Annotated in this window: 46 protein-coding genes and 1 pseudogene; 25 read left to right on the plus strand and 22 right to left on the minus strand. The window is 60.6% G+C overall.

Annotation, left to right across the window (positions count from 1 at the left end):
- The coding region (locus tag ODR01_RS23025; protein WP_316980062.1) for an IS4 family transposase at nucleotides 1-714 on the plus strand (714 nt) is incomplete at its 5' end.
- Nucleotides 715-853: 139 nt separating this feature from the next.
- Here ODR01_RS23025 and ODR01_RS23030 read toward each other — a convergent pair.
- The 5 genes from ODR01_RS23030 to ODR01_RS23050 form a co-directional block, all read right to left on the minus strand.
- Nucleotides 854-1,651, minus strand: a complete 798-nt coding sequence (locus tag ODR01_RS23030) for an SDR family NAD(P)-dependent oxidoreductase (protein WP_316980063.1) — start codon at nucleotides 1,649-1,651, stop codon at nucleotides 854-856.
- A 28-nt stretch (nucleotides 1,652-1,679) separates the two neighbouring features.
- Complete coding sequence (locus tag ODR01_RS23035) at nucleotides 1,680-3,155, minus strand: tripartite tricarboxylate transporter permease (RefSeq protein ID WP_316980064.1); 1,476 nt, start codon at nucleotides 3,153-3,155, stop codon at nucleotides 1,680-1,682.
- A 49-nt stretch (nucleotides 3,156-3,204) separates the two neighbouring features.
- Nucleotides 3,205-3,666 carry a tripartite tricarboxylate transporter TctB family protein gene (locus ODR01_RS23040; RefSeq protein WP_316980065.1) on the minus strand — a complete coding sequence of 154 codons (462 nt, stop codon included), beginning with the start codon at nucleotides 3,664-3,666 and terminating at the stop codon, nucleotides 3,205-3,207.
- Between the two features lie 199 nt (nucleotides 3,667-3,865).
- Nucleotides 3,866-4,837, minus strand: a complete 972-nt coding sequence (locus tag ODR01_RS23045) for a tripartite tricarboxylate transporter substrate binding protein (protein ID WP_316980066.1) — start codon at nucleotides 4,835-4,837, stop codon at nucleotides 3,866-3,868.
- Between the two features lie 381 nt (nucleotides 4,838-5,218).
- Nucleotides 5,219-6,136 carry a 3-hydroxyacyl-CoA dehydrogenase NAD-binding domain-containing protein gene (locus ODR01_RS23050; RefSeq protein WP_316980067.1) on the minus strand — a complete coding sequence of 306 codons (918 nt, stop codon included), beginning with the start codon at nucleotides 6,134-6,136 and terminating at the stop codon, nucleotides 5,219-5,221.
- Between the two features lie 226 nt (nucleotides 6,137-6,362).
- On the opposite strand from ODR01_RS23050, the gene ODR01_RS23055 reads away from it, so the two are divergent.
- Entirely contained in the window at nucleotides 6,363-7,127 is a 765-nt protein-coding gene (locus ODR01_RS23055) for an IclR family transcriptional regulator (protein ID WP_316980068.1), read from the plus strand.
- 86 nt (nucleotides 7,128-7,213) lie between these two features.
- Here ODR01_RS23055 and ODR01_RS23060 read toward each other — a convergent pair whose 3' ends face one another.
- Nucleotides 7,214-8,407, minus strand: a complete 1,194-nt coding sequence (locus ODR01_RS23060; protein ID WP_316980069.1) for an iron-containing alcohol dehydrogenase — start codon at nucleotides 8,405-8,407, stop codon at nucleotides 7,214-7,216.
- Between the two features lie 232 nt (nucleotides 8,408-8,639).
- Nucleotides 8,640-9,629 (minus strand): peptidyl-alpha-hydroxyglycine alpha-amidating lyase family protein, encoded by a 990-nt coding sequence (locus tag ODR01_RS23065; RefSeq protein ID WP_316980070.1) that lies wholly within the window; start codon nucleotides 9,627-9,629, stop codon nucleotides 8,640-8,642.
- 315 nt (nucleotides 9,630-9,944) lie between these two features.
- Between ODR01_RS23065 and ODR01_RS23070 the strand changes: the two genes are divergently transcribed.
- From ODR01_RS23070 to ODR01_RS23085, 4 genes are all read left to right on the plus strand, one after another.
- Nucleotides 9,945-10,706: an SDR family NAD(P)-dependent oxidoreductase gene (locus tag ODR01_RS23070; protein ID WP_316980071.1), complete on the plus strand. Its 762-nt coding sequence runs from the start codon at nucleotides 9,945-9,947 to the stop codon at nucleotides 10,704-10,706.
- Between the two features lie 221 nt (nucleotides 10,707-10,927).
- The gene (locus ODR01_RS23075) at nucleotides 10,928-12,241 is read left to right on the plus strand and encodes an ArsB/NhaD family transporter (protein ID WP_316980072.1); all 1,314 of its coding nucleotides are present in this window, start codon (nucleotides 10,928-10,930) and stop codon (nucleotides 12,239-12,241) included.
- 56 nt (nucleotides 12,242-12,297) lie between these two features.
- Nucleotides 12,298-13,296 carry a dihydroxyacetone kinase subunit DhaK gene (locus ODR01_RS23080; protein WP_316980073.1) on the plus strand — a complete coding sequence of 333 codons (999 nt, stop codon included), beginning with the start codon at nucleotides 12,298-12,300 and terminating at the stop codon, nucleotides 13,294-13,296.
- Between the two features lie 4 nt (nucleotides 13,297-13,300).
- A complete protein-coding gene (locus ODR01_RS23085) occupies nucleotides 13,301-13,912 on the plus strand; it encodes a dihydroxyacetone kinase subunit L (RefSeq protein ID WP_316980074.1) in 612 nt (203 codons plus the stop codon).
- A gap of 129 nt (nucleotides 13,913-14,041) precedes the next feature.
- Here ODR01_RS23085 and ODR01_RS23090 read toward each other — a convergent pair whose 3' ends face one another.
- A complete protein-coding gene (locus tag ODR01_RS23090) occupies nucleotides 14,042-14,992 on the minus strand; it encodes a LysR substrate-binding domain-containing protein (protein ID WP_316980075.1) in 951 nt (316 codons plus the stop codon).
- Nucleotides 14,993-15,129: 137 nt separating this feature from the next.
- On the opposite strand from ODR01_RS23090, the gene ODR01_RS23095 reads away from it, so the two are divergent.
- The 6 genes and pseudogenes from ODR01_RS23095 to ODR01_RS23120 all read left to right on the plus strand — a co-directional run.
- Nucleotides 15,130-15,573: a tripartite tricarboxylate transporter TctB family protein gene (locus ODR01_RS23095; RefSeq protein WP_316980076.1), complete on the plus strand. Its 444-nt coding sequence runs from the start codon at nucleotides 15,130-15,132 to the stop codon at nucleotides 15,571-15,573.
- 43 nt (nucleotides 15,574-15,616) lie between these two features.
- Entirely contained in the window at nucleotides 15,617-17,098 is a 1,482-nt protein-coding gene (locus ODR01_RS23100) for a tripartite tricarboxylate transporter permease (RefSeq protein ID WP_316980077.1), read from the plus strand.
- Between the two features lie 77 nt (nucleotides 17,099-17,175).
- The gene (locus ODR01_RS23105) at nucleotides 17,176-17,862 is read left to right on the plus strand and encodes an RraA family protein (RefSeq protein ID WP_316980078.1); all 687 of its coding nucleotides are present in this window, start codon (nucleotides 17,176-17,178) and stop codon (nucleotides 17,860-17,862) included.
- Nucleotides 17,863-17,916: 54 nt separating this feature from the next.
- Nucleotides 17,917-18,882 carry a tripartite tricarboxylate transporter substrate binding protein gene (locus ODR01_RS23110; protein WP_316980079.1) on the plus strand — a complete coding sequence of 322 codons (966 nt, stop codon included), beginning with the start codon at nucleotides 17,917-17,919 and terminating at the stop codon, nucleotides 18,880-18,882.
- Between the two features lie 167 nt (nucleotides 18,883-19,049).
- Complete coding sequence (locus ODR01_RS23115; RefSeq protein ID WP_316980080.1) at nucleotides 19,050-19,733, plus strand: HpcH/HpaI aldolase family protein; 684 nt, start codon at nucleotides 19,050-19,052, stop codon at nucleotides 19,731-19,733.
- Nucleotides 19,734-19,978: 245 nt separating this feature from the next.
- Nucleotides 19,979-20,041: pseudogene (locus ODR01_RS23120) on the plus strand (hypothetical protein); the annotation flags it as partial.
- A gap of 129 nt (nucleotides 20,042-20,170) precedes the next feature.
- Here ODR01_RS23120 and ODR01_RS23125 read toward each other — a convergent pair.
- Nucleotides 20,171-20,467 carry a hypothetical protein gene (locus tag ODR01_RS23125; protein WP_316980106.1) on the minus strand — a complete coding sequence of 99 codons (297 nt, stop codon included), beginning with the start codon at nucleotides 20,465-20,467 and terminating at the stop codon, nucleotides 20,171-20,173.
- A 143-nt stretch (nucleotides 20,468-20,610) separates the two neighbouring features.
- On the opposite strand from ODR01_RS23125, the gene ODR01_RS23130 reads away from it, so the two are divergent.
- Nucleotides 20,611-20,865: a hypothetical protein gene (locus tag ODR01_RS23130; protein ID WP_316980107.1), complete on the plus strand. Its 255-nt coding sequence runs from the start codon at nucleotides 20,611-20,613 to the stop codon at nucleotides 20,863-20,865.
- 304 nt (nucleotides 20,866-21,169) lie between these two features.
- On the opposite strand, the gene ODR01_RS23135 is transcribed toward ODR01_RS23130, so the two are convergent.
- The 3 genes from ODR01_RS23135 to ODR01_RS23145 all read right to left on the minus strand — a co-directional run bounded on the left by ODR01_RS23135 (nucleotide 21,170) and on the right by ODR01_RS23145 (nucleotide 25,245).
- Nucleotides 21,170-22,678 (minus strand): tyrosine-type recombinase/integrase, encoded by a 1,509-nt coding sequence (locus tag ODR01_RS23135; RefSeq protein ID WP_316980081.1) that lies wholly within the window; start codon nucleotides 22,676-22,678, stop codon nucleotides 21,170-21,172.
- Nucleotides 22,679-22,691: 13 nt separating this feature from the next.
- The gene (locus ODR01_RS23140) at nucleotides 22,692-24,767 is read right to left on the minus strand and encodes a hypothetical protein (protein WP_316980082.1); all 2,076 of its coding nucleotides are present in this window, start codon (nucleotides 24,765-24,767) and stop codon (nucleotides 22,692-22,694) included.
- 271 nt (nucleotides 24,768-25,038) lie between these two features.
- The gene (locus ODR01_RS23145) at nucleotides 25,039-25,245 is read right to left on the minus strand and encodes a helix-turn-helix domain-containing protein (RefSeq protein WP_316980083.1); all 207 of its coding nucleotides are present in this window, start codon (nucleotides 25,243-25,245) and stop codon (nucleotides 25,039-25,041) included.
- A gap of 231 nt (nucleotides 25,246-25,476) precedes the next feature.
- Here ODR01_RS23145 and ODR01_RS23150 point away from each other — a divergent pair, with 231 nt between their 5' ends.
- Nucleotides 25,477-26,379, plus strand: coding sequence for an IS1595 family transposase (locus ODR01_RS23150; RefSeq protein ID WP_316980084.1), 903 nt, complete (start codon nucleotides 25,477-25,479; stop codon nucleotides 26,377-26,379).
- Nucleotides 26,380-26,539: 160 nt separating this feature from the next.
- Here ODR01_RS23150 and ODR01_RS23155 read toward each other — a convergent pair whose 3' ends face one another.
- Nucleotides 26,540-26,944 (minus strand): hypothetical protein, encoded by a 405-nt coding sequence (locus ODR01_RS23155; protein WP_316980085.1) that lies wholly within the window; start codon nucleotides 26,942-26,944, stop codon nucleotides 26,540-26,542.
- Between ODR01_RS23155 and ODR01_RS23160 the strand changes: the two genes are divergently transcribed.
- Nucleotides 26,922-27,437, plus strand: a complete 516-nt coding sequence (locus tag ODR01_RS23160; RefSeq protein ID WP_316980086.1) for a helix-turn-helix domain-containing protein — start codon at nucleotides 26,922-26,924, stop codon at nucleotides 27,435-27,437. The genes ODR01_RS23155 and ODR01_RS23160 overlap by 23 nt on opposite strands.
- A gap of 203 nt (nucleotides 27,438-27,640) precedes the next feature.
- Nucleotides 27,641-27,835, plus strand: a complete 195-nt coding sequence (locus tag ODR01_RS23165) for a phosphoenolpyruvate hydrolase family protein (protein ID WP_316980105.1) — start codon at nucleotides 27,641-27,643, stop codon at nucleotides 27,833-27,835.
- A gap of 227 nt (nucleotides 27,836-28,062) precedes the next feature.
- Here ODR01_RS23165 and ODR01_RS23170 read toward each other — a convergent pair whose 3' ends face one another.
- The 4 genes from ODR01_RS23170 to ODR01_RS23185 form a co-directional block, all read right to left on the minus strand.
- Nucleotides 28,063-28,875 carry a TrmH family RNA methyltransferase gene (locus ODR01_RS23170; RefSeq protein WP_316980087.1) on the minus strand — a complete coding sequence of 271 codons (813 nt, stop codon included), beginning with the start codon at nucleotides 28,873-28,875 and terminating at the stop codon, nucleotides 28,063-28,065.
- Nucleotides 28,876-29,218: 343 nt separating this feature from the next.
- Nucleotides 29,219-30,256, minus strand: a complete 1,038-nt coding sequence (locus ODR01_RS23175) for a CBASS cGAMP-activated phospholipase (RefSeq protein ID WP_316980088.1) — start codon at nucleotides 30,254-30,256, stop codon at nucleotides 29,219-29,221.
- A complete protein-coding gene (locus ODR01_RS23180; RefSeq protein ID WP_316980089.1) occupies nucleotides 30,246-30,743 on the minus strand; it encodes a hypothetical protein in 498 nt (165 codons plus the stop codon). Before ODR01_RS23180 ends, ODR01_RS23175 begins: the two co-directional genes overlap by 11 nt.
- Complete coding sequence (locus tag ODR01_RS23185; RefSeq protein WP_316980090.1) at nucleotides 30,740-32,026, minus strand: nucleotidyltransferase domain-containing protein; 1,287 nt, start codon at nucleotides 32,024-32,026, stop codon at nucleotides 30,740-30,742. The genes ODR01_RS23180 and ODR01_RS23185 overlap by 4 nt, the downstream gene beginning before the upstream one ends.
- A 259-nt stretch (nucleotides 32,027-32,285) precedes the next feature.
- Between ODR01_RS23185 and ODR01_RS23190 the strand changes: the two genes are divergently transcribed.
- Complete coding sequence (locus ODR01_RS23190) at nucleotides 32,286-32,606, plus strand: helix-turn-helix domain-containing protein (RefSeq protein WP_316980091.1); 321 nt, start codon at nucleotides 32,286-32,288, stop codon at nucleotides 32,604-32,606.
- Nucleotides 32,603-33,466: an ImmA/IrrE family metallo-endopeptidase gene (locus ODR01_RS23195; RefSeq protein ID WP_316980092.1), complete on the plus strand. Its 864-nt coding sequence runs from the start codon at nucleotides 32,603-32,605 to the stop codon at nucleotides 33,464-33,466. The genes ODR01_RS23190 and ODR01_RS23195 overlap by 4 nt, the downstream gene beginning before the upstream one ends.
- A gap of 109 nt (nucleotides 33,467-33,575) precedes the next feature.
- On the opposite strand, the gene ODR01_RS23200 is transcribed toward ODR01_RS23195, so the two are convergent.
- From ODR01_RS23200 to ODR01_RS23210, 3 genes are all read right to left on the minus strand, one after another.
- On the minus strand, nucleotides 33,576-34,733 hold the full coding sequence (locus ODR01_RS23200; protein ID WP_316980093.1) for a UvrD-helicase domain-containing protein: 1,158 nt from the start codon (nucleotides 34,731-34,733) through the stop codon (nucleotides 33,576-33,578).
- Nucleotides 34,730-36,364, minus strand: a complete 1,635-nt coding sequence (locus ODR01_RS23205; protein WP_316980094.1) for an ATP-dependent nuclease — start codon at nucleotides 36,362-36,364, stop codon at nucleotides 34,730-34,732. The genes ODR01_RS23200 and ODR01_RS23205 overlap by 4 nt, the downstream gene beginning before the upstream one ends.
- A gap of 759 nt (nucleotides 36,365-37,123) precedes the next feature.
- Nucleotides 37,124-38,677: a DUF2779 domain-containing protein gene (locus ODR01_RS23210; protein WP_316980095.1), complete on the minus strand. Its 1,554-nt coding sequence runs from the start codon at nucleotides 38,675-38,677 to the stop codon at nucleotides 37,124-37,126.
- A gap of 158 nt (nucleotides 38,678-38,835) precedes the next feature.
- Here ODR01_RS23210 and ODR01_RS23215 point away from each other — a divergent pair, with 158 nt between their 5' ends.
- From ODR01_RS23215 to ODR01_RS23235, 5 genes are all read left to right on the plus strand, one after another.
- Nucleotides 38,836-39,825, plus strand: coding sequence for a zinc dependent phospholipase C family protein (locus ODR01_RS23215; protein ID WP_316980096.1), 990 nt, complete (start codon nucleotides 38,836-38,838; stop codon nucleotides 39,823-39,825).
- A 12-nt stretch (nucleotides 39,826-39,837) separates the two neighbouring features.
- A complete protein-coding gene (locus ODR01_RS23220) occupies nucleotides 39,838-40,287 on the plus strand; it encodes a hypothetical protein (RefSeq protein ID WP_316980097.1) in 450 nt (149 codons plus the stop codon).
- 1,963 nt (nucleotides 40,288-42,250) lie between these two features.
- The gene (locus tag ODR01_RS23225; protein ID WP_316980098.1) at nucleotides 42,251-42,670 is read left to right on the plus strand and encodes a hypothetical protein; all 420 of its coding nucleotides are present in this window, start codon (nucleotides 42,251-42,253) and stop codon (nucleotides 42,668-42,670) included.
- A complete protein-coding gene (locus ODR01_RS23230; RefSeq protein WP_316980099.1) occupies nucleotides 42,670-43,023 on the plus strand; it encodes a hypothetical protein in 354 nt (117 codons plus the stop codon). The genes ODR01_RS23225 and ODR01_RS23230 overlap by 1 nt, the downstream gene beginning before the upstream one ends.
- Nucleotides 43,024-43,226: 203 nt before the next feature.
- Nucleotides 43,227-43,802, plus strand: coding sequence for a hypothetical protein (locus tag ODR01_RS23235; protein WP_316980100.1), 576 nt, complete (start codon nucleotides 43,227-43,229; stop codon nucleotides 43,800-43,802).
- Nucleotides 43,803-43,906: 104 nt separating this feature from the next.
- Here ODR01_RS23235 and ODR01_RS23240 read toward each other — a convergent pair whose 3' ends face one another.
- Entirely contained in the window at nucleotides 43,907-44,575 is a 669-nt protein-coding gene (locus ODR01_RS23240; RefSeq protein ID WP_316980101.1) for an NUDIX hydrolase, read from the minus strand.
- Between the two features lie 132 nt (nucleotides 44,576-44,707).
- Here ODR01_RS23240 and ODR01_RS23245 point away from each other — a divergent pair, with 132 nt between their 5' ends.
- Nucleotides 44,708-45,703, plus strand: a complete 996-nt coding sequence (locus tag ODR01_RS23245; protein ID WP_316980102.1) for an SPFH domain-containing protein — start codon at nucleotides 44,708-44,710, stop codon at nucleotides 45,701-45,703.
- The gene (locus tag ODR01_RS23250) at nucleotides 45,700-46,620 is read left to right on the plus strand and encodes a diacylglycerol kinase catalytic domain-containing protein (RefSeq protein ID WP_316980103.1); all 921 of its coding nucleotides are present in this window, start codon (nucleotides 45,700-45,702) and stop codon (nucleotides 46,618-46,620) included. Before ODR01_RS23245 ends, ODR01_RS23250 begins: the two co-directional genes overlap by 4 nt.
- Before the next feature lie 468 nt (nucleotides 46,621-47,088).
- On the opposite strand, the gene ODR01_RS23255 is transcribed toward ODR01_RS23250, so the two are convergent.
- On the minus strand, nucleotides 47,089-47,583 hold the full coding sequence (locus tag ODR01_RS23255) for a hypothetical protein (protein WP_316980104.1): 495 nt from the start codon (nucleotides 47,581-47,583) through the stop codon (nucleotides 47,089-47,091).
- Nucleotides 47,584-47,822: the final 239 nt, after the last annotated feature.

The following is a 47,822-nucleotide window of genomic DNA, read 5'->3' on the forward strand; positions in this document are numbered from 1 at the left end:
AACGGCCACCATACGATCGCCGACGAGATGACGGCTGTCGAGATCGCCGGCGAGCACCAAGTCGAAGTTCGCAACGGCAAGGGCCGCGTCGAGACGGCAACCGTCGAGATCAGATACCGCAGCGTTCGCGTCCTGCCGTCGATCGGAAAGCAGAAGCGGTATCCAGCGCTTGTCCTGACCGTGCTGCACGCCCAGGAGCAGAGCGAGCCTGCCGATCGACCGAAAATAGATTGGAAGCTGATCACCGACCTGCCTGTTGACTCCCACGAGGCGGCCATCGAAAAGCTTCGCTGGTATGCTCTCCGCTGGAAGATCGAGGTGTTTCACAAGATCCTGAAGTCAAGTTGCCGCGCCGAAGAGGCAAGGCTCAGGACAGCAGACCGTTTGGTGCGGTTGATCTCGGTATTCTGCATCCTGAGTTGGCGGGTGTTCTGGATGACCATGATCAACCGCACCGTCCCAAACGCCGCGCGTGGCATCGCGCTGACAGATATGGAAACGATGCTGCTCGACCGGCTGCTGCCGGACGAGGATCCCCGACCGCCGCGCGAAAGGACGCTCTCCGTCTATCTGACCAAGATCGCACGGCTCGGCGGCTATCTCGCACGCGCCAGCGATCCGCCGCCCGGCAACACGGTCATGTGGCGCGGCGTCTCCCGCCTAACCGACATCAAACTGGGTGCCATGCTCGGCGCGGGGCTTGTGGGTAATTGAAAGCGTCACCGGACGCGTACGAGCGACCGAGGTTGAGCGCGTGGGACGACGCGCGGGGCAAACACCGAAAGAACGAAATGGCTCATTTGGCGAAATGCATCGATGTTGCCCGATTTGACCGTTCGGCTGGGGAAGCGGTTCATACGACCATCGAGGTGCCGCCATCGATGTTGATGGCGATCCCCGTCAGATAACTGCTCCGCGCGGAAGCCAGAAACGCGATGACGTCTCCGGCTTCGGGCGCTTCACCGACCCGACCCAGCGGAATGCCCCTGGTCCTGGCCTCTTCCGCGTACAATTGGTCCATGGATGTTGCCGGATCAGCGGCCAGTTTGGCTGCATAGCGTCTTTCGTGTTGCGCACTTTTAATGAAGCCGATGCAGACCGTGCTGACCAAGATGTTATCTTTTGCGAGGTCCTTCGACAGACCCTTGGTCAGTGCTATTCCTGCTGCCCTTGATACGGCCGTCGGCATGGACGCCGCGTGGGGTGTCCGCCCGGCCAGGTTCGTGACGTTGATGATCCTGCCGCCACCCACCTTCCGCATTTCGGGAACGACGGCCGCGATAAAGCGAATTGCCGACCAGAGCTTCAGGTCGAGATCGGCTTTCCATTCATCTTCGGTCACCGCGTCGAAGGGTTTCGCCATGGATGTTCCGGCGTTGTTCACCAGAATATCGATACGACCGAAGGCTTCCAGGGCGGCGGCGACCACCTGGGCCGGTGCGCCGGGATCGGCGACGTCGGCGGGAATCGGGAGGACGCGCCCCCGGGCTATCCGCCGGATGTCGTCGGCCGCCGTCTCCAAGACATCGGCCCGGCGAGCGACGACGGCGACGTGCCCGCCTTCCTCCGCGATGCGTCGTGCGGCGGCCTTTCCAATCCCCGCGCTGCCACCAGTGACGATGGCCGCTTTGTCTGTCAGTCCAAGATCCATCGCCGATACCCTTTCATCGGATCGCCCGTCAAACCTCGCTGTCCGTGCCCCGGACCGCGCTGAATGCCCGGAACGACGAGGCGAAGGTCACCACGGCGGCAAATAGCAGCAGCGTTGCTGCGATAGGCTCAGTGACAAAGATCGACATATCGCCATTCGACATTTCGAGCGATTGCCTCAGTGCGCGTTCCATCAGAGGTCCTAGGACCAGTGTGAGCACAAGTGGAGCCAGGGGGATATCGAGTTTCTTGAAGAGGTATCCGATGATCCCGAACGCCAGCATCGAGCCGATGTCGAAGACGTTGTTTCTCAGGCTGTAGACGCCGATAAGGCAGAAGCCCAAGACCAGCGTCAGGAGGATCGTGTAGGGGATGCGCAACAACGCGACCCACACCGGGATAAAGGGCAGATTCAGGATAAGGAGGATGCCATTACCGATGCACAGGCTGGCGATGACCGCCCAAACGAATTGCGGATGTTCGGTGAACAGTGAAGGTCCGGGGATGAGTCCGTTCATCATGAAGGCACCCATCAGGATGGCGATGGTCGGGGAACTCGGGATTCCGAGGGTGAACAGCGGAATGAGAGCGGCGTTGGCATAGGAGTTGTTCGCCGTTTCCGGAGCCGCCACACCTTCGATCATGCCCGTCCCGAAAAGCTCCGGCGTCTTGGACAGCCGCTTCTCGATCGCATACGAGAGAAATGTGGGGATCATCGACCCCAGTCCCGGCACCAGCCCGAGAAAAAAGCCCAGCACGGTGCCTCGCGCAATCGGCATGGCCGAAACCCTGAGGTCCCGTTTCGATGGGAATATGGAGGAGACCTTCTTGTCAAAGACTCCCTGGTTGCCGCTCTCGAGGTTCAGAAGTATCTCGCCGATGCCGAACAGCCCCATCACCACCGGCACGATTCCGAACCCGTCGAGCAGGTTTAAACTGCCGAATGTGAAGCGAGGTGCTCCCATCACCGGATCGATGCCGATTTGAGCCAGTAGCAGGCCGAGAACGGCCGCAATGAGGGCCCGCAGCAAGGACTGGCTGGCCAGCCCGGTTACGAGCGATAGGCCGACCACCAGCAGAGCGAAGATCTCGGGGGGGCCGAATTTCAAGGCGAGCCGGGTCAGCGGCAAGGCCATGACGACCAGCCCGACGGTCGCCACCGTCCCGCCGACGAATGACCCGATCGCGGCGATCGCCAAGGCCGGGCCGGCACGGCCCTGCTTGGCCATCTGGTATCCGTCCAAACATGTCACGGCAGACGCGGCTTCCCCAGGGGTGTTGATGAGGACGGAAGTGATGGTGCCGCCATACATGGCGCCATAATAGATGGCGGCCAGCATGATGATGGCACCGGTCGGATCCAGCGCTGCCGTAAGGGGGATGAGAATGGCCGTGCCGGCGGCGGGGCCCACGCCGGGCAGCACGCCGATCAGGGTCCCCACGATACAGCCGATTAACGCGAACATTAGGTACGTTGGCTGTAGGACCGTCGCAAAGCCGTTCATGAGAAGGTGAAATGTGTCCACGCCTTCGCCCTTGCTTTCTGGAGTCTTATCAGAGACCGAATATCCCGACGGGAAGCGGCACGCTCAACCAATGGACGAACACGTAATGGGCGCCGAAACTTCCAGCCAGGGCAATTGGCACGGTTACGATCAGACGATGCCGCCCCAGCGTGCCGAGTAGGAATACGTACATGGCCAACGTGGTGAGGCGGAAACCCAGCGTCTCGATAAGGGGAGCCGCCAACGCCAGTGACAGGACAACCGCCGCCATCCGCAGATAACGGACGCGGCTGGTGGGGAAATACAGCGACATCGGTCGGCGCTGTGTAAATGTCTGCACGAGCATGCCGACCGCGAGAGCCCCGAGGATGAGGGACAGCCAGAAGGGGAAGAACCCGGGTCCGGGTCCGATTGACGTGAAGTAAGTCAGTTGGAGGGACTCGTAAACGAGGAGCGATGCGAGCAAAAGCAACAGCGTTCCCGCAATCCGATAAGCGCGTTGCATGGTCATTTTGATTATGCCGGGGGACAGCCTCGGCCCTCTCTCCCTGCCGGACGTGCAGCGGTGCTGCAAGGGAAGGGGGCAAGCGGCTTGGGGGCCACGATCGTATTGAGCGGGCGAAACTCGAATGCCGCCTGTGGCCTGACTACCAACAACAGTCCCTTGCCCCGTCCGGTCCTCCTCGGATTTCGAATCGGTGTGTGAAGCCTTACTTGCTCTGCTCTTTGGCGATCGCAATGAGGGGCTTCAGGTTCTCGTCGAAATTGGTCCAGAAGGCGTCGTACCCTTGTGCGTCAAGGTATTGGATCGTGTTGCCAAGCGTGTCCATTCGCTCCTTGGCGTGCGGGTCCTGGGTCGCCTTCCGCAGGGAGTCGGACAAGACTTTGATGACTTCCTTTGACACACCGGCCGGCGCGGCGAGGCCGACGAATGAACCGATCGGCTTGGCGTTGATGCCCAATTCCTTGAGGGTCTTGACGCCGGGCAGGAAGTCGCTCCTCTCGTCATCCATGACCGCGAGAACACGAATGGTTCCCGCCTTCTGGTGGGTCAGCAATTCACCGATCGAGTTGAAGGCGACGCCGATATGGCCACCCAGGAGAGCCGTAATCTGCGGCCCGCCGCCCTGGAAGTTGACAGTTGCCATCTCGACTCCGACCGCCCGCTGGAACTCGATGTTGGCGAAATGGCCGGTCGACATGAAACCCGTCGTGCCACTCCTGACTTCCTTTGGTTTGGCCTTGGCCGCGGCGATCACGTCCTGAATGGTCTGGTAGGGGCTGGTGGCCAGCACCGACACGGCAAAAGGCGCCCCGTACGCATTGCCGATGGTTTGAATGTCCTTACGTCCGAAGGTGGCCTTGCGTTCCGGATCAAGGTAGATGCTCGCCTGGGTCGGGAGGATTGACCAGAAGATCGTGTACCCGTCGGGCTTCGCCCGGAGCGCCTCGCTGACGCCGATTTGCATCGACGCCCCCGGCTTGTTGATGAGCTCGATCGGTACGCCCAGGTCCTTCTCCATCAGCGGAGCAAAAAGCCTCGCGGCCGTGTCTGCGCCCCCGCCGGGAGAAGAGGGCATGATCATGGTAATCGTACGGTCCTTGGCCGGATATTCCTGAGCAGCGGAAGGCAGCGCCAGCAAGAGTGCCGCCATTCCCGTAAGTAGAGTCGACTTTTTCATGATGATTTCCTTGATCCTATCCCGAACCAGAAGCCTACAGGAGGTTTGGGCCGCCTCCCGCAAGGAGAAACGTCTGTTGGAGAGAGGGCGGGTATCAGTGGCTAGGTTGCAAAGGGAACTGCCTCCATCCATTCATCTCATTTATTGAGACGTCTTATCGTTTTTTGAACTATGGCACTTTGGGCCAGGGGTGTCAATGAAGCTTCCCCCTGCAACGGTGCTCCGGCTCACGCTATGTCCCGCGGGCGGTTGCCGAAGAGGGGCCGCCCATTATTCGGACGCCGCGGGAAAGGACGGCGCTCGCATTTCTGGGGCAGGGAAGGGGGCGGCGACGCTCACTTGTTCAAGGCGCCGCTGCCGGCCGCCACCTCAGGATCCTCTTCAGTCGGGTGGAAGGGAGGCGCGCGGCGAAAAATCCGGCTCTCCTTTGGGCAGTTCGTTTTCAAGGAAGGTGCTAAGCTTCTCCAGGCGCCGCTTGGCGGAGGCGACGACACCATCGGCGTCGCGGCCGCTCCAATCGTAGAAGCCGCGTCCGGAGCGGACACCAAACTCGCGGCGCTCCAACTTCCGGCCCAAGATGGCGCATGGCTCCTTGGTGTGGTTCAGATGCGGCACGATCGAATACTGGGCGCGCATATGCGGCTCCAGGTTGTTGATGTCCTTGCCCTCGAGCAAGCCGGTTACGCAGAAGCGGGGCCCGAGCAGCCGCTTCGCAACCTTGTCGATATCCTCGGCCTTGACGGTTCCCGTCTCGATCAAGTGGTAGGCTTCGTGCAGGATGGCGTGCTGCAAGCGGTTCCACAGGTAGCCGACGATCGGATGGGCAAGCACGATCGCCTCCTTGCCCGCCCGCGCCAGGGCCGCCGTTGCCTTTCGCACCGCAGAGTCGAACGTTTTTTTCGTACGCACCACCTCGACGAGCGGTGAGACCTCGGCTGGCGTGAAGAAGTGCATACCCAGGAAACGCTGGGGATGGGCGAGGACGATAGCGATGTCCTCAAGCGGCAGGCCGGAGGTGTTGCTGGCGAAAATGGGGCGGTCGCCGTAGACCTCTTCCAGGGCCCGGAAGACCGTACGCTTGATCTCTATCTCTTCGTAGACCGCCTCGACCACGAGGTCAGGCACTTCATCCGGCAGGGTGCCGACCAGGCGCACGCCTTGCGGTACCGGCGTAGCCGGATCGACGTTGGGGTCGTAGATCACCGTCGGTATGCCGCCTCCGGCGAAGACGGCGGCGATGCCCCGTCCCATAACGCCGCACCCGACCACCATGATCGTTTCTATGGATGTCTCTTTCATCGTCCTTGCCCTCTACCAGGAAACCGCGGGAGGTCTTCTCCCGACCAACGCACGCTGCAATATCCCGACCTGTATACCGATCATCCGAGGAGCCGAAAGAATTGCCTTCTCGGGCCTATTGGGTTGCTGGCACCCGTTCCGAGCGGGCCGCGATCCGGAGCCGAAGTTGATTTGCCGAAGGCAGCCGGTCATTATTCGCCAACGGATAGAAGGAACGCCGGTCCAAATGATGAACGAAAGCGGTACCGTAAATCGCGTCATGAAACTGATCAGTTTGCTGGCCGATCATTCCGACATCACGGCAAAACAGGCCGCCTTGAACTTAGGATGGCCAATCAGCACCACCCATCGGTTGCTCCGTACATTGTCCGCCGCCGAATTTGCGACCCAAAAAGGCCCCGGGTTGTTTGCCCCAGGGCTGGAGCTGTATCGCATCGCCGGGCGGCTTAGCGTGGCCGTACCGTACGCGCAAATAGGAGAACCCTTGCTCGCCTCGCTTTCCGAGCGGTTTGGGGAGACCTCGCTACTATCGGTTCTGGAGCGCAAACAGCTTAAAATGTACATCGCCAGTTCCGCCGCGCCAAAAGACCCCATGCGCTATACCATCGATCTGAACCGGCGCGTCTCGATCGTCTGGGGCGCATCCGGACGGGCCCTGCTGGCGCACCTGCTTCCCGAGGAAGTCGACCGTGCCATCGCCATATGTGACGAAACAGACGCGCGTGGAAGGGGCATCGACCTCCCGGAGTTGCAGGCGTCGTTGCAGGCGGTCCGGGAAAACGGCTATGCGATGACCGAATCGCACCGGGTATTGCACGCTGTTGGGGTCGCTGTTCCTTTTTTCGGTGTGCAAGGCGAGGTCGTCGGAAGCGTCGCATTCCAGGTGCCGGAATTTCGCTTCAACATTGCCCGCGTCCCTGAATACGTCAGGGTATTGAAGGAGACGGCGGCCGTGATCGCCCAGCGAATCGGTTCGGCCACGGAAGGCTGATCCCATTGGGTCCGCCTGCGTGTCGCCACGAAGCGACGGCGAGGCCCGGTCAGGAGTCCTCCCCGTCGGGGATGGCCTTCGGGGGATCATGTCGCTCTGGCGTTCAGGCCGGTGGAACGATCAGCTTTCAGGCAAAGCGCGATCATTTGCTCCGCGACTCCGGGCGTCACGTCCTTGCGTTCGCCAAGGGCGACCATTCCATGGCGCCTCAACTGGTCGATCACCTGCGGAATGGCGTTTGCCTCGATGCCATAGTCGGCCAAGTAGGTTGGCACGCCCAAGCTTTCGAAGAAATCCCGGGTGCAGGCGATGGCCTCGTCGATCGCGGCCTCGTCCGACGGATTGTCGATGCCCCAAACACGGCGGGCGTATTGGACCAGCTTGCCCCGCTTGCCGGCGCGGCATACGGCCATCGTGGCTGGATAGAGCACGGCCAGGGTCTGCGCATGGTCCAGGCCATAGAGCGCCGTCAACTCGTGGCCGATCATATGGGTCGTCCAATCCTCGGGTACACCGGCCGCGATCAGGCCGTTCAACGCCAATGTTGCGGTCCACATGATGTTGGCCCGCACGTCGTAGTCCTCGGGGGCGGCCAGGGCCTTGGGCCCTTCCTCGATCAAGGTGAGCATGAGCCCTTCGGCAAACCGGTCCTGGACGGCGGCGTTGACGGGATAGGTCAGATACTGTTCGAGGACATGCGCGAAGGCGTCCACCACGCCGTTAGCGGTCTGCCGCGCAGGCAGGCTATAGGTCGTGGTCGGATCGAGGATGGAGAAGCGCGGATAAACCAATACGCTGCTGAAGGGCAGCTTGTCCCGGGTCGCCTGGCGGGTGATCACGGCGACGCTGTTCATTTCCGATCCGGTGGCCGGCAGGGTCAAGACCACGCCGAAGGGGATCGCCTCGGACAGCGGGGTGCCTTCGGCTACGATGTCCCACGGCTCTTCCTTGAAGGGGATGGCCGCGGCAATGAACTTGGTGCCGTCTGCGACCGAGCCGCCGCCCACCGCCAGCAAGAAGTCGATGTCTTCACGGTGCGCCAGTTCGACCGCCCGCATCAACGTTTCATAGGTAGGATTAGGCTCGATTCCCGGGAACTCCAGGACGGTCCGCCCGCCCAGGGCGGCCCTGACCTGGTCCAGCACGCCGTTCTTCTTCACACTGCCGCCGCCATAGGTGATCATGACCCTGGCGTTGGTCGGGATCTCTCCGTCGAGGCTGCCGATCTGTCCCTTGCCGAACAGAATTTTGGTCGGGTTCCTGAAAGAAAAATTCTGCATCTTTGCTTCTCACGTCTGGAGGGGGGGGCGCGGTACTCCTCCCGATTCACCGCAGATCAGTGATCGATCGGACGATGGACAAGAAGAACCGCTTGTTTTCGGGTTCAACTCGAAGCGGCAGATCGCTTGAGAGGCGACGACGAGCCCGCGATGCCTCGGGCTCGTCCCGAAGTCTGAGGATACAACCATCCTTCGGCTCGACAGAGATCATGGCCCCCCGACGTTGCGGCCCTCAAGAAGCCGGTTTCGCTTGGCCGTCCTCAATACGGGTCAATTTCCTCACCCGGCAAAGGTTGTCGGGGACCGGCGTCCCCGGGAACAGGGACGGCCACGACAGGGTCCCGACCTGGCCGACATAGAGATTGCCGCGCGAATCGACAGCAAGGCCGTGCGGCGACAGGAACTGACCGGGGTTGTTACCGGCCGGGGGGTCTCCCGCCAGCCGCCCCAGAAGCTTTCCATCGCGCGTCATGATGCTGATCCGGGGGCCGAGATTTGGCGCCGTGCGATTGAAGCTGTAGTAGGGGCCGATCTCGCCCACATAACAAATGGGCGATTCATCGTTGGATAGACACAGGCCGCATGGCCGGTGAAGGTTGTTGATCTGCGTTTCGTATTTGCCGTTGCCGTCGAAGATTTGGATGCGATGGTTCTCCCGGTCGGCGACATAGAGCCATCCGTCGGCATCGCAGCAGATGGCATGCGGAAGATTGAACTGGCCTTCGTCGGCGCCGGACCCGCCCCACGTATGAAGCAACTTGCCGTCAGCGGAAAACTTGTGCACATGGGCGTTGCCGTAACCGTCGGTCACATACAGGAAATCGAGGTCCGGCGACAAGGCCGTGTGGGTGCACCGGTTAAAGGGCTTGCCGCTCATGTAGGGCCCCGGCTTGTTGGAAACCCCGAATTCCATCAACACCTTGCCGTCGAGACTGCATTTGCGAACGGTATGATCCACCCAGTCGGTACAATAAATGCAATCGTCGGCGCCGATATGCAGGCCATGCGCTCCTGAAAACACGTCCTGACCCCACGTGTCGAGGAAGTTGCCGGCCGAATCGACGACGATGATCGGATTGGGTCCCCGGTTGAAAAGATAGACGCGATCCCGTTTGTCGACGGCGACGGCCGCGGCATCGCCTATCTCGATGTCCTTGGGAAGTGTCGGCCAATTCTCTTCGGCGCGATAGGTATAGGCGCCGGTACCCATTATGGCATCCATTGAGGTTTCCTTATCGACAATAACCACTCTGGTTCATCCATCGCTTCCGATCCTCGGAGAGGGCCGGAACCAGCCGACAGGCTAGTGGTGGCTCTCCCGGTGTCGTCGCTGTCCCGCCGCCATGGCCACGGATGCGGCCGGGGTGGGAAACCGATAATAACCCCTATACATCGCATATTCCAATATATAAAATATCATCTCGATAAATGAGATTATGGAAAGAGGGAGGGCGGCTGACGCTTCGCAATGACGGACGGCGCCCCCGATTAAAGGGGTCGTTCGTGCGACACCGGGAAAGACCAATGGGAGGATTCGATGGAAGATCTCAAGGGTAAGAAGATCTTGGTGACAGGCGGCAGTTCCGGCATCGGCGCCGCCGTTGCCCTTGGTTTCGGACGGGCCGGTGCAACGGTTGCCGTCCATTTCAATCGATCGGAGGCGGATGCCCGAAAGGTGATCGCCGCCATCGAGGCGGCTGGCGGTTCCGCCGTCGCCGTCGGAGGTGATCTGGCGCTCGCCGGCGGCGCATCGGCGGTGGTCGAGCGGGCAATCGAGAGCCTCGGCGGCATCGATATCCTTGTCAACAATGCCGCTGCGATGGTCTGGCGTGTCGAGGTGGCCGATGCCGACGATGCCTATCTGGACGAATTGATCTCCCTCAACGTGTTGGGTGTCGTGAGGGCCAGCCGCGCCGTCATTCCACAACTACGTTCACAGGGCGGGGGCACGATCATCAACACCTCGTCGATCGGGGCGTGGACGGGCGGCGGCGGCGGGTCCGTCGTCTATGCGGCCAGCAAGGGCTTCATCAATTCTTTCACCCGCGGGTTGGCCCGCGAGCTGGCGGGCTCCGGCATCCGGGTCAATGCCGTGGCGCCGGGGCTCATCGACACGCCGTTCCACGACGGGATAACCAGCCGGGAAACCATGGAGCGCTTGATCGGGCGGGTGCCCTTGGGGCGGGTCGGTGTTGCCGAGGATGTGGTCGGGGCTTTCCTCTATCTCGCCTCGGAAATCGCCAGCGGTTACGTCACGGGAACCGTCATTGAGGTAAGTGGAGGCGTCGTCATGCACTGAGCGGCGCGGAATCGGCACGGCGGCGACGGGTACGGGCGGTGTCAACCCGCCGCCAGTCTTCTGTCCCCCCCAAGGGGGATCGCGAATCGAAGCGGGTCTGGCCAAAGCGCCGGCCATAGCAAGGACAAACCAGCGAGGAGGAATCGCTCCGGCTATGACACGTCGTTATAGAATGGACGGAACCTCCCGAACATCAAGAACCAAGCGGGAGAACGCTACCAATGGATTGGAGTCAGGTGCTGATTCTTGGCGTGTTTGCGGCGACGATCGCAACCGTGATCGTCAACAAGATCGACAGCACCGCCACCGCGCTGGTCGGGGTCGTGGCGATGATCTGGATCGGCAATATGACGGAAACCGAGGCCTTCCTGCTGGTCGACTGGAACGTCATGGCGATCCTCGTCGGCATATGGGTGCTTGCGAGCTATTTCGGAAAGACCGGCATCCCCGGTTGGCTTTCGCTCCAGGCCCTGCGGCTTTCCGGCGGTCGGCCCGGGCTGCTCGTCGTGATCTTGTCATTGCTGGCAGGGCTCATCTCGATCTTCGTCGACAACGTGGTGACCATCCTGATGATGGCGCCGGTGGCCCTGCCGCTGGCACGGGCATTGCGCATCGACGCTACGCGCATCGTCCTGATGATTGGGTTCAGCGCCAACTTCATGGGAACGGCGTTGCTGCTGGGTGACCTGCCGCCCCAGATGCTACACAGCGTGTCCGGCATCGAGTTCGGAGGCTTCATCTGGCAGCACGGCCGGCCGTCCTCGTTTCCAATCCTGATGGTAACCTTCGCCGTCACCCTGGCCTTCATGTACTTCTACCGCTTCCGTCGGACGGCCAAGCCGGCGGCGGTCATGAACGCGCAGATCGAGGGCCATATCCCCGATCCCCTGTTTGCCGCCATAGCTGCCGTCATGCTGGTGCTGACGATCCTGGGAATGGCGTTCCGGGAAGCCCTCGACGTGAAACTGGGGTTCATTGCTATGACCGGCGCGGTCGCTATGGTGCTCGTCGTCGAGATGCTGGGCAACCGGCTCAAGGCCCCGAGCTTCGAAGAGATCTTCCAGGCACTCGATTGGCGTGCGGTGTTCTTCTATATCGCGTTGTTCGCCCTGGTTGGCGGGTTGGAAAAGACGCACGTCCTGGCGCTACTGGCCGGCGAACTGAAGCCGTTGTTCTCCGAAAACCTGGCCCTGGGCGCCACGCTTCTCTATTGGATAACCATCCCCATCGTTGGCCTCGTGGAACACGACGCCTACATCCTCACATTCCTCTACACCATCCGGGATTTGGGCGTAGACGGCATTCCGACGTGGCCGCTCTGGTGGATGCTGGTGTGGTCAGGGACCCTCGGCAGCAACCTCACCATTGCCGGTGCACCGGCACTCTACGTGGCCCTTAGCATCGGCGAGAAGGAGCAAGGTCGAAAGGTTTCGCTGCGCGAGTTCCTTTCGTGGAGCGTCCCGTTCACGCTGGTCGCGTCCCTCGTGTGCTACGTGCTGGGAATGCTGATCTGGGTCCTGCCCAGCATATCGTGAACAAGCGTGGCATTTTCCGGGCGGGAAATTGAAAACTTCAAGAGAGGTGATTTTCAATGAAGAAGATCCTGAACGATGTGTATTCCTACGTCGATGAAATGCTGGTTGGGCTTTGCGCGGCGCATCCTGAATACTATGCGCAGACGGCAGAGGGTGCCCGCGTGATCAAAAGGTCGGACGCTCCCATCAAGGGCAAGGTCGGCCTGGTGACGGGCGGCGGCTCGGGGCATCTGCCGGTGTTCACGGGATACGTCGGTCAGGGTCTGCTCGACGCGGCGGCGATCGGCGACGTGTTCGCTTCGCCGTCGGCCGACCAGATGGTCGAGGCGATGCGGGCGGCCGACGGTGGCGCCGGCATTCTCTGCATCTACGGCAACTACGGCGGCGACGTGATGAATTTCTCGATGGCCCGCGATCTGATCGAGATGGAGGACATCCGCACAACGGCGGTGGTGTTGGCAGACGACGTGGCCAGCGCTAAGGCGGCCGAGGCTGAAAAGCGGCGCGGCGTCGCCGGCCTGATCTACGCCTACAAGGTGGCCGGCGCCGCGGCCGACGCCGGAGAGAATCTTGACGAAGTCACTCGCCTAGCTCGGAAGGCGGCCGATAGCGTCCGCTCGATCGGTGCCGCCCTGACGTCGTGCACGGTGCCGCAGGCCGGTAAGCCCACTTTCCAGATTGGCGAAACCGAAATGGAGATGGGCATGGGTATCCACGGCGAGCCGGGTGTCTGGCGCGGACCCATGCGCACGGCAGACAAGATCGCTGCCGAGATGATGGACACGCTTCTCGCCGACCAGCGGCTGGCCGCCGGCGACCGGGCGTCGGTGTTGATCAACAGCCTGGGAGCGACGCCACCGGAAGAGCTCTACATCCTCTACCGCTATGTCAAGCGGCGGCTGGACGACCTGGGGGTGAAGATCGTCATGCCGCTGGTTGGCCGCTACGCCACGTCGATGGAGATGGCCGGCGTGTCGTTCACCTTCTGCAAGCTGGACGAAGAACTGGAGAGGTATCTTAAGGCGCCCGCCGAGTGCGCATTCTGGAAGGTGTGATGCGATGCCGTTGACAAGCAGGGAACTCGCTTCGGGATTTGCTGCCATTGCCGCTCGGATGGAGGTGTCGGCGGAAGAACTCAACCGCCTGGACGCCGAGATTGGCGACGGCGACCTCGGTGTAACCATGGTACGGATCGGCCGCGGCGTCGGCGACGTCCTGGACGACCTGCCCGACGACGTCGGGATGGCGTTGACGAAATGCGTTCAGGCTATCACCAAGGTCTCCGGCTCCAGTTACGCGACGGTCGTGGCGATCGCCCTGATGAGTGCCGCCAAGGCATGCAAGGGGCGCAGCGAGGTGCCGTGGTCAGAGATGTCCGCTCTGTTGGCGGGTGCCTGCCAGGCCACAATGGAACGGGGTAAGGCCGCCTTGGGCGACAAGACGGTGATCGATGCCCTTGATGCCTGCCGTCAGGCGACGGCGGGGCTGGATGAACCGGCCGCCATCGTTGCGGCGATGGGCAGAGCGGTCAACGAGGTGCTGGAGCGCATGCGGCCGCAGCCGTGCCGTATCGGCCGGGCCCGCATCTTTGGCGACAAGACCGTGGGCCTCGACGATCCCGGCATGGTTGCCTTCCGCTGCATGATCGAGGGCATAGCGGGGGGCAAATGAGTGGCGGGACGAGACGGAAGACCCTCGGAGGACATCGTACGGCTGGTGTGAGTTTTCGATTTGGTTCTTCGCCAGCGCCCAGAATCCCGCAATGGGGTCGAGGAACTTTCTCGGGCGCCCCAAGTCGATTCACTCCGACGAGGTTCCTGGCTGAAAGCGCAGTTGACCGTGCCAAGTCTTGCTTCGAAACAGTTCAGCGATGATCTCATGAAGGATCGTGCGGATCGCCAGCGAGGCGCGGGATGGTTGTCCTCGCGTCGGCATATCCAAGACCATCGTCCGGCGCAGAGAGGGGCGGACGATACGGGCGGCGCTGAGAAGGCCGGCTGCGCATTCCTGTTGAATGGCCGCCCACGAAAGGATGGAATGGCCGAAACCGGCGGCGATCGCCGCTTTCAGAGGACCGTGACCGTCGATCTCGTAGGCGGTCTTGATGGTCAGGGTCCTTTTCACGGCTTCTCTTTCGATCAGCATTCTCATGCTGTGGTGGCGCGCCGGCAGCATCAGCGGGCGGAGGGTCGCAGCCTTGAAAGAAATCTGGGTGGCGCCGTCGTTGGCGAAGGCGCCGGCCGGACCGACGAGATACAGATCTTCGTTGAAGAGGGGCATGCACCGATGTTCGACGACGTCTTCTAGGTTCAACGCCATATCAAGCCGTTCCGATATCACCCATTCGGCCAAGGCCGCGCTGGTGCCCTCCACTAGGTGAAGCGTAATCCCCTTGTGCTTCGAGTGTACGGAGTTGAGGAGCAGGGGGGTCAGGGGCGCAGCGATCGAGCTGGCCAGACCCAAGGTGATACTGCCCGTCACCTCGAGCGTACGATTGCGGAGCTCATTCTCGGCATCCTCGATGCGACTGACGATGGAACGCGCGTGATGGAGCAGCGCCGTTCCCTCCTCGGTCAGAGTGATCCCGCGCGATCGCCTGTTGAAAAGCGACACGCCCAGGGACTCCTCCAATTGGCGCACGTGATGGCTGAGCGCCGGTTGGGCGATATGCAGGCTCTTTGCCGCCTGCGAAAACGACTCGAACTCGGCGATGCGCAGGAAATATAGGAGCCTACGAGAATCGAGCAGCACGTGACCTCTCCGATTTGCCATGCGGTAAGTGATATAACGAATTTATATCAGCATCATAAAAAGTATGTATTTTTTTTATAAATTGGCATCGACTAGCGTTGCTCTCAACAACGAAGAAATAGCTGGGGTACGCTGGGATGGTCAAAATTCACGACCGAATTGGCGCAATCGTGCTGCTTCTCGTCTGTGGGCTGGCATGGACGGGCAGCGAACGATTTCCCACCGACGCGGTGATTTTCCCGAGGATGGTGATTGCCTTCCTGGCCATCCTTTCCGTGGTGATGTTGGCGAAGACCTTCGTCGGCGGCCGACCGAGCGGACCTGACAGGCCCTTCTTCATCAACGGGCGGCGCTTCACCGCCACTGCGGCGGCCATCGTCGTCTACATCTACGGCGTTTCCGTGCTCGGCTATTTCACCGCGACCGTCGCTTTCCTTCCGTTGACCGCCTGGAAGCTCGGATACCGCAAGGCCGGACACTTGGCCGTGATGGCTGTCTCCTTTTGCGCCATCATTTTCCTGGTCTTCGTCGCGCTATTCGAGCGGCCGCTGCCGGCCGAGTGGATCCTGAAAATCCTGTGAAGGGGGACGGGGCTTTGATCGTTCGAATATGGGAGGGAACGGCATGATCGACGCATTGGTACATGCCATGTCCGGGGTCCTGGCTTGGCAGAACCTTCTGGCCATGGTCGCGGGAACCATCGGTGGCATCCTTGTCGGCGCCCTACCGGGGCTGACGGCGGCCATGGGCGTCGCCGTCCTTCTCCCACTGACCTTCACCATGGACCCGCTGGTCGGACTCGGCATGATGGCGGGGGTCTACAATGGCGCCATTTATGGCGGCTCCATTCCCGCCATTCTGCTCCGCATTCCGGGGACACCGGCGGCCATCGCGACGACCTTCGATGGCTATCCCATGACCCAGCAGGGGCGGGCCGGTCAGGCCCTCCAGGTCGCCGCGGTTTCGTCGGCGGTCGGCGGCATGATGAGCGCGATCGCCCTGATCGCCCTGGCGCCGCCGCTGTCGATGGTCACACTCGCCTTCGGGCCGTCGGAAATGTTCTGGGTCGGCGTCTTCGGACTGACCAGCATTTCCGTCCTGCTCGGGGAAGATACCATCAAGGGCCTGATCAGTGCCGCCATCGGTCTTCTCATCGCCATGGTCGGCGTCGATCCCATGACGGGACACGAGCGCTTCACGTTTGGCAGCATCAACCTCGTCAGCGGCTTCAACATCGTCGTGCTGCTGATCGGACTTTACGCCCTGCCGCCGGCGATCATGCTGGCCGAGGAGGCCGTGGTCCAGGGGATCGACCGCGCCGTCCTGCGCTTCTCCGGGAAGACCCTGCCGGTCCGCCAATTGTTCGGTCTGTGGGCCACTTGGCTCCGCAGTTCGATCATCGGCATCATCGTAGGGATCCTGCCGGGGGCCGGCGGGAACATCGCCGCCTTCATCAGTTACAACGAGGAAAAGCGGACCTCGCACGACCCGTCGTCGTTCGGCAAGGGCAATCCCGCCGGTGTCGCGGCCTCGGAATGCGCCAACAACGCCGACAACGCCGCCGCCATGATCCCGGCCCTGACGCTGGGCGTTCCCGGCAGCATTGTCGCGGCGCTGATCATGGGGGGACTCCTGGTCCAGGGCCTGCAGCCGGGACCGCAGTTGTTCCGCGAAAATCCGGACATCGTCTACGGCTTCATGATTCAGATGTTCCTGACGGCGGCGATGCTGTTCGTCTTCGGCGGCTTGGTGTTTGCCCGCTTCTTCGCGCAGGTCCTCCGCATTCCCCGGGTCGTCCTGATGCCCATGATCATCGCACTCACGGTGATCGGCGTCTACGTGATCAACAACAGCACCTTCGATCTCTACGTCGTCTTCGGCTTCGGGCTGCTGGGCTACGCGATGGAGCGCCTCAATATTCCGCTGGCGCCGGCGACCCTCGGGCTGATCCTGGGCGATATGGTCGAATCCAATTTGCGTCGGTCGCTCCTGTTGTCGCAGGGAGACTGGACGATTTTCGTCTCGCACGGTGTGTCGCAGATCATCATCGCGGTCATCGTACTCCTCCTCGCGTACCAGTTTTTTTGGAAGCGCGCGCGGGCTTAGTGGTCCAACCGAGGTCGGCGAAACGAACGGGCATCGCGAGAGGCCCCCTTCGAAGACTTATGAAAGAGGAACGGACAATGCACGACAAAGACGACCTGCCTGACACGACTGATTTGGTTGCCCGGTTCATGCCGATCCCCACCGGCCTCGTGACCGATGCCCTTTCCCGCCTGGGCCTCAGGGGATGGATGGACGACGTTCTGCCGCTGGTGCCCGGCACGCACGTCGTGGGGAGAGCCCGTACCATCGCGTTCGGTCCGATCCGGGGTGCCGGAAAGCCGCAGCAAAGCATGTACGCGCTAATTTCCCGCATGGCGGCCAGAGACGTCATGGTCGTGGGAAGCGGCGGGACCAGGGACAATCTGCTGGGTGACAACGTCGGGGCATTCGCCGAACGCTGCGGCCTGAACGGCATCGTGACGGATTCCAAGGTGCGCGACTGTTCCGGCCTGCGCGAACTGAATCTCGCGGTCTTCTGCCGTGGACCGGGAGTCCGTCCGCCCAGCGAAGTCGAACCGCGGGCGTACGACGTCGACGTTGACTGCGGTGGGGCCCAGGTGCGGCCGGGCGATATCATCGTCGGCGACGATGACGGGATCACCGTCGTTCCGGCCGATCGGGCCGAGGAGATCCTGACCCAGATCGAGGACCTCATGACCTTCGAGGCCGGCATGGAGAAGGCCATTCGCGGCGGTGGAACCGTCGAAGACATCCAATCCCTGTTGATCAAGAAGAAGACCGTCAAACGGTCGAGCGCCGTCTAGACGGCGGCCAAGGTAGAGTACGCCTCAAAGCAGTAAACAAGGAGGAGAAGGACGATGCTCAAGCGTGTCTTGCGATTGACACTGTCGATAGCCGTGCTGACCCTGATGGGCGCCCCGGCCAATGCGACTTATCCCGAGAGGACGATCAGTCTGATTGTTCCCTTCGCGCCGGGCGGAGGGACCGATCTGACCGCCCGGACATTCTCGCCCTACCTCGAGAAGTACTTGGGCGGCACCAAGGTTATCATCGTGAACCGACCGGGAGCCGGAGGGCAGGTCGGCGCCACCGAGATCGCTCACGTCGCACCGGACGGCTACACGGTGGGCCTTCTGACCGTCCCCTATATGCTCACGCATCCGTTCGAGCGCGAAACCCGCTACACCGTCGACAGTTTCGAGCCCCTCGGCAACATGGTGTTCGACTATTCGGTCCTCGCCACGACGCCGGACAGCCCGTTTAAATCCCTGAAAGACGTCGTCGAGTACGCCAAGGCGCATCCGAGCCAACTCACGGTAGCGTCCGCTGGAATCGGGTCGAACACGCACATCGACCTCATGATGTTCGAGCAGGCCGCGGGCATCAAGTTGGTCCACGTTCCGTTCGGCGGGGGCGGGGCCTCCCGCAACGCTCTCCTGGGCAAGCACGTCGACCTGTGCGCATCGGCGATCGGGGACATGCAGCGTTTTGCCGAGGAAGGAAAGGTGACGGTTCTCGGCATCCACAAGAAAACGTGCCTCGAGACGGCGCCGAACATCCCGACCTTCGCCGAACAAGGCTTTCCGCTCTTCAATGGTGCCGCGCGCGGCTTGATTGGACCGAAGGGCATGCCCAAGGAGGCGGTCGACGTGCTCTCCGAGGCGACGTTCAAGGCCTGTCGAGATCCCGAGTTCGTCAAGAAATCGGCGGGGATGTCGCTTCCCCTCGATTGCATGAAGCATGACGATTACGCCGCCTACCTTCAGAAGGCCTACAAAGACCTTGGCGATCTGTGGAAGACGTCTCCCTGGACCAAGGAATAGGTCTGCAAGCCGATCTCGAAAGGGCGCGGCTGACGTGCCGCGCCCTTTCGGCCCCATCGCGACCCGTGGGTTGCAATGAAGTTCAGCCGGTTTCCGGCTGATCCCCCAGGAAAGAAGGAATTGTCATGGAAACGAACCGGGTTAAGACCGCCGCGCGAACTGGCGAAATGGTATATGGGCTTCATTTGTCCTTTCCCAGCCCGGCGCTGATCGAGATACTCTCATCGCAGGGCCTCGATTTCGTCTATTTCGACGGCGAGCACGGCGCGTTTGATCTTCACGATATCGAGAACTGTTGCCGGGCGGCGAACCTCGTCGGCCTCACCCCGATCGCCCGCGTCCCCGACATTTCCTCGGGAATGATCAACCGCTTCCTCGATCGCGGCGTGCAGGGCATCATCGGCCCGCATATCGCCACCCCAGCCGATGCAGAGCGTCTCGTGCAGGCGTGCTATTTCGCCCCACTCGGCCAGCGCTCGTGGGGAGACAGCCGCGGCGGCGAGGGCTACGGCATCGCCATCACCGACATGCCCCGGCGCAGGACCGAGATCAACGAGGGCATCTCCGTCGGCGCCATGATCGAGGAGAAGGAGGCGCTCGCCAACCTCGACGCCATCCTCAAGGTGCCGGGGATCGACTATTTCAATTTCGGCATGCAGGACCTGGCGCAAAGCCTCGGCCATCCGGGGCAGGACTCCCATCCGGACGTGAAGGCCTTCGTCGACGCGGTGTCTACCCGGATCCGTGCGACCGGACGGACAATCCGCGAGGATTTCATGGCGTACGCCTGGGTACGCGACGTGCTGCACCAGGGGATCCGCGCCACCATCACCACCAACAAGGCCGGATAACCCCCCCCGCCGCCATGGGGCCCGCTCGATGCGCGGCGGGCCTGTTCGCCCAGGAGGACGAGGCGTGAAGAAGATCCTGAACGACGTCTATTCGTACGTCGACGATATGCTGGTCGGCTTGTGCGCCGCCCATCCCGAGTATTACGCGCAGACCGCCCCCGGGACCCGCGTCATCAAGCGGCCCGAGGCAACCGATCGCCGGCAAGGTGGGCATCGTCACCGGCGGCGGCTCGGGCCATCTGCCGGTGTTCACCGGCTATGTCGGGCCGGGGCTGGTGGACGCCGCCGCCATCGGCGACGTCTTCGCCTCGCCGTCGGCCGACCAGATGGTCGAGGCGATGCGGGCCGCCGATGGTGGCGCCGGCATTCCTCTCGCCCGAGGACGGCTATGCCGGCTGCCATCCCAAGGACGCCATGCGGCCGCCGAGCATCGCCACCTACGACGACTTGACGGGGCGGGCCTGCGGACGCCCGTCCGCCTCGTCACGGTGGCTCCCGAACGGGATGGAGCCATCCCCCTCATCACGGCGCTGTGTGGACGCGGCATCGGCGTCGCCATCGGCCACACCAAAGCCACCTGCGCCGAGATCGAGCGGGCCGCGGCGGCTGGTGCCCGGCTGTCGACCCACCTCGGCAACGGGATTGGCCATCAGTTGGCCAAGAACGAGAATCCGCTGTTCGCCCAATTGGGCGAGGATCGTCTGGCGGCCAGCTTCATCGCCGACGGCATCCACATCGCGCCATACATGCTGCAGTCGTATATCCGCGCCAAGCAGCCCGAGCGGACGGTGCTGGTGTCCGATGCCACCGCTGCCGCCGCCCCCCCCTGGCCGCTATACGCTCGGCAACCTAGCGATCGAGCGAGGGGCCGACCCTCGTGCGCGAACCGGGATCGCCCTATCTCGCCGGATCGTCGGCGACCCTGGATGGCTGCCTGCGCAACGTCATGCAATGGCTCGGCTACGGGTTCGCCACGGCGTTCGCCATGGCCCGGGCCCATCCGCTGGCCGTGCTGGGCCAGCCCCCCGGACCGGCCCGCGGTGATGTCGCCGAGTTCGTTCGCTGGCGCCGTGATGACGATGGATGGTACGTCGTTGGAGCCCAGGTCGGACCGTGGGCGGTCGATGCTTGACGGCGATCGGTCGCGAGGCTTCGGCGGTGGGTCGCTCGCATGCTGTCAGGCGGGCAGGTCATGTCGGCTTGGTCCGGCTTGGGTGATGAGTTGAAGAGAGCCAAGCCGACACCGATGGCCGCTCCAACTGCGGCAGGGCAAGGCACCGACGACCGAAGATGACACACATCCGGAAGCGACGGATCGCGACTGTTGGTCCGGCAGTTGCGGGTTGAACGGCGGGGGTCGGTAGGAAACATGGCCGCCGGGTGAGGTCGCCGGCAGTTCGACAGAACCGATGAGCGCCAACGGCTACATTCGGAGGTCACGAAGTCCGAAGCGGGCGACCGGGCCGTCGGTGGTTCCGCTCCAATTTCGGTCCGACGGCTTCGATGAGCTTCTTGCCCGCCTCGTCGAGAGCCCTCCCCGCCTTGAAGGATTCGGAAATCAACTGGTAATGGGCTATAGATCGCGGATCGCGGTGGTCCAGCATGACGCGCACGAACGGCAGGAGGCGACCCTCCTCGATCGCCATGCTCGTCGCGTAATTGGTCCGGAATGCGTGGGGCCCGACTGCCCGGCCGAGCTGCTTCCGGGTCCAGTGCGTGACGCGTCGCCAAATGCCGTCTGGGGACAATGGCCTGCCGAAGCGGCCGATCCAGAGGTGTCGTTCATCGGAGCCTGCGGCCATCAACTTTGGCCTGTACTGGTCCCACCACAGGCGATGGAAACTTCCGAGAATGGCTGTGGGGTAGGGGAGAGAGGATTCATCTCCGTTCTTCGTTCGCGGCCACCACAACTGGTTCGGCAGGCCATCTGTTCCGAAGGCAAGGTTGATGCCCACCTCGATCTCCGCGATGTTAGATACCCTTTTGGGTCGCAACGCGAGGAAGGCGATGAGATAGCCGTCGCGGAACTTCGTGGCCGTCCGCGGGGTGGGAGCCTCTTCGATCGCTTCCACCATCAATTGAATGCCGAGTTCGCACAACTCATCAATCGGTACGAACTTCGCCCATTTGTCGCGGGACGGCTCAGCGATGTTCTCCAGGGCCAGCCAGTCGCGCTTGAGCCATCGCCAATCGACCTCGGGCCAGAGCTCGGCGGCGACCCGATAGACTAGGCCGACGTAGGTGGCGATCGTCACCGGGGAATTCTTCCGCCTCTCACAGGTGGCGACGAACCCGTTCAACGTTTCGGGTGCGGGCATTTCCTGGCCGTTGGCGGCTGTTCTCACCCAAGCCAGCCAGCGGCACCATCCCCTTTCGAGGGCCTTGCGACGAACGGGCGTCAGCAGATGCAGCGGGACTGAGGACCAGGGGGATGACTTGTCTGCGTCGGCCTCGTGTGATGTCGCGTTTCTCTCCTTTCGGGTCTTGAACGTGCCAAGACGGGGACCGGCGTCCAATTGGCCCTGCCATTTTTGCCGGTGCTCCGGACTCCATTGGTCCAGACCTGGGTGGCGGCGTGGCCCGACTGGGCTTGGCGGAGGGCTTTTCGGCGGCTGCGTGAGGGGCAAGCGCGCCTTTTTCCAAAGCCAGAGCCAGTCCGCATTTGGGTGCACGACACAGAGAGCATAGTAGAGATCGACCAAGTAGCTCGCCACGGAGGAGGCCGCGAAGCGTGACGCCAAGAAAAACTCGTAATCGTCGATCGTTGACGAGATGATCTCTTCCGTCCCTGTCTCGAGAAATGCCAGAAAGCGACCGTATCCGCGGGCCACGCGCCGAGCATAGCCTTTCGACCATCGCGCGACCGTCCGAGATTCGGCCCATCGGGCTCGTTCATCCTCGGGCCAGTCGGCAAAGGGAATGATCGGGATCGTATTTTCTTTCATGGTGCCGCCTCCTTCATTGCCGCCGTGTCCGTTTGGGTCTCATCGCCCTCTCGGCCAGCCGGCCGGCGTGCTGGTCCAGTTCGTCCGCGGCCCACATCGACTTGATCTCCACGTAAACATTGGTCGCGCGAGAACCCGGCTTGTGGCCGAGCAAAGCGGCAACCAGTTCCAATTTGTGGGTCACGTAGAGCAGGTAGCCACCCATCAGCTTTCGCCAAAGATGCGGATTGACGTAATGGCCAGTCCAATCGTTGACCATCTGCGTGACCTGGCGCCCGAGCTGCCCATGGGACTTGGCGGCGCCGGGGTCTGCCCCCGGAAACAGGTACGGATTGGTGGGGTCGTTCTCGATCAGCTTCGGTCGGTACTGGTTCCAGTGGATCTCGATGAGTCGCATCTTCCAAGGTGCCAGGGACGCCTGGGCATCGGTGATGCCGTTCTTGTGGGTCTTGCGGATCTTGTAGTGCAGGGTGCCAGCACCGCCTCTCTTGGTGGGGCGGATGATGTTAACGTCCATCCGAGTGCGCCTGAAATCTGCCCAGCGTACGCAAAGAGTTTCCTGCAGCAGCACGCCGATCGCCGCTTCGGCCCGCAAGGCCATGTCCCCGGTGACGACGCCTTTATTGCGGCGACGTTCACGCTCAAGGTCCTCGAATTCCCAGCGGGGAATGCACAGTAGGCCGGCCATCGTCTCAAGGTCATTGAGGAAGGGAGCGAGCCGCCGCCGATCCTTGTCTGGCATGCGGCCGAGATTCTCGGCTTTGTCATTAACGAGCTTCTTGAGTTTGGCAAAGTCGTTGATCTCGGCTTGGCTGATTTCTGGAACCCATCGTTGGGCAATCGACCTCAGACCGCTCACGAGGGATCCCGCATACTGGCTCTCGATGCCGAGCCGCGGCCTTATGTCATCATTGATGACGCGGTCGGCGATACCAACGTCGGCAATATCGGCGATCGACGTGATGTCCTCGACTTCCATGTGGCCAAGGCGCACCATCGCCGACGCGGCGAACCAGAGCGCTTCGGCATGCTTTTCCAAAGTTGCCTCTGAGAGCGGCCCCATAAAACGTCCCTCGCGTTCGTCCTTGGCCGCCATGCGAGGCTGATACGTAGCACGAGCTTCCTCGAGCAGGGTCATACCAGGAAGGATCTCGCCGTTGCGAAGGCCGCGGCAGGCCATGTAACGGTCGATGTCGTGGCGGAAGCTCGGCAGAAACGACTCTTTAGGAAGGTTCAAGAGCTTTCGAGTTTTGCCGACCGAGAGTTTTACCTGGGGCCAAGTCGGGATGGTGTCGACAGCCCGATTCCATGCACTGCGGGTGTCGGTGATCTTGCCTGCAATATCCGGGCTGAGATCGAATTCGTGGCGATACGCGGCGAATGCTTCCACCGCGCAATCCGTGACTTCTTCCGGGGCAATGCCAAATGTGTCGCAGTAGCGGATGAATGGGCTGAGGTCTGGCGCAACCCAATCCGGCCCCGCCCGCAGGTCGTCGTTCAAGGTCCGCCATGCTTGGCCGAGCGAGCGACATGGCTTCCGGTCGACGGGAATGACGGAGGCAATACGGAGCGCCCTGCGGACACTTCCCCAAACGTTGTCATAGCGCCTTTGCGAGATGCCGAACTTTTCCGGCGTCCAGCCTTTCGAGTAGTTCCGCAAGCTGCGGGCGTCCGCCGGCACGGCCTCAGGTTGGCGTCCAATCCACCTCAGGCAGAAGTGACGGACGTCGTCGAGGATTTCTTTGCTCATCTCCGGGGAGAGGCTTTTCTCACTTTCAACCATTTTGATGACCGAGTCGAAGAAGAGGCCCACGCGGAGCTTGCTGGCGAGGCCAGCATGCGGAGCGTCTTCAACCCCATGGCCGAGCACTTCGATCGGAATGCCGGTTTCCGCCGCAAGCGCCTCCAGGGCCCGCCGATCCGGGAAGCGGCTGTTCCCGTGGACGATGTCTGAGACGTATTTCGCACTCCGATCGATCTTGAGACTCAGCGCCCGCATCGAGACGCCCATTGTGCGACAGTAGTCTCTCAACAGGGGGGCTGCGGGATGAACGGCTTTCATTGCGAGGTCGGGATCATGCTTGGACATTTCTTTTCTCCTTGGACTCGGGTCGGGCGGTCGTCACTCAGACGGCGACCGTCCGACCCGAGCCATGCGTTGTATTTTTCGGCCTGCAGGGCGCCGAGGGGAACAACCGGGTGCGCCAAAGTCCGCCTGGGGGCGCCAAGGGGCGCCAAACTTCGCCAGGGGGGTGAAAGGGGACGAAGCGACCCCGTGCGGGTGACATCCACTCCTTTCTCCCCCGGGCATCGTAAACCCCTGCCAAACCACGACAAGCTCCGCCATCTGCGCCGCCTCATCACACCAGGCCCCGGTGCATCTTGTCGATGAAGATGAGCAGCTCTTCGCGAGCGATCCGGACCTTCTTGCGTGGCCGCGAGGCCCGCTTCAGTTCCCCTTGCTCGAGATACCGTTGCAGGGTGCGGAGTTTTATCCCGGTGATTTTGCCGACTTCGTGCAAATCGAAGAAAAGGCGATTGGGGTCGAGGATGCTGAGATCGGGCATTTGCTGCTCCTTGTTATTAGGTCCTACTGAATGGACATATAAACTTATTGGGAGGCGGCAAATTTTTCCCCGACTATCCACGAAAAGAAGGTGACAAGCGCCACCTGGGCGAGGTTTCTCCCTCCATTCATCAGAGCCCTACTTTTCCTCGACGATCCCATCTCGCTGTCGGTCGGGGATTCTGGGAGGACGGGAGATGTTGGATCGCATCAAGTCATTTGAGGCCTGCGGGTGGCGTTTCCCCATGAGCGCGCCTATCGGCAGCTATTGGAATCGATCATCTGGCGCCGGGGGCGGTTCCACTCCCACTGCGGCGGCCTGAAGACCTGGGCCATCCGTGGCAAGACAGCACGCTATGGTCTCTATGAGTGCGCCTACTGCCATCACCAGTTCACCGTCAACACCCGCACCCCGCTCCATGCCACCAAGCTGCCGCTGAAGAAATGGATTCAGGCCTTCTTCCTCGTCCTCACGTCTAGCAAGGGGATTTCATCAGTGGTGCTCGCCCGCCTCCTCGGCCTCAACCAGAAGACGGACTGGAAGGTGGGGCACGCGATCCGCGAGATGATGGATCTTCGCCAGGAGGAGGGGCCGGCGCTCGACGATATCGTCGAGGCCGACGAGAAGTTCATCGGCGGCCGGCCGAAATTCAGGCGGGGCGTCAAGCACAAGCGCGGCCGCAGCACCGACAAGCCGCCGGTGTTCATCGAAGTGGCCCGCCGCGGCCAGGTCCGCGCCGCGGTCATCGAGCGCAACAACCGGGCCTGTATCGAACTGCAGCTCGAACGTTTCGTCCGTCCGTCGGCTTCGCTCATCACCGACAAGAACGGCGCCTACACGATGCCCGGCCGGGCCTTCGCCTCGCACGAGGTGGTGGACCACAGCAAGAAGGAGTACGCACGAGGGGCGGTCCACATGAGCAGCGCCGACGGTTTCGCTGTGATCATCGAGCAGGCCCAGTTCGGCGTCTATCACTGGACCAGCCGGCGGCACCTGCAATGTTATGTCGACGAGGCGGTGTTCCACTGGAACCAGCGCCGGTGGGTCAAGAAGGGTAAGGGGCGCTATAAGCGCTTTGCGATGGGCTTTGCCGACGGATTGAAGGCTCTGCTCAAGAATGCCGTCGGCCGGTAGGTTCGTCGTACCGCCTCGTGGGGCCTGTGGTGGCCGGAACCGATCGCCCCGACGTTCAAGCCGGCACCGGGCTTTCTAGCCGGTAACGAGGCGGTCCGCCCGAAGGCATCGGCCCGCTCTCAACGTGGTATAGCAGTCGCCATGGGGCTGCCCCAGACATCTATCGTTCGCCGTGATGTCTGCGTATGTTGAATAGCCGACCTGTCCAGGACGTCGGATCTGAAATGGGGGGTGCGGGGTGAGTGGCGACCTTGACGAAGCTACGCAACTTGCGTATATGTATGGTGACTGGGAAATCGAACTGGTCCTCGAAGGGAAAGACGAAAGCTTCGAGGATGACGAGCCACCCAGTTTCGTGTTCTACGCGTTGGTGCGGAAGCGAGGAAAGAAGATTGGCAAGATCGACGTGGTTACAAGAGTTGAGGTTTTGCCTGGCCGTAGGATTCGCTTCTCCGAGTTTCACATTCATGGTGATAGTGGCTCCGGCAAGATTGGCCGTGACGGACTGAACGCTTTGGCGCAGGTGGCAATGGAGGATTGGGATGTTGAAGAAATCGTTGTTCATGGAGGCGTTCGAACAACCGGATGCCGTCCTGGCCATGCCCCAAAACCCGTCCGGTTCGTCCGTCGCCGTGGTCTTGTCGCGAAGAGCACCCCTTGATCGGCCAGTGGATGTCGTCAGGACGCTGGTATGGAACGGCCTTAGGTTGTCGAAAGCCCATGCCATTCTGGCCAGGCTGACGAAAGATGAAGACGTTCCGGTTCTGCTGACCGCGGCCGAACCTTTTAACGAGCTCGCGAAGAAATTCCAGGCCCTGGGAGTTTCTGTTCACAAGAGAACCGCCCCGCGCCACGTAAGCCAGATGTTGAGACAGCTACGCGAGCGGCGAAGGGACACCCAGGAAGAGTTTGCGATCCGCTACGGGCTCGACGTCTCAACTATCCGGAATTGGGAGCAGCGGCGCAGCGAGCCTGATACTGCATCGCGGATCCTGTTGCAGGTGATCGCGAAGCATCCCGAGGTCGTTGAGAGCGTGCTGGAAGAGGAAGGCAGCTGATACCTCGATGTGACGTTGGCCGGCGCCCTTTCACCCTTTGTGGCTGTGGCAGAAATATCATCTGTTGAATGGTCATTCGACGGTGCCTCTAAATTATTGGCGGCGCGATATTCGCGTCCTTCTCAACAAAGCAGCACCCCGTCCGGCTGGCCCGCGCCCCCACACTCCGGTCGGCATCCTCTTCCGGTCCCTTCTTTTCGTGGATAGTTGGAAATTTTCTTCAAAATGTCTTCGCCCGATGCCCTCATGTTTCTTCAAGAGTTGAAGGAATGGGGTTTTCAGCGGGCCGGAACTTTCCGACGGCCGGGCTGTTCGACGGCAGGATGCGGGCCAGCATGGAGGCGACCGGACTAGGCTACGCGAAAGAGGTGGGGGCCGGCTCCAAGGGGGCCGGATAGGAGCTTCAATTGGTTAAAGTTGGCCGCTCATAATGGTTTGGTTGCAGGTTCGAGTCCTGCTGGGGGCGGGAGCATGTAGTTGTCGGACTCCGGAATACGTGAATTTTTTTCGCATAAAGTGAAATCGAGGTCGGGAACACGACAAAGACCGTTCCCGGCCTTTTTTTGTCGGGCTCAAGGTTCGCTCATTGTTCCTCCGTGGGAATAGGCCGTGAATGGGGCGAACTTCATTCCTCCTGCGCCAAATCGGCCAGATGGTGAAGGACGATGCCGCTGGCAGTGGCGACGTTGAGGGAGTCGAAGCCGTCGGCTATCGGGATACGGACCGTCCGGGCCCGAGCCAGCATTTCAGCGGGCAAGCCCGGCCCTTCGGCGCCCAGCAAGATGGCGCTCCGGGGCGGACGGGCTAGTCGGGCCAGCGGGATGTTTCCCGCCGGGCTGAACGCCACCGGCTCGAAACCCTGCCCGGCCAGCAGGGCGACAACATCCGTGCCGCGCCCCAGGCGGGCGAAGGGAACCATCAGGCTGGCCCCAACGGAAACGCGGATCGCTTTCCGATACAGCGGATCGCAGCTTTCGGCATCAAGGATTACCGCGTCTGCCCCGAAGGCGGCGGCATTGCGGAAGATGCCGCCGACATTGTCATGATTGCCGATGCCGATCAGAGCCGCCACCAACGCTCGCGGCCCCAGCCCCGCCAACAGCTCCTCCGCCGACGGCATCGGCGCCCGGCGGCCGAGAGCCAGGATGCCGCGATGAAGGGGAAAGCCGGCGACGGTGTCGAGCACCTTCTGGCCGGCGACATAAATCGGAACGTCTTCGGGCACGCGGGCCAGCAGCGGCGCCAGCGCGGCCAGCCGCTTGTCGGCAATCAGCAGGGATTCGGCACCATGCCGGCTCGCGGTCAGCAGGATGCGCAGCACCACCTCGCCCTCGGCTATGAACCGGCCGGTCCGGTATACCAGATCGGGCTCGCGCACGTGGCGGTAGGCGGCAATGCGGGGGTCGTCAGGATCGGTTATGGGGATGGTTGGCGGCACGGTTAGTCCGGAATCAGATAAGGGTTCGCAGCAGAGGTGGGAGTCTTGCACATTCTTCGGACCCGGCCTGAGATCAAATTGGCGAATTTCCTCGATATTCTGATTTTTAAACGGTTTCAGGCGGCCGCTCATTGCGGTTTGGTAGCAGGTCACTCAGACCGCAAAAGCCGCTGAATTTGTGTAGGGTGACCCAATTAATGCGACTGGCCTCATTAAATGCGACTATCCGCGTGGTTGGGGCGTTAAAGGAGCCAGTCGTCGCCACGCTGGGACCTCGTCGCCTCCAGTGTCGGACTTCGGAAATAGTGGAATCGAGGTCGGAACGCTGATCGCTTTGCCGCTCTTAGTCCCGGTCTGGCGCCTTGGTGCGGTGCCGTTCGCGTTGCGCGACGACTTGCTCATAGAACGGCGCAATGTCGGCTTGGTAGGAAGCAAAATGCATAGCGGCCAGCTTCGGAAGAGAGGCAAACGCCGCATCGTAATCGTCCATCTCGATCGCGGCGTCGTCCCGTGTCGGCTCTATCCGTAAACAGTGCTCGGGACCGAGCAGCAGCTTGGCCTGCGCGGTCGCATTGTCGGTCGTCAGGAACATCGCAGCCTTGATGGCTTCGCGCCAAGCGAACAAGCCGCTCATAACGTCGTCCCTGTTGAGGGAAAAAGGTGCGTTGCCCGTGCCAATACTCAAAATTTCCACTTGGTCTGGGCTGATTTCGTAGTCCGTCAGCGCGTCAACCAACGCAACCATAGCCGGATTGTTGGCCCAGACTCCGCCGTCGAGGAATATGCGGCCACTTTCCTCATGTTCCAGACCTCTGAGATAAGTCGGGGCCGCCGAAGTGGCGCGCGCTACTTTCCACATCGGTGTGGCGTGGTCGTTGAGGAAATCCTCATGATGGTCGGTTTTAAAAACGGCGATCTCGGTCTCTGGCATCATGAAGGCGGGAACTACGAGACGACAAGTCGACTCGCCCAGAAGATGCTCCCCAAAACGCCGCTGGAGGGCGCTCTCCAGTTCCTCATGTTTGAGGCAAGGGCTATACACAGAGCGCACCCATCTCCAAAAGAACGCGAGTTTTCGGCTTGGCAACGGCGGAAATATCTTCCGCCCGTCATCGCGGTAGAATTCGTAGATTTCGGCAGCGGATATGCCAAGACCAAGCCCCAGTGCGATGATTCCGCCGGTCGAAGTGCCGGCGATCATGTCGAAAACCGACGCGGCTGGCTTGCCGAAATGCTCCTCGCAAAGGCGCATCAATTCAGCGGTATACGCGCCTCTAATACCTCCGCCGTCGAGCGATAGGATTTTAAATGGCCGATCGGCGGGCCAGGGCTGCTTACGCCGACGCGTGCCCAAGCTATTGGCGCGACGGTCAGTGAACATCGTCAAGTACCGCCATGGCAGCCTCCACCTCCGCGCTCATCATCTGCGCGACACTCTCATAGCCCACGCTCGGCGCGAGCCATTTGCCTGTCATGTGCCACAGTTCATAGTAGGTCAGCCATTCGGCGGCCCACCACACTGTGGTGTCGGCGATCAGGTCGGCCGGCGACCACTCGCGACCTGCAGGATCGAAAAGGCAAAGACCGGACTGTTTCGGTTCGTCGGCGTCATAAATGAGGTGGGGAATTTCTGCGAAGGCCATACCTGGGCGCGGCTGTAGTGGTGGATCAGACACGATGACGTAAGGCAGGGGCATTGTGGGATGCCATAATATGCCGATTCTATAGGCCTGCGCCTTCGGCCGCAGTGATCCGTGCCAAATGAGTGTTCCGTCGTTGAGGCGACGGCCAACAAAATCCGGCCACTGGCGGCGCATCGCCGCCAGTTGCACTTTGGACGAACGTCGTTTCGCGGGCTCAATCCTCATTTTCGCCACCGAGAAAGGATCATGGAGTGAAAATTATGGATTGGAACTTCGTGGTACGTCTGCGGCGCCGCCACGATAGCCGGTGCGGCGATGGCGCCGCTCCGCGGCGCGGCAAACAGCCGGTTCGGCTCCCGACGCCGGTCGTATCGGGCGACCATCACGGCGCGCTGTTCCTTCCCGACGCGCTCACCGAACAATTCGTCGATGACCTTGGCCATTACGTCAAGCCGCGCGTTTGCCATCTCACCGAGGCGAGCGGTTAAATATTCAAGCTGCTCCGCGAACACCTTCATGTCCTTGACGCCCACCGTGCCGGCAGCCGGCCAACGGTCATTGATGAGGTCCGGATGGTAAGAGGGGTTCAACTCGTGGGGGCGCGTACCTGACGCGATATGGTTGCGCATGATCTTCGCCGTTGAATCCGCGAGTGCGTAGAGTTGCGTCGTTAGGCCCTGGCGGACGTAACCGACATCTCCAGCCCTCTTAGTCAGATAGATCGAAGGCGGCCGCTTCTCCGGAAGGTCCTCATAGCGCAAATTAAGGAAACGCTTGAGAAGCTTGAGCGCGACGGCCTCTTGCGTGTCGACCGCGCTGGGGATCATCGGGGGAAGATCTACCTGCTGCGCCTCGGCAGCGATAACGAGGCCTTCATTTTCATCAAGCACCGACAGCCGGTCCCGTCCCGCCGCCGCGCGGTGAAGGCTGAGGACTTCCGCAAAAGATTCCTGCCCGACACCGACCTTACCCCGGAACCAAGCCGTGAACCCCCAGGGATTGGATGGCACGCGCTTAGACTCCCCGGTATCTGGGGAATGGAAAATATCGCCGGCTCGTTCAACGGCGATCCGAGCGCGGCGGTCCATAATGGCGACGTCCATGTGCATGAACGGGAACTGAAGTTGGACGCAGCGCGTACAACGTTCGATATTCTCGACGCCTGGAAAGCCCTGCAGAGACTCTTCAAGAAGATCAAGCGCCTGGTCGTTATTCCAATGCGCCGGCACATCGATCTCAATGATTGCGTCGACATCAAAGCGATCGTCGTCGGTGCCGCTGACGATCGTCGTGCTCGTGGCAATCGAACCCTGCGCGTAGATCAGGCTGACTCCATCCACGAGATACGGTGCGAGAGGGCTGGCCTTGCGTTCGACGTGTTGTTTGAGAAGGCGGTAACGGTTTTCCGCGACACGACGGTCACGGGGGCTCAATTCGATCAGCGCCGCGATATCAAGAAGCACTTCATCGAGGGTATTTGTCTGCTGGAAAGGATCAAGGTTATTCATGGCGTTACTCCTGGCGTTGCCTCAGTCAGTGGCTGGGTCGGTGAGCGTTTTGCGTCACGTCGGCTCACGGCCCATCCCCCGCTGCTCGTCGGGACTACATGCTGTGGCCTATGATTATGTGGCATCAAAATCTGCGATCCGCCATCGTTTTGTGGAAAAAAAGTTCGCTACTATGAACAATATGGGGCATTGATTTCCGGAAGTCAACACCATATTGTTCATAGTACCGAACTTTTTCGACCAAAGAAGGAAGCTAGCCATGACGACGGCACTCGGGGAAAAGATCCAGAAGCTGCGGAAGGAGAAAGGGCTCACGCTGGAGCAGCTCGCCGATCTGGCCGACTCCAGCAAAAGCTACATCTGGGAGCTGGAGAACAAGAACCCACCCCGTCCTTCGGCGGAGAAATTATCGAAGATCGCCACGCAGCTTGGCGTGACCATGGAGTATTTGCTCGACCAGGAGGAACGGGTTACCGAAACCGATGCGACCGATGAAATGTTTTTCCGGAAGTACCGGCAGATGGATCCTGACGTGAAAAAGAGGATCCGCAAGATGGTTGACATCTGGGAGGAAGAATGACGGAAACGCTGTCGCCAACGCGATGGGCCAACGATATCTCCATTATCTTGCGGACGGTACTCGGCGCTGAACGCATTCCCGTCAACATCCAGGTGGTGGCCAAAGAGATCTCACAGATCAAGTTTCCGGACGACCCGATCACGGTAGTCCGCGGTGACGTATTGCCAGGCTTTGAAGGTTCTCTGTCGCCGGCACCACCAGGGAAGGTCGGGTGGGGCATTTTTTACAACAATGGTTTTACCTCGAAGGGGCGGATCAATTTCACCCTAGGCCATGAATTCGGCCACTACCTGTTGCACAGGAAAGCCTACCCGAAAGGCTTCCAGTGCAGCAACGAGGACATGGCAAGCTGGGAATCGGAATATGCTCAGATCGAACAACAGGCCAACGTCTTTGCCGCCAATCTCCTTATGCCTCTCGATGATTTCCGGGAGCAGATCGGCGTCAGGTTGAGACCAAGCCTGGATGATCTTGGGAGCTGTGGGGATCGGTATCAGGTATCCCTCATTGCTGCCATACTTCGGTGGCTTCAGTACACGGAGAGGAGATCGGTTCTTGTAGTCTCCAGAGACGGGTTCATTCTTTGGGCTCGTTCCAGTTCCGCCGCCATGAAAACCGGGCTGCTCTATAGGACGAGGAACCGACCGCCCGTTGAAATCCCCCCGCTATCATTGGCGGCGCAAAAGAACTCCGTGATAGGCCACGCGGGAGAGGCCGAACACGATTCCGGCGTCTGGCGGAACGAGCCTTGCAAGGAATTTGTGCTCTATTCGGATCAGTACGATTTTACGATTTCACTTCTGCATTTCGATGATGCGCTTCCCTATTGGGAGGCCCGGGCCAAAGCAGATCTGTTGTAGATTGCGCGGCTCTGCGCACAGAGCAGACAGACGACTTACGGCCCCTTCTCGTCATTCAGGATGCCCGTCGCCGTTCCCTGTACCAGCCATCTGCCCGCCGGCACCGATGTCACACCGTCGCCGCACGCTTGTAGAGCGAGAATCCCGCGGGCAGCGGCGCGGCCCCCCAATCCATCGCAATCGCCACGCTGTGGCGAGCGCGCGTCAGGGCAACGTAGAACTTCGCCCGGCTCTGGGGCTTCAGGTCAGTCGCGGGGTTGGAGAGCCACCTTCGCATGGGATCGGTGGGCAGGATGACTACATGGTCGAAGCCTCGACCCTTTGACTCCCCAAAGTTCATGGCGGGTGATCGGTCATCTACGCCGGGGCTGGTGATTTTGTCGCGTAGCTGCATCGGCCCGACCGTCGCTATATATTGGGCGTAGTCGGCCATCTGAAGGATAAAGGCGCTAGTCCCCGCCGCCGATCCATTGCGACACTGGACACATTCACAGGGCAGACTGGCGGGCAGGGCCGGGAACAGTCGCGATGACACTGCGCAAATGACTGCGCTGTTGCGGTGCGACCGGTTCAAGGTTGTCTCGTCGATGTCGACCGTCACCTTTTTGGGAAGCTCATTGCGCAAGAAGTCAGCGATGCCACCATCGGCGTACTTCTTGTAGCGCTGCTCATGGTGCGTAAGGTAGGTCACCTGTCGCGGATCGCCGACCATGAGCAGGCGAACGGAGCTGCGGGCGAGCGCCGCCAGGATGTCGAGATCGTAGCCCGCCAGATCCTGTACCTCGTCTATGAAGACGTGCGGGAAGATGCGGCTGATCCGGTCGATCACGGCGCCGTCGCTCTTTTCGTTGCAGCGAATCGCCAGCTTGGGAAGCTTGTCGGAATAGACCCGCCGAAACGGGTCGAAATAGTGCTTATCGACGTCATTCTCGGACCAGAAGACGGGGTGACGACCTTGGCAGTTCAGGAACTTCAGGCCAGACTGTGTCGTGACCAGCACCATGCCTGAGACCGGGAACTCGAATAGGCCGCCCTGAAACGGCTTGACGCCGTGGGTGATCAGGAAGCTGAACCACGTCATAATCACCACGTTCGCTGGCACATGGCCGACCAGATCAAAGAACTTCTGGCGAATCTCGGCTTCGTTTGACTCCGTATAGGTCGCGATCAGCACTCGCTCGTCGTTGATCTTCACAGCCTCCTCGACGAGGTAGGTGGTCTTGCCCGAGCCGGCGGCGGCGATGACGAGTTTGTTATCGCCGATCACGGTGCAATGGCCTTTTGGATGTAATCAGGATAGGTGATCGCGGCCGCAGAATTGAAGATGGCTAAGGCGCTTTCGGTCTTGTTGGCGCGCATGTGAATGCGAAGTTCGTCGTCTGTCTTTGCCGACGTCCCGAGGATGGTGTTCAGGGTCGCGCGGTCGTTCACCTTAAGGAGCTTTGGCTCCAGCGTATTGTAGTTGAAGGGCTTGTTCTTGATCATCAGGAGCCCGGTGTCCACGACGGAATCAAAACAGATTCTTACGGTGTCGGAGTCCTTGAAGGCCGCGTACTTTTTTTCGACGGCGGCGGTGTCGCCATCATTGTCGGTGACTACGGCGACCGGGATTTTCAGGGCGTTGGCTAGTTCAAGGAAGCGCAGGAAGGCCGTGCCTACGGAGATGACGTCAATGCCGTCTTGGATGGGAAGTCTGCCCTCGTTGGCATCCCTATAGGCGCGCTGAACGACCAGCTCGTCGGAATCGCCCTCCACAAGGATTGCCTTGGCGGCGAGCGCCAAGCGCAGAGTGTCGTAACCCGCCAGCTTCTTAAAGAAGTCGCTGGCTTCCAGTTCCGAGATGCGCGCCACCTCACCGTCACGCAGTACGATCAGGTGGTCGAGGCCGAGCTTATTGGCCACGAAGCTGCTGTGCGTCGAAATGATGATCTGCTTTTGCCCGTGCTGGTCGGTAAGGTCGGCGATCAACCCGTTCAGCCGCGCGTGCGACAAGTGGTTCTCCGGCTCCTCCATCAGAATCGCCGCCGCCTCGGCGTTCTTCTTGGCGCTGAGGGCCAGTTTGGTCTTGATCACACACTGTTCTCCCTTGCCGATGTATTGGAAGGGGATAAGGTCGATATAGGTCATCAGGCTGCTTTCCCAGGCGGTTTGGGACGACAGATCAACTGAGATGCTGACCGCTTTCTGGCTGATCTTGGCGGCCTGGGTGATCCGCTCGTTGATTAGCTTGAGGTTCGGGTCCGCCACGAAAGCCTCCTTGAGCTTTCGGTGGGCCTGGGAAATGGCCGCGCGCTCCTTCTCTTCTAGCACGTCGCGGATGATCCGGGAGACGTAGACGTCAGACCCGTTCTGTAGCCGGGTGCTGGAGGAATCGATCAGCGCGGACTTTATGGGGATATTGCGGGCGGTGATGCCCTTGCGCGCGAACGAACGCATGGTCGTGGTGTAGTACTCGACCGGGATGGCGCTGAGCGCGCCGGCTTTCACCAGCTCCTCATACGGCCCTTTGTAATTCTCCTCGTCGAACTCGATCTTGTAGACGACGCCGCTGCCCTTGACCTTCTCCGAGTTTCCGTCGCCCTCTAGCTCCGCCAGTTCGTTTGAGGCCCCCGAGAAGAACAGCTCGATGGTGATCGCTGGTGGAGGGAGCGGGGATGCTGTGTCTAGGCTCTGCACGTATTTGTTCTGAGCTGCCAGATTGAAGAGATAGCTCGTAAGGTCGCTTTTCAACAGGCGGCCGTGCAGCATTCCTGTCAGCGCCAGATGAATCGCCTCCAGGATCGTGGTCTTCCCGGACTCATTGGCACCTACGATCACGTTGAGGCCGTCGTTCAAGGCGAGGGTGAAGGTCTCCTCATAACACTTGAAGTTAGTGATCTTGACCTTGCCAATCTTCATGCTTTCCTCCCCAATACAGCCTCTAGCCCGTTGTCCAGCGCTAGGCCCCATATTTGAATTGTAGGGATGGCACCACCGTAATTTCGAGCGTTGGCGAACGACAGCTATACCATCGTCGCGCTCCAGAACTTTCCGGGCTGGTTTGGGCCCCGTTTGCACTCAAGCACAGCTGCCCAGAGTTAAGGCTTGTTGCGCATACGGCCTTTTGCATCTGACACGCCGCGTTTCCCAGGCGCGATCGCAACCATCCTGCCGTCTGGTCCCTGAAGACCACGATATCCCGATGGGATTGCGACCATTCTTCCGTCATTACCCTGCAGACCACGAGCGCCAGCGGGAATAGCTGCCATTCGTCCATCTGAGCCTTGCAGGGCGCGCCCACCAGGAGGAATTGCGATCATCCTGCCGTCCGATCCTTGCAGTCCTCGCCAACCAGCTGGGATTTCTACCATTCTCCCGTCGGATCCCTGAAGGCCGCGGGCGCCAGGTCGAATTACGACCATGTGCCCGTCGCTGCCTTGCAAGCCTCGTGCGCCATCCGGAATAGTTACCGATCGTCCATCAGATCCAGTTAGTTTTCGTGGCACAGATCTTTCTCCTTTAGTGGCCGGTCATATAGGCCTGATGGGGCCTGTATTTTCGCATTCCTTCCAGAAAGCCGCCAGTCTGCTCCCGGCCCCTGACCTGATCTTCCTCATCGTCCATCTCTTGCTGATGAATTCTCATATCAACTACGGGAACCTAGCGGGAGCAAGTCACTCACATTTCGTTAGGTCGAACAGGTCGCCCGGCTTGAGCAAGGAAGTACGCTACCTCCACCATCGCCCACGTGTCTTGGCAGCAGTAAGTCTTGAGCTTCTGTTCGATCTCGGCGCGCCTTTCGGGCGATGTATTCGGGTTGAGCGCCGCCTCGATATAGGCGACTTGAGCACCGGTTCCTTCCTGAACTTCGTCCAACTCCTCGTAGTCTAGGTCAGGTGCTACGACGGGCAGGACCTTCTTGATCGAGAATGAACCGTGCATGGCTGGATGGTAGAAGAACTCCTTCACCAAGGGGAGGAGATCGACCGCCCGATCGATGTAGGTCTGAAGCACGGGCGCAAACTTGGGGTGGCGATCGGCAAGCTCCGCAAGGCGACCTTTTTCATAGGTCGCGTGATACACCAGGATCGGCCCCCCATCATCGGGGTCGATTGTCTCCATCATGCGTTGGATACAGGCCAGAGACGGATCGTTTCCGGAAAGGTCCAGAAATTCGGCGTGCTCAAATTCCCCGAGGACGCGTTCGATATGGCAGGACCATTGGAAGGCGATTTGCTCGTACGGCCGTGTTCCCGGCCACCGAGGGACAGGCAAATCGATCCCCTCGAAATCGAAGAAATAGCGCGGGTAAGGAAGTTCGGCCATGCGTTCGGTGCTGCCGGGGACCAGAATGCCCTTTCCGGTTCGGTGGGCCTCCTGGATGCGGCGATATAGATCAGCTTGCTTTCCAGTCAACTCCTCTGGGGCGGGCTCAAGGATCGAGACGTAGCCTTTTGCCTCCTTGAGTTTGCGAGCGAGGCTCTTGCCAGCGGCATCTGGGAGAAGTTCGATCGGATGTTCGGGGCCCGCTGGATCGAGTTCAGCACAAAACACATCGAAAGGGCATTTATAGGGCTCGGAACACTGTCTTCCTGTGGTCAGTACCGGCATGTCGTCGGCCGCCACCACCCCTTCGGCTTCGTCACGCCACTGGGGTACGTGATCCATCAGGGGAGCAATTTGCGCGGTAACGTCAAGTTGACGGAACAGTCCGCCATAGTCATCTCCACCTGGATATCGCCACTGATTGTTCAGGAGATTGAGTTCGGCACGGGCCAGGGGGATACCCTCCTGTGTCATTACCCATGCCTGGATGGCTATATCTTCGAGGTGGTGTTCTTTTGGGGAGGCCGGTGTGACCTTGTCGCCCTTGAGTGGAAAGCTGGAAGCCTTCGTTTCCCTGAGGGCGTAGCCAGGGCCAATCGGTACCAGCGCGTCCGCTCTCGCATAGACACCTCCCTCCAACATCGGCACCTCGGCAGCGGGGCGGTCGGGAGAGGCGTCGAGCAGTCTCTTCGCTTCCTCTGCCGCGGATTCTCGGGTCCCCTGAGAGGCCGGCCAGATGAACTCTGCCCCCAGCTGGAGGCGCGCTTTCTCACCGACAATGTTGCCGTCGAACTCGCGTCGATGGGATGATGAGTTGCCGACCGGGATCAGTTCCGGCCGATGACGCTCGAGCCAGAGTTTCCTGGAACACTGCAGAAATGACTGGAGGTCCGATTTGGTAAGCATGCCTTCCCCCCAATTTTGGATTGGCGTCTCGTCGGCGCGCCTCTTGGCTTGCTGCGTTGCCCTACGTTGAACGCTTGTGCCAATCTAGAATTATAACGTGCATTCTCTGGAGAAAAGAAACACGAAGAAGCTGATTTGAAGTTTTGGGAGGAAGAGAAGTGGCAGGCGGATACACACATCTCACGCTCGTCAGGAGCGCGCTTCGATGGGCAAGCAATAGATCGGCTATGGGGCCAAATCCATCAGTCCCTGAACGAGAACTGGGTACCGTTCTCGACTACTGGGGGCGTTACACATACCTGGGCGGCGTCAGCCCCGACTATCCGTATCTCGGCCTCGACGCCGACTGGGCCGACCTTATGCACAAGGGCCAGGCCAACAGCATGATCGGCCAAGCCCTGGAGTTGATCTTCCGTCAGCGACGGGAGGCCCCTGACGATCAGACATGGCGACAGCGATTTGCATGGCTTCTGGGGTTCGTCTCACACGTCGTCGCGGACGTGACAATCCATCCGGTTGTCAACATCAAGGTGGGCAAGTACGAGGAGAATAAGGACCATCACCGCATCTGCGAGATGAACCAGGATGTGTGGATCTACAAGCAAATCACGAGCCTTGATCTCAGTTTCTCCGACAACATGAAGGGAGAAATCCGGAGCTGTGGCCGCCCCTTTGATCTCGACGACAACATTGAGGAACTGTGGAGTCAGTGTTTGGAGGGAACATACGGCGAGAAGCCCGCAGATGAGCAGCTCGACAAATGGCATGCCGCCTTCCTGGCATTGGTCGACTTCGCCGAGAACTCAAAAAAGATCCCCGTCTTTGGCCGCCACCTCGTGAGCGGTGGCGCCGCTTACCCCGAGACGGTCAAGTTGGAATATGTTGAGGACTTGGTGGTCCCCGGCAGTGATGCCGTCAATGCAGACGAGCAGCCGGTCGACCGAAATGCCTCCCTGAATTTCAGGCAGGTCTTCGACAAAGCCCTGGGCCACATTGAAGAGGCCTGGGGCGTGCTGGCCAATGACCTGTTCGCAGACGAACTCGGCGAGCAACACACGCGTGTCTTCGGGGACTGGAGTCTCGACACCGGGATCGACAACGCGCGCAAGCGGCTTCACCTGTGGCCGAACGGCAAAGGGCTCGTTTGATGCGTGGGGGGAATGATGAGACATGAACGGGTTTTCTTTAAAGGCTTTTGGCCCGTTGCGGCCTCGATGGTCATTGCCGTGGTCTTGTTGGGAGGTTTGGCGGGCTGCGCCACGGACCTTGGCGATGAAAAACTGCAGCCCCTCGCGGCGACGGCGGCGGACCTGGGTCGGGCCGTGCGACGTTATGCCATCACCCATCCGGATGCGGCGGCCCTCGACGGACAGGAGCTGGTTCGCCAGGCCACATCCTATGATCCCGGTCTCCTCGAGCCGTATACCAAGATGGAACTGGTTGTCATCGGGCGTCCCCAGGGGGTGATCCTCGTGTGCACTTCGGACAGCAAATGGGGACTGTTTGAAGACGCCGTATGCTCGGATGCCGTGGATTCCATTCGCTGGCGAGATCCGGCGAGCCCCTGTCGGTTTGAGGTGGACCTAAAAGCAGTTTGTGCTTCCCCGTAACGGCGATAGCCGGAACGACTTCAAGGTAAGGGTCAACCTCGGGCCCCTTGGGGGGCCCGATACCCCTTATGACAGGCTTGGAGTCGCCCGCCGACGGCCGGCGAGACCTTCTGACCGCCGGGTCGGCCGCCGGCGCCCCGGAATTATGGCCCCGGGCGCAAGGGCCTGAGACCACGGGGCAATCGGCGCCTCCGTTTTCATAACATCCGACATGCGACTCGGCTGGTCCGAGGTCCCTCATAGGAAAAGTTTCCAGCGTCCTTCGGTTGCGGCGAGACCGGGGCTTGCCGGCCCGGTGACGGATTTTCCGATGAGGGAATTTCCAACGAGAAATGCTGCCCGAATTATTCAAAAGGGTCATTGCAGAAAATGCGCCGGCGGATATTTCGCGTCGCGCCTGGGTTCCGTGTCTTCGTATTTCCAGTCGCGTATTTCGTTCAGTGCTCCGATGCCGGATTTCGCGCCGGTTCTGTTTGGCGTGCGGGCCAATCGCCGATAAAGACCATTTTTTTTCGAATAATTCGCGATTTTTCGCCGCCAATGGTAGGGCCGGCGTTATTCGCTAATTTCGACGTTTTCATATTTCATCGGATAAATCGAAAAAACATTCGAGCCCTAGTCCAATAAAACTGACAGCAATATTCAAAAAATAATTTAATAACATGCAATAAGAAAGTCATTTTCCACAAAATAGTCCCCGACGTTACCGGCCATTTTTTATAAAAATAGGAAATAATAACTGTCTTGATGGCCGACTCAGTTGGAAAAAATTATATTGACACCTGTTGTTGACTTGCGATAGTACGCGTCGTGTCTGTTTTTTATTTATGGCCTTCGGCAATGGTTGCAGACAGGAACGCAAAGAGGGCGGGAGGGGCACGCGGGGCATCGGAGTCCGAACCCGGCGAACCCGCGTTTGCGCACCGACTTCGCTCGTGGCGGGCCGCATCGAATCCAAACTTTCTGACGCTCGCCGCCGCTCACGCCGCCAACGGCCTGTCACGCGCCGTGACCCGGAGGGCGGTGCGATCGGGAAAACTTGCCGGCTTCATCCCGGCGGCGGCCCCCGAGCTACCGGCTCCGGGAAGACGACGTTTTGCGGCTGAGATTGCAGATGTGGCTCGAACGCGTGGTCTCCCACGCCTCGCGACTCTCGCGACACCATCGGACCAAACCGAAAGCGTCGGTGAAAGCGAAATCCCGGGAGGAGCAGAAATGAGGCGGACCGGCGATCGCCTGCCCGAATTCGGGGCGCCCGGCGCCATAACAGCGGGGGCGGACCTGATCGTGCCGATTTCCGCGGGCAAACCCTGTGGCCCATGGTTGGCGGAGATCAAGTCGCCGGACCGATCCGTTTGCGCGACGGCCATTCCCAAGGCCGATGACCTGACGATGACGGATCCTTCGGAGATCGTTCCGCCACTGGCCATCGTTTGGCGGCCGGCGCGGCAGACGCATGAAGGGTCGCTCTGGCATGCGCGGCGCTGGCCGGAGATCAACGCGCTTGGCGCCCTTGGCAATGTCATGCGTGACATGGTTGGGACGGCCCATACGCGCGTCCGGCTTTCCCGAAAGCCGTCGTGTTGGCCGCCGAGAACGGTCTGGGCCTGGCCGTGCGCCTGCCCCGTTCGATCTCGCGCAACCGTTTGCGCCTGGAACCAGCGACCGCCATGACCAAAGGGCTCGTCAGCGTCGACAGAATGCGCATCTGCGCTGCGTGCTTTGTCGCCGTCGGGCACGCCGAGGAACCCTTCCGCGGAGGTGGAGGTCGCCGCGGCCTGGTCGGTCACCTCACCGAGCGATTGGCAACCCATTCTCGGTCGAGCCGAGAGGAAGAGCCCGCAGGGGCGGGAATGGAGGTCGCCACGGACCTAATCTTCCCACGCGGCGGTGTTGCCGGTGCTGGCTCCAGTTGTCGTCTGGTTGCCGCTCCTTCCCCGCGAGGTAGCAAGAAGGAAAACGAATGAGATCGCTTACGCTGGAGCAGTTGCAGAGCTTGACCCTCGCCGACGTATCCGGACGGCCTGACTGGTGCCGCGTCCGGCTCGCGAGGCAAGCGGAAATCGACGCACTCGCGGGCCCCATCGGCGAGGGGAACGATCGAGGTATAATCAGTGACTGGCGCATGATTGCCCTCGATGTCATGGGGCAACCGATCACGCTCGTCCTTCTCGGAAACCGTGGACGTGAGAACTATGGAACGAGTCCTATTGTCATGATCGACAGGGCGAGCGGCAAAGTGAGGACGAGATCGAGGTCGATCTACACCCTGGCTGAAATCGGTGAAGGCGCCCCTCCGGTGGAGCACGTTCTCCATCTCTGCGCGCTGCTCCTCCATTGGGGCTGGGGCCCGGCGCTCAATCTACCGGAGGTTTCGTATTGATGGCCAACGAGCTCGATGCTCACCTGGATGAGTGGTCGCTCGCGTACGTGGGCAATCCTATCAACGGGTATGTATTGATTGGCAGAGTCTTCGGTCGCGGCGGCTTGACCGATGGGAACATCGCCTCAACGAGCCCCGTCAAGTTCATGGCGCCAGACCTCTCACACGCAATAACGTCCTCGCAACTGCGAAGGTACGATCTTGGCCGGGCGGCACCTCTGACACTCAAGAAAATCTGCGTGCTGGCAACGACCCTGGCCGTGTTCTGGCGTCTTCCCGAACAGACGGTGCTGCGCCTCGATGTCGACCCGGTGGAAACGGCCGGTCGGCATTTCGGAGAACTGGATGGATAAGATGGCAGCATGAAGAAGTTCGCGTTAGGACTGAGGGTAGACACGTGCAAGTCAGGCAATTGTTATCGATGACCTTTCGGATGAGGACTTCGAGGTCATCGATCGCGGCAGAGGAAAAGCTGGACGACACGGAATGAACAGAGGCGTCTTCCTGGCAAGGGCGGAGCCTCGCCGAATTCGGCTCCTTGAGTCCCGCGGCCTGGATGGTCATGCATGAGGGAGGAATCGTGACAGGTCCACCGTTCATATTTTGTGACGTCGAGGCCTCCGGATTTGCGGGGATCCCCATTGAAATCGGTTGGGCCATCCTACCCGCAGGATTTGAGACACCTGAAGACGCGCTTCGATCCGATGGCTTCCTCGTTCGGCCGAGCAATCGCTGGCTGGTGGATTCGACGATCGAATGGAATCCGAGGGCGGAGGCACTGCATGGCATTGCCCGCTCGACCCTCCTCGCGGAAGGTTTGTCGATTGCGGAGTGCATCGAGATTCTCGTACGGGAATGGGGCGGGCGGACTGTCTGGTGTAACAGCCGGAACGCTGATCGGGGGTGGCTGGAAGTGTTGTTCGCAGAACCCTCTGGGGTCATGGGACTGCCGTTCCGCCTCAAGTATTGGGAGGGTCTTTTCACAACCTATTGGACGGAGAACAGCCGTCCGATCCTGGCAGCACGCGAAGCCCTTGCTGCCTTGCCCGTTCATCATCGGGCCCGGCTCGATGCCGTGCGTTTGGCGCTCGCATTCGCCGCGGCCTGGCAGGCGGATGGGAGAAACTCGTGAGCGACAATGAAGCGACAATGAATTGATCGAGGAGATTCTGGCTGCCCTCCCTCTCATGTCGGAGCGGCGCCGCGGACTGATGGCGAACCAAGTGGTGATATGCATCAACGGATGATTACGACACCCGTCGTGTCCTTGAGCCTGTAGAGTTTCGCCGGGCGATGCGCGCCCGCTGTTTTCATGGCGCCGGTTTCCTCGATCACATCGAGGGCGAGTAGCCACTTCCGGAAGTTCCGTTTGTCCTGCTCCTGCCCGGAGACGGTTTCGTAGAGGCTCTGCACCTCGGACAGCGTGAATTCCTCCGGCATGAACATCAGTCCGAGGGTCGAGTATTCCATCTTCGCCGTGAGGCGCTCTCGGGCTTTGGCGATGATGTCCCGATGGTCGAATGCCAGTTCCGGCAGGGCGTTGACACTATGCCACGCAGCATTGGCTGCGTCCGTTCCCGCTTTCAACGAAAGTCCTCGACAAGGGACGAGGGCAAAATAAGCGACGCTGATCACCCTTTCGCGCGGATCGCGGCCGACGGCGCCAAACGTGTAGAGCTGCTCGAGATAGATATCGCGGACACCGGTCTCTTCCGCCAATTCCCGCTTGGCACAGGCATCGACGTCTTCGTCGATGCGCACGAAACCTCCCGGCAAGGCCCAGCTTCCCTCAAAGGGGGGGCTTCCGCGCTGTATGAGCAGCGTTTTCAACATCGCCTCATCGACCGTGAAAATCACGATGTCGGTCGTCACGGCCGGATGCGGATAATCGTAGGTATAGCTCATGATAATAAGTGTATTGACAACACTAACTAGTTCGTGTTAGATAGACACTAACATGACATTGGGGCACCATCAAGGTGTTTCGGACCAGGAGAATCCTGCGAAGGCAACCATGATCGAAGAAGGAGACTGGAAATGGTGCAAATCCGAAAATACGGGCTCATTCGGCAATTGCGGGCGGACGCATCGGCCCACATCCAGTTGTTCCACAAAGGTCGCCGGGTTCGGTCCGGTCGCGGACTGGCGTTCTGGTTCATGCCCGACAACGCCTCGATTGCCGAGGTGCCGATGGATGATCGGGAGTTGCCGTTTTTGTTGAGGGGTCAGACGGCCGACTATCAGGACATTGCCGTGCAGGGCACCATCGTCTGGCGTGCCGCAGTCCCGGAGACCTTGGGTGAACGTATCGATTTCACCGTGGATTTGGCCACTGGCCAGCACGTGGGGCAACCGATCGATCAGGTCGGTAACGCGCTGATCGCGCTGATCCGTCAGTTGACCAACGTGTACCTGAAGCGGCAAGGGGTGCGCGAGCTGCTCGAAGCCGGCGCCGCGCCTCTGCAGGTTGCGGTGACGAGCGGGATCGTTGAAGACGGGACGCTGTCTGCCATGGGGCTTGAGGTCGTGGGCGTGCACATCGCCAATATCGCGCCCAGCAAGGAGCTGGAGCGTGCCCTCCAGGCGCCGACATTCGAGAGCCTGCAGCAACAGGCGGATGAAGCCACCTTCTCGCGCCGGGCGTTGGCGGTCGAGAAGGAGAGGGCGATCGCCGAGAACGAGCTCAACAACAAGGTCCAACTTGCGACCCGTAAGAAGGACCTGATCGCCCGCGAGGACGAAAATGCAAGATCCGAGGCCGAGGCGCGCGCGGCGGCGATGAAGATCGATGCCGACGCAGAAGCGGATCGCATTCGGGTCATTGACCAGGCTCGCGCCGACATGGAACGGGCTCGGATAGAGGTCTATGCCGCGCTGCCGCCGACAGTCCTGCTGGCATTGGCCGCGCGGGAATTCGCGGCCAAGCTTGAGCGCATCGACAATTTGACGGTGACACCCGACATGCTGACCGGACTGATGGGTCAGGTGCGCGGCCTCTTCAACGCACCCCACATCCCGGAGGCCAACCGATGACCAGTCTCGCGCCCCGGGTGGTGCTGGTCACTCGGCGGACGGAATTTGACCGCCTGCTGGCGACCCACGCCACCCGGGGGCAAGCCGAATTCTTCCTCGATAAACGTGGGCAAAGCTTGGCCGAACTGGAGTTCCAGAAAGAACGGCAACTCAAGGCGGTCAATCAAGCCAAGCAGGCGGTCCCTGATGATTGGTCGGTGGCTCAAGTGCTGCGGGACGACCTCGATCGATTTCTCTTCACTGCCGATGACATTGTGGTTGCCATTGGCCAGGACGGCCTAGTCGCCAATTTGGCCAAGTATCTGACCGGGCAACCCGTCATCGGCGTTACGCCGGATCCGGATCGAACGGAAGGCGTCCTTACGCCTCTGATTGCCGAAGCTTTGTCGAAACTACTCCCGCGCGTTGCCGCAGGGGATATGGACTTGCGGCGCCTCACTATGGTGGAGGCAAAATTGGATGGCGAGCAGACGCTGGCCGCGCTCAACGAGCTGTTCATTGGCCATCGCTCCCACCAGTCAGCGCTGTATGAGCTTTCATTCGAAGGGAAGACGGAGTTTCAATCGTCGTCCGGCGTCATCGTTTCAACCGGCACCGGCCTGACGGGGTGGGCACGGTCGATCATGGCGGCAACCCATCGCCAAGTTGATTTTGCTCCCGATGAAAGGCGCGCGGTCTATTTCGCCCGTGAACCTTGGCCGAGCCGGATAACGGGCAACAAGTTAGCGTTCGGTGAGATCGGCCAGAGCACAAGTGTATGCCTGACCTCGCGAATGAATGAGGGGGGCGCGATCTTTGCCGATGGTATCGAACAAGACTTCTTGCGTTTCGATTGGGGCATCAAGGCCCAGATCGGGATTTCTGAGCGCACCCTGAATCTGGTCAAGCTGGCCAAAGAACCGCATCAATGGCGGTAGTCGTAGTGCAGGCAGACGCACATCAAGATTCATGGGCGGCGTTCCGGCGCTTTTGCTTCCGGCTTTCCGGCAAGACCATCGCGCACCAGACAGTCGAGTGGGATCCAAGGGTAGAGGCGGTCTGGTGCGGCAGCCGAGGCCATGATCGGGTTTGCCTGGAAAGTCCTTTTTGCGGAACCTGCGAGTGACATGGGCCTGCCGTTCAGGGTGAAGGACTGGGGCCAGATTTTCTGGAAGGAGCACAGACAGCCTTTCCTTGCAGCACGAAGAGCTCTCGCGGACTTGCCGGTGCATCACCGCGCCCGCCTTGACGCCATGAGGCTGGCTCTGGCCTTCGCCGCCGCGTGGGAAGCCGATAGGCGGAACCGTTGACCCCCCATTGGATCGGACGCGAGCGGACCCACAGTCTCACTGGGGCCGACCTTGCCACCCACGCATTCCCCGGCCCGTCATGCACGGTTGCCGGGATCAAGCAGCGACGGCGTGCGAATGCGTCAGCCTCAGAGGCTTCCAGAAAGACGGCGAAGTGCTGGGGAAAATGCCGGGTGACAGGCGATAACCGTAGCGAAGGAGAATGTCGGGGAACGCCGGATTTGCGACGTCTTCGACGAAGATGGCGTCATAGCCGCGCATTGCCGATTCCTCGAGCATCAGGGCATCAAACGCCCTGTATCCGCCTGTGCCACGCAAGAAAAGGCCGGATTTTGTCGGGTCGTACGTGTGGCTTTTAATGATTTGCAGGGCTTCGGCGAAGGTTTCCGGAAATAAAATGTCGCTTTTACGCTCGGCGACGACCTTAACGAGGCACAGGACCTTCGGAAATTCAACCTCGCCAATAAACTTCTGACCTTTGCGAACATAGGCCTTTACCCGCGTATCACGCGAATGCCGATAGACCACGTCCTCCGATTTGCTTGCAGGGTCATCCAAGAATTCGGGCAACGAGCGCTTTCTGTAAGCCATCAAGGTCTCCGCAGCCTTTGATTGAATTTACACAAGAATTCTCTCCTATCAAGTTTTGCGCCACCTTTCAAGGCCCGCGAGCGGCCGTAGACGGCGCCGGCGGTTCGAAGAGTTTCCGTTAGAGCCTGACTCGAAACTCGGATTACGCATGACGCGGGGTTGCCATCCGGCGAAGCATGAGGCGGATCGAAGCGATGAAGATCCACGCCTCAGCGCTGGCGATGGTGGCCTCAAAGTCC

The organism is Shumkonia mesophila, from assembly GCF_026163695.1.
GTDB classification, from domain to species: Bacteria; Pseudomonadota; Alphaproteobacteria; order Rhodospirillales; family Shumkoniaceae; genus Shumkonia; species Shumkonia mesophila.

Excerpts from the sequence above, each read along its gene's own strand:
- ODR01_RS23235 (WP_316980100.1), top strand. The coding sequence starts at position 43,227 with ATGGTCATGCATGAGGGAGGAATCGTGACAGGTCCACCGTTCATATTT.
- ODR01_RS23070 (WP_316980071.1), top strand. The coding sequence starts at position 9,945 with ATGGAAGATCTCAAGGGTAAGAAGATCTTGGTGACAGGCGGCAGTTCC.
- ODR01_RS23230 (WP_316980099.1), top strand. The coding sequence starts at position 42,670 with ATGGCCAACGAGCTCGATGCTCACCTGGATGAGTGGTCGCTCGCGTAC.
- ODR01_RS23135 (WP_316980081.1), bottom strand. The coding sequence starts at position 22,678 with ATGAAAGAAAATACGATCCCGATCATTCCCTTTGCCGACTGGCCCGAG.
- ODR01_RS23105 (WP_316980078.1), top strand. The coding sequence starts at position 17,176 with ATGCACGACAAAGACGACCTGCCTGACACGACTGATTTGGTTGCCCGG.
- ODR01_RS23175 (WP_316980088.1), bottom strand. The coding sequence starts at position 30,256 with ATGTTCACTGACCGTCGCGCCAATAGCTTGGGCACGCGTCGGCGTAAG.
- ODR01_RS23240 (WP_316980101.1), bottom strand. The coding sequence starts at position 44,575 with ATGAGCTATACCTACGATTATCCGCATCCGGCCGTGACGACCGACATC.
- ODR01_RS23060 (WP_316980069.1), bottom strand. The coding sequence starts at position 8,407 with ATGCAGAATTTTTCTTTCAGGAACCCGACCAAAATTCTGTTCGGCAAG.
- ODR01_RS23250 (WP_316980103.1), top strand. The coding sequence starts at position 45,700 with ATGACCAGTCTCGCGCCCCGGGTGGTGCTGGTCACTCGGCGGACGGAA.
- ODR01_RS23145 (WP_316980083.1), bottom strand. The coding sequence starts at position 25,245 with ATGCCCGATCTCAGCATCCTCGACCCCAATCGCCTTTTCTTCGATTTG.
- ODR01_RS23160 (WP_316980086.1), top strand. The coding sequence starts at position 26,922 with ATGTTGAAGAAATCGTTGTTCATGGAGGCGTTCGAACAACCGGATGCC.
- ODR01_RS23100 (WP_316980077.1), top strand. The coding sequence starts at position 15,617 with ATGATCGACGCATTGGTACATGCCATGTCCGGGGTCCTGGCTTGGCAG.
- ODR01_RS23035 (WP_316980064.1), bottom strand. The coding sequence starts at position 3,155 with ATGAACGGCTTTGCGACGGTCCTACAGCCAACGTACCTAATGTTCGCG.
- ODR01_RS23030 (WP_316980063.1), bottom strand. The coding sequence starts at position 1,651 with ATGGATCTTGGACTGACAGACAAAGCGGCCATCGTCACTGGTGGCAGC.
- ODR01_RS23075 (WP_316980072.1), top strand. The coding sequence starts at position 10,928 with ATGGATTGGAGTCAGGTGCTGATTCTTGGCGTGTTTGCGGCGACGATC.
- ODR01_RS23040 (WP_316980065.1), bottom strand. The coding sequence starts at position 3,666 with ATGACCATGCAACGCGCTTATCGGATTGCGGGAACGCTGTTGCTTTTG.
- ODR01_RS23085 (WP_316980074.1), top strand. The coding sequence starts at position 13,301 with ATGCCGTTGACAAGCAGGGAACTCGCTTCGGGATTTGCTGCCATTGCC.
- ODR01_RS23080 (WP_316980073.1), top strand. The coding sequence starts at position 12,298 with ATGAAGAAGATCCTGAACGATGTGTATTCCTACGTCGATGAAATGCTG.
- ODR01_RS23180 (WP_316980089.1), bottom strand. The coding sequence starts at position 30,743 with ATGAGGATTGAGCCCGCGAAACGACGTTCGTCCAAAGTGCAACTGGCG.
- ODR01_RS23220 (WP_316980097.1), top strand. The coding sequence starts at position 39,838 with ATGATGAGACATGAACGGGTTTTCTTTAAAGGCTTTTGGCCCGTTGCG.
- ODR01_RS23255 (WP_316980104.1), bottom strand. The coding sequence starts at position 47,583 with ATGGCTTACAGAAAGCGCTCGTTGCCCGAATTCTTGGATGACCCTGCA.
- ODR01_RS23195 (WP_316980092.1), top strand. The coding sequence starts at position 32,603 with ATGACGGAAACGCTGTCGCCAACGCGATGGGCCAACGATATCTCCATT.
- ODR01_RS23065 (WP_316980070.1), bottom strand. The coding sequence starts at position 9,629 with ATGGATGCCATAATGGGTACCGGCGCCTATACCTATCGCGCCGAAGAG.
- ODR01_RS23115 (WP_316980080.1), top strand. The coding sequence starts at position 19,050 with ATGGTATATGGGCTTCATTTGTCCTTTCCCAGCCCGGCGCTGATCGAG.
- ODR01_RS23055 (WP_316980068.1), top strand. The coding sequence starts at position 6,363 with ATGATGAACGAAAGCGGTACCGTAAATCGCGTCATGAAACTGATCAGT.
- ODR01_RS23210 (WP_316980095.1), bottom strand. The coding sequence starts at position 38,677 with ATGCTTACCAAATCGGACCTCCAGTCATTTCTGCAGTGTTCCAGGAAA.
- ODR01_RS23110 (WP_316980079.1), top strand. The coding sequence starts at position 17,917 with ATGCTCAAGCGTGTCTTGCGATTGACACTGTCGATAGCCGTGCTGACC.
- ODR01_RS23225 (WP_316980098.1), top strand. The coding sequence starts at position 42,251 with ATGAGATCGCTTACGCTGGAGCAGTTGCAGAGCTTGACCCTCGCCGAC.
- ODR01_RS23190 (WP_316980091.1), top strand. The coding sequence starts at position 32,286 with ATGACGACGGCACTCGGGGAAAAGATCCAGAAGCTGCGGAAGGAGAAA.
- ODR01_RS23140 (WP_316980082.1), bottom strand. The coding sequence starts at position 24,767 with ATGTCCAAGCATGATCCCGACCTCGCAATGAAAGCCGTTCATCCCGCA.
- ODR01_RS23205 (WP_316980094.1), bottom strand. The coding sequence starts at position 36,364 with ATGAAGATTGGCAAGGTCAAGATCACTAACTTCAAGTGTTATGAGGAG.
- ODR01_RS23155 (WP_316980085.1), bottom strand. The coding sequence starts at position 26,944 with ATGAACAACGATTTCTTCAACATCCCAATCCTCCATTGCCACCTGCGC.
- ODR01_RS23050 (WP_316980067.1), bottom strand. The coding sequence starts at position 6,136 with ATGAAAGAGACATCCATAGAAACGATCATGGTGGTCGGGTGCGGCGTT.
- ODR01_RS23095 (WP_316980076.1), top strand. The coding sequence starts at position 15,130 with ATGGTCAAAATTCACGACCGAATTGGCGCAATCGTGCTGCTTCTCGTC.
- ODR01_RS23245 (WP_316980102.1), top strand. The coding sequence starts at position 44,708 with ATGGTGCAAATCCGAAAATACGGGCTCATTCGGCAATTGCGGGCGGAC.
- ODR01_RS23185 (WP_316980090.1), bottom strand. The coding sequence starts at position 32,026 with ATGAATAACCTTGATCCTTTCCAGCAGACAAATACCCTCGATGAAGTG.
- ODR01_RS23045 (WP_316980066.1), bottom strand. The coding sequence starts at position 4,837 with ATGAAAAAGTCGACTCTACTTACGGGAATGGCGGCACTCTTGCTGGCG.